The following is a 57,671-nucleotide window of genomic DNA, read 5'->3' on the forward strand; positions in this document are numbered from 1 at the left end:
TATGATTCCAATGAGAATACATAAAGCAATAGACGCCAGAAAACCTTCTACGGGAAACCTATACGATTCGCTATCTGGGAAACTTTCGCGCGTTGCTAAATGATTTAATACTAAAGAGAAAATTGTAAATACAATTGCTTTCTGAAACCAATGCCAAGCAGAATTACTTTTAACTATATGCCCTACTTTTTTTACTGTATTCCTGGTTGGTTGTGCAATACTCATGAATTAGAAGCTTATGTTTTGATCGAATCCAAAGTTATGAAATGCCTGATTGGGTAAAAAAATTGTTTCGAAGAACACCTCTCGGGTATTTTTTGGCAACGTTCCCGGTTAACAAAAGTGGCGTGTAGGGAAGCAATCACTTTCAGTTGAACCGGCTGTTTCTTATGAAAATAAATGTAGGAAAATAGTTCTCAAAAAACCATTTTTGGATAGCCATTGTTGCCCACAGTAAGTTATCCAGGTTTAGAAATAAATAGGGAAAAGTATAGAAACAAACCTATCATAATTAATGTATAAAAAATAACTACGAGTAAATTGGATTCTTCGACGTAGTAACTCTGTGCCATTTGAAGGAAATACGCAGTAATAATCATAATCACTATACCAACTCCTAAAATGGATACGAACTTTTGGTTACTTAATTTGTTGCCCACAAAAGCACCTAAAATCAGGAGATAAAAAAGCATTAATAATTGGAGAAAACGATAATACTTCTCCAACTCAAATTTTCTTTGATTCTTCTCAAAATATTTAATTTGCACTAACTGAGATTTTAATCTTTGAGTATTCTGTTCCAACCTGGAAAATTTAATACTGTCTTTTTTTTCACTCCTTAATTTGTATTTATTGATTTCCTTGGAGTCGAAATTCGACACTATGGAGCTATCAGGAATCTTCCCAGTCAATTGTTCCAAAGTTCGAATTTCACTACTGATTTTTGCGTCCATAGAATCTATTGAAACTTTCAATTCCTCAATGGACTGGTAATGCTCGTTTACTCCTAAAGCCTTCCTTTTGTTTTTCTTCTCTTCTTCATTATATTTTTCACCCACTATATTTTCCGTTCGAATTATTATGGAATCCATACCTAATTCTGTTTCAATGTTATTCGTATAAAAGAACAGAAGGGGACCTAAAATCAGAAATGTCAGGAAGGAGATAAATAAGGAATTTTTTAAAGAGCTTTTCTTGGCAACAAATAAAATACTTATGAAAGATGAAAATAATACTAGATTAGTCAGATGAGAGATTATAAGATACCAGGTATTCTGTATGCCCCCTATTAAGCCTGCTTCTTGTATAAACGATCCTCCTATTTCTAAAAAGACAAATAGAATATATACTCCAGTTGAAATTAGAAAGTACTTAGTAAAAAGGAATAGATTCTTCATTTCTTATTGTGGGCAGCGTCTCCGGTTAACAAAAGTGGCGAGCAGGGAAGATATCACTTTCCTTAGAAACGAATTTTCTTATGGAAATAAATGTAGAAAAATATCTCTCGAAAAAGCCGTTTTAGTTAGCGGATGTTACCTCACGTTTTTATTCCACTCAATATTAATCCGTAAATTAAAATTATTATTAATGAAATCAGAAAAGGTTTTGTGGATTTATAAATTCGAGAAATATAAGTCCAGCTGTATAAATAAATGAAAATGGGAACCATAAATATTAAATTTCCTACCTGTTCTTTAATTTCATAATCTATATAGTGAAACTCGATATAAAATTGCAGAAGTCGTGAAATGGATAAAAATATAAGTCCGAAAATAAAAAGAGAATTGATTTGCGCAATTCTGTTCATTCGGGTTTCCCTTCTATTCTTTAAAATGGGTTTACTTGTCCATAAGTAACTAGTAAAACTAAACCCAAGACTAATCGAAAATAAGCTCCAGAAAAAAGAATAGTAAAAGCTAGGTTTATCACTGAAAGGTGTTTGCCAAAATCCGGTGGTCATTGCAGATAAAACATCACTCATTTGAATAATGTTCAAGAAAAATTGGTTTAAAATAAATCCGAATATCAATCCAACAAAAATTCCGCTATAAAATCTGAAGCGTCCAATTTGTTTGATATTAAAGTTCGATTTGTATTTTTTCAATTCAGCGGAATGTTTTTTTAAATATGAGGTAACGTTCCCGGTTAACAAAAGTGGCGTGTAGGGAAGCAATCACTTTCCGGCGAAACGGGTTTTCTTATGGAAATAAAATTAGGAAATTAACTCTCAAAAAAGCCATTTTTGATAACCGTTGTTGTGGTTAGTATTTCGAACTATTCTATTGTTCGATGTAAAAATGAGATTCTACAAAAGAGTCGTCAAAATTCCAGATTCCTTGGGTAACGTAACCCTCCTCATCATAATTTAAAGTCATATTATGCGATTCACCATATGGCAACTCAATTGTAAGAGGGTTATCTTTTGATAGCTTAAGACCAAGAATTATATATAAAATACTTTCATTATTTGGAATTTCAATTACTGTATTCAAAGGTCCTGGATTTTTACCTGAATCGAAATTTGAATATGTGTATGCTGAATAATCATCGGGATAGGAATACCACCCATTAGAAACTAGTTGGTCATTTTCATTTCTATTAAAGAACTGATTATGTGCAATACTGTTTATATCAGATGGATTGATAGATTTAGTTGAATCTATGTATACACCTGAATGGTAAATTTCAAAAATCCAGTTAGGATCTTCTAATTTTATGTGACCAATAGATGAATTGACTATATAATTATAAGATATATTATTATTACTCGAAATTCCATAATCCAGGAAGTATTTAATTCTTGAAAGTTTATTACCTCTGTACTCTACTTTAAATGTTTCTATGGCATGTCCAACATTGTTGCGGATTACGGAATCTACGTTGTTATTCTTACCATAAAATACCTCTTGTATTATTTTTACATTTCCGTTTAAAACACCTTCACTTCTTTTATATAATTTACTTGATCTATCTGATTTTTGTCCCTTTAAATAAGCCACTTCTAAAATTTCATCTTGTGAACACGAAAGAAGGATTAGAGGAATAATTACTAAAACTAAGGCCTTGATTGATAATTTCATTTTAGTGGTTGGTTAGTTAGAACCAATCAATATATGTTTAATTTGCAATGGATTACGGTTTCGAGTAAGATATTAGATAAACGGCTATTATTTATCTATAAAGACTTTGTTTTTCAGAACCTTACTTTAAAAATGAATCTAATAAAATATTAACTACAAGGGTCAAGTATAGAGCAGAAGCGGATTGAAATGCGATTAGGTGTCCGCTATCACCAAAGTTTATTAAATGCACAGACCTTAATTTTAGCACTTCACCCCACTATTGCTCTTATACAATGTTATGTGGTATTTTTACTTGGTTTTTGAAGGACATGTAGACGCTTATTTGTGACAATCATAACAATGATGACCCATAAGATTAGCCCCAGCACTAAATTCCATACAAAGGCGATTTGCCCGGTCGCTGTCGGTTGGAATATTATAGTGCTGGCAGAAAGAAAAGCGTGCATAAGCATTACGACGGGGAGGCTCCTCGTTCGGTCATAAACTAATACCAGAAGTACCCTATATGCCGGTAGCGCTAACAGATAGAAAGCAATGAAACCCGCCACAAACATCGTCCATGAATCTGCACCGGCCAAATAATTGCTTGCCCAAAAAGCTATCATAAAATGCCATATACCCCAAAGCATACCAACGATGAGACCTGTTGATAAAATACTGTACCGCTTTCGCAGTTGAGGTACCGCAAAACCGGTCCAACCGGTTTCCTCCAAAAGCCCGCCACCGATTAAACCCCAGGAAACACCGAATATCATCAAATCAATTTTGTCTTTCGCTGTGATTATTCCTGGCAGGAATTCTTTATTGAAAACAGAAAGCCCGAAGAGTACTGTAGCAACGAGAATAGGACCTGTAAAAACCGCAATTGCATACCAGCGTCCATTAGTCTGCCAATGCAAAAACCTTGATAGTAGCATACGAAGACCTTTCTTGCCATCGATAAGAAAATTCAAAAGGATACCGGAAACGAAGGGCCCGGTAAACATTATTAAGAGTGCCGGCACAAATAACTTCTCAGCTTGTTCTTTGGTGCCCGGTATGTGGTCAGGACCGCCAATAAGCAGGAGTATGCCTCCCCATGAAATGGCAAATACTAAAAGGTAATAAGATGAAACTGGGTGTTGTTTGATAAAATTTTTCATAGAGTTATCCTTTAAGATTTAAAGAACATATATAACAACATTCAATGCCACATAACGGTCTCGGTTATCGCCAGTTGGCGGAGTAAGGGAAGCGGTCCCGACGGTTCGGGAATCGGCTAAGCGTATAGTTTCCTGGTTTCTAAAATTACACTTTTACGACAATACCTGTTATTTGCGATGAATCGTTTTTGTGTGCTGACTTTTTTAAGAGCCACTGTCATTTTTAAATATAGAGGCTAATTCAGTTTTCAAATACTCGTATTCTTTTGCTCTTTTAGTATTCAGGTAATCCCGTTGAAGCTTTTATAATTAGGAATCTAACTTCGATGTTACTAATTAATCATTTCCTACCGGTTTGAAAGTAAAAAGTTTAGAAGAAAGGTCACTTACGTATACGTTTCCGGAGTTCGTAAAAGGATAAACTCCGAATGCTCCGTTAAATCCGTCGTTTGTTTGTGCTGGAAGAAATCTGTCCGTATCATATTCATAAATTAGAACAGGGTTTTCAGGCGCAGAAATATCAAAAATTTTAAGGCCAGCACTGTAATAAGAAACATAGGCTAAATTATCTACGATATATAAATTATGAACACGCGAAGAATTGTCGTGTATTTCTCCGACCTGCCTGGGATTTGAAACATCTGAAATATCCCAGATAGCAATATCGGGACCACCCAAGATTGTAATATTTAATTGAGACCTGGCAAATTCATTAGTTATATAGAGGTAATTTCCATCGTTTGAAGTCCAGCCATTGTGATCATAACCTACACCGGCTTTTGCTGAACCAAGAAGGACAGGAGAAGATGGATTGGACACATCATAAATGAAAGTGCCCATTTCCCCGTGAAAATCAAACATCCTTTCTCCTATAACCGAAATGTCATGAGATTCAGATTCATCTGAACTCCAGATGAGTTCAGGATTAGTTGGATCGTTGTTCAAATCATATATGGTTATGCCAAATACTATTTCTACGTCATCCTCTTTTAGGTGCCTGCCGGTAAGGTATAAATAACCTCTGTCATCAATAAAAATGTTGTGAGAAGATGGAAATTCACCTACAGGCACAGGGTTTTCTGGATTTTGAATATCATAGATCATCCCGCTATTTTCAGAGGAGCCATCATGTGTGCCGTCAACTACATAAAGGTAATTTTGCCATAATTTTATATCAAAAGCAGCATACGGTGTTCTTGAAATAAGGTCTGGAGATCCGGAATCCGAAATTTCTATAATATAAAATTCTCTGTATTCAGAACTAATATTTCCAAACACTGCATACTCTTTTCCGTCCTGGCTAAAGCCCCAGACATCTGTGCCTTTATTTCCCGGGAATGTTGCAGAGGAAACAGCTTCAAATGGTTCTGCTTCTATCTCATTCTCATCTACTTCATTTTCATTTGTACCTACATCATCTTTAGAACAATTAAAAAAGAAAAGGGATATCAATAGAACTAACAATATGGAAACAGGCTTCTTCATAAAATTATATTTTTTAAAATAATGTCATCTCATATAGACTCTAAATTTTTTACTCCCATATTCTTCCTTAAGTATAATTTCTCCATCTTTTACTTATATGGGGACTAGGACCTGGATCTTAAAGTCTCCCATCTTCCAGTTGGCGGAGTAATGGACGTGGATTTGTCGGACCTGTCGCGCAATAGGTGTGGTTAGTGTTGGTTTGTTGGTCAAGTTAATTATTTTCTTTCCGCCGCTGCCGTCTATTGGCGATGAACCGTTGTTGTACACAGTATTTATTACATTAATTCTATTTGAAATTTTGTTGCATCAAATGCCATCTCCAATCCTTTCAGATTTGAATTAGATTTATTGGTTTTAAATAATTTATTCAAATATTTAGTCTGCTTATTTACATTTTCTGTATCACGTTGTAATATTTGATACTTTAAAAGAATTAGATTGGCCGTAATATTCTCTGATATCATTAAATCGCCGTCTTGTAGAACCTTTTCAATAGTGCTTTTTACTTTGGTATCATTCTCTGGTAATTCATCAAATAAATAGGCGTTTGCCAGGTCAGACTGAGACATTTTGGAATAATTATTTTGGTCAGACATATCTTTTCGATAAGTCATTTTTTCACCATTTAGGAAATACCATCTTGTGTAGGAGTCATTCTCTATTTTGATTTCTTTTTCGAATGTTCTTTTTTTAGAACTCCAGTTTGTGAATGCAATTAATAGTTCAGTTCCATCATCTTTCTTTAAAACTGACATTTTGATTAAGTAGTTTCTTTTCCCAGGTTTTTCAATTTCAATTTCTAACGGTTGATCAACCGAAACATATTTTTTTATAGCCTTAATTATTGCAGAAACTTCCTTTGGGTTAGCATCTGGAAACAGGTTTTCTCTCAAGAACAAATCGAGATATAAATAATGAGTTAAATAAAAATCATCCATTTTTAAATAATTCGATTCTTCCAGATTCTCTGACTTAATTTCAATTTTTTCTGATTGTGCAGTTGCAATACTTGTAAATAGCACTAAAAATGAAAGGATGGTAATTCTTTTAAGCATAATTTTCATATAAATATTGTGTATAACGTCTCCGGTTAACAAAAGAGGCGTGTAGGGAAGAGCTTACTTTTTGGCGTAACGGGTTTTTCTAATGGAAATAAATGTATAAAATTATGTTTCAAAAAGCCATTTTTAATAACCGTTATTGGCAAAAGTGATTTGGTATTTACCAATTCCGGCCCGGTTAACGCAAGTTGCGGACTTGGGAAACTCAAATTTGTCGGTTAAATAATATTTTTAGAGGCAGTCAAAAATGTTATTTTTCAATGGTTTGCCGCTATTTGCTCGTTAACCGATGTTGCCAACAGTTTTTTTATCTGTTTATTAAAGTCAGATAATGAATTGCAAGAAATAACCTATGATCCGGATCTTTTAAATCTAAAGTTTCTACATTTCTTGAAACACCTGCAATAACTGATGGTTGAATGTCATTGACAATCTCAAAATTTTCTTTGTACTTTTTAATTAATTCAGAGTATTCACCGATGCTCTCCAAATAGGAGAAATATTTGCCTTTTGCATTTAGGTTTATTGTTTCTTTTCTATCCTCTTGATTATTGTTCCTTGTGTTTATCCAAATCTCATTAAATACCGATAATGTGAATAAGTTTGTGCTTAAGTTTTGCAATCCTTGGAAATTAGGAACTCCTCCTTTTTTAAACACCAAGTCAGAGAAATCCGTGTAGGCTTGCTCTTTTGAGTTTGTGCCGAACTCTGTCATAAGAGTCTTATCAAATTCCGCTACTATCATATTCAAATCCGCTTCTTCATTAGAATTGAAAAGTCCGTTTGGATTGGAAATATCTCTTTGGTGCGCACAAGCACAAAAAGAGAACAGAATTAATATGGTGACAATTTTTTTCAAATTGTTGGCAACGTTTAAGCTATAAGTTCGTTGCGGAAAATATCTGAAGGACTTTTCCGCCAAGCCATAGCCACTGCTGAAAGATAAGAATTTTCGTAAGAAAATTCCGCCGCAATGACTTATAGGTGTTGTTGTAAAAAGTGTTTGTTTTGAGATTGTTTGCGTTTCTGATTGCGAATTGCCACCCCGGTAGGGGGAAGCCAGCGTACTACTTGCGAATCCCTCCGGACAGATTGGAAAGCCTTTTTGCGCAAAGAATTTCAGGTCCGATTACGTACAGATTTTAAAGTCATCCTAATCCGCTTATTTGACCTTGAAAAACAGGAAGAACATTTTTTACAACGTCCCGTATAAAAACAGTGCGAGCTGGCGAGCGTGATTGTCCGCAGGACAATCCGCTGAGCAAGTGAACACGATGTTTCGATTTGAGACTGAATTAAGCATTGTTTTTATATGTTGTTACCTACTTTAGCGACACATCCGAGTAAAAACGCAACTTACCGAAGTCCGTATATAAAGTTCTACTTGCGTCAAATAGGTTTTAAAGTCCGCTGATCATTTTTTCTTAAATTTTCTCTCAGAATATTGGCCCAACCAGTAGAAAGCTAATAAGGCAACCAGTCCGAATTTTGCGTATTCCTCCAAAAGTTCGAGTCGGTTTAAAGTCAGTAACAGTACCGCCATTAAAAGTATCATTAGAAGATCAAAATGTATTTTTTTCATCATATATTTTTTGGTCCGGAGCTATTGTAGGTAACGTCCCGTATAAAAACAGTGCGAGCGGGCGTGCGTGATTGTTCGCAGGACAATCCGCTGAGCAAGCGAGCACAAACTTTCGATTAGAGACTGATATAAGCATTGTTTTTATATATTGTTGTAAAACGTTTATATGTTATACTTAATAATTATTGTAGCAAGAACAAAAAATATTGCTGCTCCCAACAAAGCGTTTGCAGTACTATGATCCATTTTATCAGTCCGATTTTTAGATTTTTTAGGTCCGAACAGGTACTCTTTAAAGGTTTCATTGGGCTTATTTGTCAGAAGTCCCCAAAGTGATCCGAATAACCAACGGGCTGAGCCTCCCAAAAAATTGAAAAAGGTCACAACTATAGTTATTCCAATAATTTCATTCATAATTTAAACTTTGATTTATTTCTTCCGCTACGCCTGGTTAATGTTTTACAACGTCCCGTATAAAAACTGTGCGAGCTGGCGAGCGTGATTGTCCGCAGGACAATCAGGCGCAGCAAGCGAGCACAGGGTTCCGAATTGAGACAGGTTTTAGCATTGTTTTTATATAGTGTTGTAGCCAGTATTTTTTCCGTCCTTCATTATCCACCAATATTCAAATTCCACAAGATAAGAAGTCCGATAGCCACAAGGACAATTTCAATCAGAAAAGCTTTTTTATAAGTCAGGTTTTTCATTAGTAATCGGTCTGCGACAAAAAGAAACAATGAAATTATCAAAGCGCCTACGGCATAAAGTCCGACAAGACTACTTCCTCCATCCAATGTCCAAAAATTGAACAAATGCAGCTTAAAGATGCTTAATAGCACCAAAGCAAGAATAGTCAGATTAAAGGGTGTTACTATTAGTTTCATTTTCATATTGGCTACAACGTCTCATATAAAAACAGTGCGAGCTGGATAGCTTGATTGTCCGCAGGACAATCAGGCGTTGCAAGCGAGCACGGACTTTGATTAGAGACTGGTTTAAGCATTGTTTTTATATGTTGTTGTGAGACGTCTTTTCTTTTTTGTTCTTCTAATCAGAAAAATGCAAATCAGAGTCAGAAACCCGAAGAAAAGTATTTCCAGCAGGTGTCCGAAAAATGACATAAAAATCAGTTCTTCTTTAAGAAGTAAGCTCTTCACAAAGCTTATCAAAGAAACAACGGCAACAATAAAGAAGACTGACGCTATGGTGTATAAAAATTTAATCATTGCTGTTCAATGTGAATTTGATCAAAAGTCCAGTTATCCAAAGGTTTTTTACTCATCAAAAGAATAACTTTTGCCTTAGCCTTTGTACCTTCAACTGTCGTTTCTATTTGAGCGTACTCTGAACCATTTTCCGATCTGGTACCGCCAGAAGGAAATCTTCCAAACTCTTGGATTTCTCCTATTTCTGCGATGAGTTCGGGACTGTTTGTCAGATGTTTTTTTGCTAATTCATATTCTTCTGAATTGGAAATTTTAAGAGTATTTCCAATTGTCACTACTAAAATAAAAACTACTATACCTAAAACAACGTAAAGGATATACTTGAAAAATTTTGGTATTCTCACTATTGGTTTTGTTTAAAGAAATTCATTTGTAATCAGTTTTTTTAGATGTCTCACAACGTTCCCGGTTAACGAAAGTGGCGTGTAGGGAAGACTTCACTTTCAGACGTAATGGGTTTTTCTTATGGAAATAAATGTAGGAAAATATCTCTTCAAAAAGCCATTTTTGTTAACCGTTGTTGTGAATCAGTGGCGACACAGCTGAGTGAGCACCAAAGATTTGCCGTTATGTTTTCTCGTCAACCTGATTTTCCTTTTTTTATTTTCTCCAGACTGCTTTGTTACTTTTGAGATCCGCAAGAGTGAGAATAGTTAAAAACAGCAGAGTGGTGCGTATTATTTTTAATTTTTAATCCGGCTGAGTAAGTGTCCGTTTTTGTTTTCCAGGAAAAGAGTCGGAAAGTTTAATTTTTAACCGGTTTAGTGAGTCAGGAGCCATTGTTCACAACGTCACCGGTTAACGCAAGTAGCGGACTTTGGGAACGTGATTTATCGGTCAAGTTATCTTTTTAAAGGTAGTCAAAAATGTCATTTTAGATTGTCTGCAGCTATTTGCTCGTTAACCGATGTTATAGGCAGTTTTTATATTTTTCAAGTTCTTTAGTGGTACAAGCAAATATGAATTCCTCAGATCTGTTGAAAACAATGTGGTTTAAAGAGTTTACTTGATCTTCTGTTGCTTTAATATGATCGAATTTCAATCCCTCATCTTTGTAATGAATTTTTAGAGCAACTTTTGGACTTAAGGGATAATAAAACTCTAATGATTTAATATTTCCCAATTCATCTCTTTCATCCTCAAGCAAATTGGTGATCGGTTGGTCGGAAGTTATAAAGTCAATTTTGGAAATATTTTCAATAAAAATGAACTTTGTTTGTTTATAAAATCTCAGTCCGTTCGCCATTCCTGTGGCTAATACAAATGATATTACGTGAAAATATTTTGGAAGAATGGTTAAGTGATTCTCAAATTTCTGGCTAAAATTATTCTGCATTTTTTTAGTCCGGACATATTGAAAACATAGAAAAATTAAAGTTTTAATTAAAGACTCTTCATCTTCCAAAAACATCAAATCTTCAGGCTTTTCGACCAACATCAATTTATGTCCGAAATTTTCAAAATCCGAATGAAAATCTTCCATCAGATTAACCTTCATTAGATCCAATTTTTCTTCTATTTCGGATTTCTGTTTGGTTGGGAGGTCATTGGATTCTAATATTCTCTTGAATCTGGAATAAGTTGTAAAGAGATTGAAGTACTGTTGGTAAATTTCTTTTGTGTCATCATTACTTAGGTTAGAAATTAATTGTTTTAGAACAATCTCCTCCTCAACAGTAAATTCTACAAGTGAGTAATAGAATCTTTCTTGTGCAACACCCATTAAATTTGGTGTAGCGATTTTCTTTTCTTTTTTAATGAGAGCAGGGATTATATCCTTTGAATTAGACCAGGATCTAAGATAATTCCTCCAAACATAATGTTGTCTTTTCTTTTTAATGTTTCGCTCTATTTAAATTGCCTATAACGTCTCCGGTTAACGCAAGTAGCGGTTTGGGAAACATATTTTATCGGTTAAGTTATCTTTTTAAAGGTAGTCAAAAATGTCATTTTAGAGGGATCTGCCGCTATTTGCTCGTTAACCGATGTTGTGCCCAGTATTTTTTTCTTTTTCTTTTTCTTTTGTCAATATGGTCTTCAAATCATATCCATATTCACCATGTCGACCACCGGCCCAGCTTTCGTAAAGCAGTCGAATTGGAGTTTTACAAGTCGGGCAATAATAGTCAAGAAAAGAATTTGGTTTGTTAATCACCGATTCCGTTGTAAATCTTTCAAATTCAAGTTGATCTGCATGCGATAAATTTGAATAATCCGAAAGTTGATGTTTTTTCAAGTCATTAAAGCCAATCGAGATTTCATCATTGCAAGTCGGACATTTTATGTTTGAGGTCGGATAAGTTTCAAAGTCCTCATAGCTGTTGAAACTGGTCTTCTCTGTCAGGTTATGGATTTTGATTTGGTTCATTTCATATTGGGCACAACGTCTCCGGTTAACGCAAGTGGCGGACCTGGGAAACATATTTGTCGGTTAAGTTATCTTTTTAAAGGTAGTCAAAAATGTCATTTTTTGCAGGTTCGGCCGCTATTTGCTCGTTAACCGATGTTGGCGATAGTTATTTTTTTGTAACGCCTTCGTGTATATTTCCAACTACTTCAAATCTTTTTGGATCAGCTTGAAACACCGGAAACTCTTTCTTTTCTCCAATTACCCAAGGCCATAATGGATTAGTTGAAGATAATTTTTGGTTGTCATAAAAGAATTGAATTATCTTTTCTGCTGAAGATGCTACTTTGAATATGTCATCATTAAAATATCCTTTATAAAATTCAGTTCTGTCGATTGATTTTTGGTGAATAATTTCATGCCTATACTTTTCTAATTTTATAAAGTGACTCCAAAGTTTGGTTTCTTGTAGCTTTTTAGTTTGATAAATTTCTGGTAGAATTATATTTATTTTAGTTTTAAGGTCAATCCATTTCTCTATACATTCTTTATCAAATTTTTCAACGGTGCCTTTATTTTTAATTTTTTGCGAATATGTATAATTCGAAGGAATACTCAAGTTGCTAAAAGCTTCAAGACTGGTATAAGCGAAAACAATTGACGTTTGTATCAATTCGATATAATCGCAAAAAGTTGAAGATTTACGTTTTAGCTCCTTAATTTTATCCGTCTCGCTTTCAATATTGTTTATTATATTTTCATTGTAGAATTCTAAAGAGGCCTCTTTATTTTTCTTAGAAATTGATAATAAAATAGCAACATTATTGGGTATAAAAAATTCAAACTTTTCTTTTTTAATTTTGACACTATCACAAATCTGGCTCACCATTGAACCTTTAATTCCCCCTTCATCTTTAAATTCCATTTGATAAGTAAATGGCTTCATTATTCTCTTATCAAATATTTCATATTTATCAGGTTCTAAAGCTATAATCAGAGAATGTTTATTTGTCATAATGCTGAATAATAATTATCGCCAACGGTCTCGCATAACGACAAGTGGCGTGGAGTTATGGATGCGAATTTGTCGGCTTAACGTTTTTGGTTGTTATGGAAACTAATTTAGTTCTTTTCTATGAAACCCGCCATTTGCGGTATGCGTTGTTAGCAAACGTTTTATATGGAATTTAATTTTTCAAAGAGTTTTTCGAAAAACAGTTTGATGGTTTCTAAAAACCTTTCGATACAATCGTAAGGTTCAATTTCTATATTGTAAACCAACTCTTTATCGTGAAAAGCTTGAAATTCTTCTTTTGACATATACTCAATATTCTGTGAAAAACTTAATATGTCTTTGTTATTTGAGATAAATGAAAATATTGAATTCCAATTTCTATGCATTCCACTTATTTCGCCTTTATTATGAACTATGAGGTTTCTAATTTTTCTCAGTTTTTCTAAAAAATTCCATTCTGGATCTAGGTGCTTAAAGTCAATTTTACAAGCTTTTTTCAAATATAGCTTTGCTTTGTCTATATCACTATTACCCTTTAAATCTTTGATTGAAAAGTCTGTAGATTTTGATAGGTGATGGTATAAACAAATTTCTCCGAGTTTATGTTCTAAAAGGGAGAAAATCTGGACTAATAAGGAAGTTCTAAAGTTTTGAGGATAAAACATTAAATGGTCATTTACGACCATCGTTATATTTATTAATTCGGTAAAATCTTTCTCAGTTTTCTTGTAGAATTTATCAATTTCTAATTCTTCTTTTTGTCTTGAGAATTCATTTCTCAAAAAACCCTCCATCATTGAATTATACCTTTTGAACTTGTCCAGATTTGTGCTTAATTCAAATAAATAATTTTCGGAGAAATCTTTCATAAAATGTTTGCTAACGTTTACGGTTAACGCAAGTAGCGGACTTGGGAAACGTGATTTGTCGGTTAATTGTTGATTTTAAAGGTAGTCAAAAATGTCATTTTTTGATGGTCTGCTGCTATTTGCTCGTTAACCAATGTTGTGTGCTGCTTTTATCTATAGAAATTCATCAAATCATTTCCAGATTCTGTCTGATACTTTTCTCGGCTAATGAAAACAATATCAATACCATCTCTTTGGATATAGCCATAAATATCAAAATCCTTAAAAACTGTAATAAAATGGTCATTCCATTCTTCAGAAATCTTTATTTGTCTTTTTTCATCTTCGAGTTTTATATCCTCATATATTGCAAGCAAACCACATCCTCCAAGTAATGGTTGAATTTTAAAATCGGAATCTTTATTTATATCGGAAAAGAATTGACCCTTTAAATCATTCGGTATTTTCCAAAAAGTCTCTATCCGGGCTATGTGAGAAAATTCACCAAAACAAATAAATAGATTTTCTTTATTAAAATCTATTTCGTGTTTATCCGATTTTGATACAATCTCGTGAAATTTTTCTTTTATTAATTCTTGAAGTTCGGGTGCAAAATTAACTCCATTTGAATCTCTGTATTTTGATTCATCATCAGGATTGTCAGTAATAAGGTAAAGTCTTGGAGAATTGTCACCTATATTATTCTCATAAATTACATTGAAGAAACTAAATCCGTAATCTTCATTTACGCAATCTATTAGTTCAGAGAATAAAGGTATTAGGGCCTTTTCTCCTGTCTTAATTAATTTTGATTCAATATATTCTGAGTCTTTTCTCGTTATCATAGGAGGTCATTCAAAGTTGCACACAACGTCTCGTATAAAAACTGTGCGGCGATTGCCGGCGATGATTTTCCGCAGGAAAATCAGACGCAGCAAGTACGCACATACTTTCGAATCGACTCTAAGATAGCATTGTTTTTATACATTGTTGCCAAACGTTTTTATTCAATGTTTCCACTTTCTTTTCTCTTCCGTTTTTCTTGAAGAAACAAATAAGTCCCATAGAAAGCGATTAATAAACCAATTGAAGAAATAATTATCTCCCAATCCGAGTATTTCCCCACGAAAGGAAAAATTCTATTTAAACGCGCTATAATAATTCCAATTAGAATATAAATTTTTGGCGATAATTTTAACCATTCAAATTTGCCTGGGGATTTAGTCGGTTCAATCTTGTTGTCCGATTTCATCTGGAGAACTAATCCGTATCCCAGAGCCAAGCCACCAGAAATTAAAACAATTTCATTGGAAATCAGTCGACCATTATCATCTCCAAAACCAAGTAGAACTATAAAAAGTCCAGTGTATATAAAATTAGATGGTTTGTCCATTAAATGTTTGGCAACGTCTCCGGTTAACGCAAGTAGCGGACCTAGGAAACGTGATTTGTCCATTTAAGTTATCTTTTAAAGGTAGTCAAAAATGTCATTTTTTGAAGGATCTTCCGCTATTTGCTCGTTAACCGATGTTGCCAGCTGGTTTTTATATTCCGAAAAAGAACTCATAATAATTGTCTTTCGGTTTTTTCACATTTATAGTTGTCAAATAGCTAAATCCATTATTTTTATTTTTCTCAAACACGAAAAGGTCAGAGTTTTTTTTGCTTATTGAATCACCAACTTTTAATGATTTATTTTCCAATTGTTCCAAATAGAAAAAGTCAGATTCGTTTATATAAACTTTTGTTCCACGCCCTTCTTTAATTTGATTTATAATTCCGTTCAGATTTTTTTCATAAAAGTCGGTCTTGTTTTTATAGTAACTCCTTTTGGAATTATAAATCAAAAATCCTGCTAGTAAAAGAATCAGAATTGGGAAGATTTTTTTCATATAAGATTTAAAAATTCAGTCAAATTATTACTTGAAAGTTGAGTTTTTCAAACTTGCTGGCAACGTTCCCGGTTAACGAAAGTGGCGTGTAGGGAAGAAATCACTTTCCGGCGTAACGGGTTCGTCTTATGGAAATAAATGTAGGAAATTATCTCACAAAAAAGCCATTTTTGATAACCGTTGTTGTAAGCAGTCTTATTCCGTTCTGCTTAATATTCCCTCTTTGTTTACTTTGAAGGTGCTTTCTCTTTTCGGAATAACAACTCCTGTGCGATCAAAGCGTTTTGGAGGTTCGATAATTCGAACCGATTTCTTATTGTTTAGAAAAACCACCAGCGTATAATAATCAGAGTGGCTAATACCGTTACTCCTTATATTTCTTAGATCAAGGTGAAGAGAATCAGCAATTTTGTCAACCTGAGAATAAGGTCCGAGGGTGATCATTTGATCCCATTCAAAATCAGTAAGCTCCGCAAAATTAACCTTTGATCCGTTTCGTATTTCATTTTCCACCTTTTCTTGAAGAGCTTGATCAGCTTCTAATTGAGAATCCTGGCAGGAAATCAGTCCGAAAAGAAATAATATTAAGATTGGAGTTTTCATAGATTGCTTACAACGTCTCGTATAAAAACAGTGCGAGCTAGCAAGCGTGATTGTCCGCAGGACAATCCGCTAAGCAAGCGAGCACAAAGTTTCGAATTTAGACAGGTTTGAGCATTGTTTTTATATGTTGTTAGCCACAGTATTGTATTCTTTAAATAGTTGTTTTCCCTTCATAGTAGAGGTAATGAAGTGCTCGAATAGCATTTACACAATGGTTTCCCCAATGAGTGGTAAATCCGAATTTTAATTGCCAAAGTCCGTCTTCGACTGCCTCGTCCGTTGCTATTTCGTCGATTTTATGCAGTTCAATTTTTAAATCAGCATAGATATCCACCACATCATCTACTAACCAACCTTGGGTCGACTCCTTATCCTTTTCGTCAGTCGGGTCAAAAATTTCCCAATAGTAACTGTCTTCCCCGAATAACGAAATCAATTTTATATTTTGAGTTTTCAGTTCCGATTTGTCAATGCCATCAAAATATGTCTCGGCGTTTGAATAAAAAAGTTCTACAGGTTTTAAAGAAAGACCAGCATTATATAATTCAGTCAGCTTTTTGTGAATTTGAAGATGAAATTCTTGTTTTTTAATTTCTCCGTTCTCAATTAATAAAATATAACTCCGAGCTACATCTAAAAAATGTTGTGTATCGTTGGCTGTAAGCAATGATTTTATTTCTTCAGATAGATTTTCCATAGTTGGTTATTGTGGCTAACGTCTCGTATAAAAACTGTGCGAGCTGGCGCGCGTGATTGTCCGCAGGACAATCCGCTGAGCAAGCAAGCACGATGTTTCGAATTGAGATAGGTTTTAGCATTGTTTTTATACAGTGTTGGCAACTGGCTATTGGTTTTATTAAGATCAGTTCATTTCCGTCACAAAAGTCTTAATCAAATTAAATTAAAATCAATGGGATCAATAGAGTTATACCAATTATTACAATGTGTAAGATGGATTCCTTAGATATTGAAAGAGTCTGTTTATTTTTTAATTCTTTTAGAATGATCCAGATCAAAATTAATCCGCAAACCAATGCCGTCAAAACATAGGAAAAAGCCCACTGCAATGCTACTCCCATACCTCCTTGCGCTGAGTCGTAAGCAGGCGTGGTTGATTTATATATATTATTACCAGTCGCTATATAAATATTAGTCAGAGTCAATAAGACACAAATCCCAGGAATTAAAAACTTTGATTTAAACATATCCGAGATCCAATATATTGGTTAACTATTTACAAAATTTGACCCTGATTAGTTTCTAATTTTTTTATGCTTGGTGCCAACTCGTTATATCAAAACGAATATAGTTAATTATCCCTTAAAATTTCGGGATAACAACAGGTTTGCGTTGTTTTTATCAGTAGCAGAATTCAGCATTTCCTTCACCGTAACATCCAGTGGGCTTTCGATTTTCATGATGTCCTTTCTCGATACGTGCGTGTAGATCATCGTGGTCTCGGGCTTGGAATGGCCCAGCAACTCCTGGATGTACCGTATATCAATTCCGTTTTCCAACATGTGCGTGGCATAGGAATGTCTCAGGGTGTGCGGGGTGACCTTCTTTATGATCCCGGCACGGCGGCAGGATTCCTGTAAAAAAGTGCGTATGCTCTGCGCGGTGTAAGGTCCGCCGGCCTGGCCCTCGGCAAAATAGACCGCCGGGGTGTAGGTGGAGAGATAATTATTGAGCAGGGGTAACATACTTTCAGCCAAAACCACCACCCGGTCCTTGCGGCCCTTGGAGTTCTTGATGATGACCTGCCGGCGCAGAACATCAATATTGGCCAGCTTTAGTTCCAGGAGTTCGCCAATGCGCAGTCCGCTCGAATAGATCATTGCGATGATGGCGCGGTGCTTCAGGTTTCGGGTGACCCTCAACAGGTGAATGACCTCTTCCTTAGAAAGTACGGTGGGCAGGTACCTGCTCTTTTTGGGCCGCCTGATTTCTGAAACATCAATTTTTTCGCAATTGTAGAGTTGAAGAAAATGCTTAATGGCACTAATGCACTGCCGGTGGGTACTCAACGCATAATTTTCGGCCGCGATGCGTTGTTCAATGAACAGTTCAATATCCCGGGGCGTGAGCTCGGCAAATGGTTTCTCCCCTATAAAATCCACCAGCTTCAAAACAAAATTATAATAGGTCCTTACGCTGCTCTCACTAAGCCGCTGCCCCCGCAAATAGGCCACATACTCGTGCAGTACCTTCTTTTGGGCCCTGCTGAAAAGGACCTTTTTCGGTACCTTTTTCTCTTCCTCTTTTTCTTCTTTTAGCCCCTGCAATGCCGAATAATCTACATACCAGTTGCGGGATGAAAGGTGCCGGTAGAGCAGCTGCCTGTTCTTCAAACTAAATGGCAGGTAGAACGTCCTGTGCGTACGGCTCCACTCGATCCCCTGCAGCTCCCTCAGGTGCTTCCTTACCTCCTCATTGTATTTAAAACCTATCGCGATCTGCAGCTTCCCCCGGTGGTGTAGCGGACTTAATTTTATGTTTGCCATTGTGTTGATTATTAGGCTAATATAAAATAAAATCGTTTTGGTAAACAGGGAAAATGAGCCGCAGTAAAAAAAATTTTTGGGTTAGATCTTTCGTCCTATTAAATTCGTACAAAGGGTGGTAAAGGCAATAATGCTAATTGAACTCAGAGGCATAAGAATAGCCGCAATGATAGGCGACAGCTGTCCCGTTACCGCAAAATACAGCCCCACGATATTGTAAAGAAAAGAGAGCAGCATACTTATTTTGATCACCTTCATTCCCGCCTTCGAAGCCTTGATGAAATCAAGCAGTTTGCCAAGTATTGAAGCATCCATGATAGCATCACAGGCCGGGGAAAATACGTTCACGTTCTCAGAAAGGGCAATTCCCACCTCGCTCTGGGCCAGCGCCCCTGCATCGTTGAGTCCGTCGCCCACCATGACCGTCTTTCTTCCCTGCTGCTGAAGGCTTTTGATATACTCCAGCTTGTCTTCGGGTTTTTGGTTGAACAACATCCTTGTTTTCTTCGGAAGGATCTCCTCCAGCCTTGCTTTTTCGCCTTCGTTGTCGCCCGAAAGTATAGCGAGATCATAGGCCGGGGCAAGGTCTTCAAAAAGGGAATTTACCCCCTCCCGGTATTCGTTGTAGAAGATATACCGGCCCTTGTATTCATTGTTCGAACTTATATGCACGCTGGTGTTAAGGGTGGTCGCTTCGGAAGCATTCCCCACAAATTCGGCAGATCCTACCTTTATGGCCCTCTCCTGGTGCACGGCCTCAATTCCTTTTCCGGTTACTTCAGAAAATTCTTCGGGCGGGGAGATATCATATTCCGCCAAAAGATCGTACAATGCCCTGCTTAACGGATGGTTCGATGCCCTAAGGGTATTCTTCAGCAGCGATTCCTCTTCCGCAGAAAGTTGGACCCCCTCATAACTTATACTGTTTTTTTTGTTCGAAGTGATCGTACCTGTTTTGTCAAAGACTAGTGCATCTGCCTTTGCCAGCTGTTCGATCACCCCCGCATTCTTAAGGTAGAACTTCTTGTTGCCAAAGATGCGCAGTAAATTTCCCAGCGTGAAAGGCGTAGACATGGCCAGGGCACATGGGCAGGCAATAATGAGCACCGCCGTGAACACGTTAATGGCAATGGCCACGTCAATAAAAGCCCAGTAGGCGGTCGCGCTAAAAGCGATCAACAGCAGCACGATGGTGAAATATTTACTTATCTGGTTGATGAAAGAAGTGAAAGATTCCTCTTTCCTGGTTTGAAAAACATCGTTGCTCCACAGTTTGGTGAGGTAACTTTGCGAGACAGATTTTAAAGCTTCCATCTCTATCATGCCCGAAACCTGTTTGCCCCCGGCGAATAATTTGTCGCCAGATTCCTTTTGCACCGCCTCGGCTTCCCCCGTCACAAAACTATAATCTATTCGGGCATTTCCGTTGATCAAAATGCCGTCAACGGGGATAAGTTCTTCATTTCTTATAAGGATCCTGTCTCCTTTTTCAATATCATGCACATGCACGCTCTCTTCCTTTCCTTCGGAAGTGATCCTGGTGATGCCAATGGGGAAATACGATTTGTAATCCCTTTCAAAAGAGAGGAAATTATAGGTCTTTTGCTGAAAGAATTTTCCCAGGGTAAGAAAGAACACCAGCCCCGTAAGGCTGTCAAAGAACCCGGTGCCCCAGTCAAACATGATCTCCAGGGTGCTCCTTACGAACAGTACCACCACCCCCAGCGCCAGCGGTACATCAATGTTCAGGATCCTGGCCCGTAATCCCTTGTAAGCAGAAATAAAATAATCCTGCGCCACATAGAACACTACCGGCAGGGAGAAAGCGAACATGAGCCACCTGAAGAGGCCTTTGTACTGCTCCAGCCAAAACTCGTTCACTTCAAAATATTCGGGAAACGACAGGAACATCACGTTCCCAAAAGCAAAGCCCGAAACTCCCAGTTTGTAGATAATGCTGCGGTCGATCTTCTTTTTAGCCGTCTCGGTATCATCCAGGCTAATGTAGGGTTCATACCCAATGCTGCTTAGAAAGAGCACCAGCTCCTTTAAACTTAAGTTTTCATGGTTCCAGGTGATGCGTATGGTTTTCTTCGGAAAGTCTACCTGCGACGAACTTATCTCGGGTCTTAATTTGTTGAGGTTCTCCAGGATCCAGATGCAGGAGCTGCAGTGTATATGCGGAATGTACAGCGAAATCACCTGTGTCTTCCCATCGCTGAATTCCAGGAGTTTGGCGGCAATGCTCTCATTGCCCAAAAAGTCATATTTGCCCTCAAATTTCGCAGGTGCCGCGCCCGGTGCCGCATCCAGGTCATAATAGGAAGCAAGCCCGTTCTCAGAAAATATTTCATACACGGTTTTGCACCCGTTACAACAAAAAGACTTTTCATCAAAAGTGACGCATGTCTTTATCGTATCACCGCAGTGATAACAGGAAAGATCCTCCATAAATTTAATTGCTCGTTTCGTACCGGCTGCAAAGATTGAAAATGAGTCGGTTATAAAATATGATCAGGATCAGGAAATTTTAAAGGGAAGAATGTTAACAAAATTCCCCCGTCACGTTGAACCTGCCTACCGGCAGGCAGGCTTGTTTCAGCATCTTCGAGTAACGAACCCACAAGACCCTGAAATGAATTCAGGGTAACGTTTTTCTTCCGTCCTACTGAATTCGTTTCCGTCATGCTAAGACCTTAAATAAATATAATAACTTAGAAAGATATCGATTGCACATAAGTTCATTAATTAGCTTCTTTTTTGTAAGTGTAGGGCTCCCGAGGCGTTAAAAATTTTTGAAGCCTTGGAGAAAATTTAGCCGCGGGAGCACGGTTCTAATTTTGCGGGAGCAAAATTGGAAACACCTATCAAAAAAGTGTCCTTTTTTTGGTTCGTTTTTTTGGACAAGCAAAAAAATGAACAATCATGAAAAAACTGGAATATCTAACGACCGAAGGGAGAGGAATGCACAACAAAAAACTGAACAATCATGAAACAATTGGAATTTCAAATGACCGAAGGGAGAAAATTAATATTGAAGAACAGTAATGAAACCTTGTTTCAACATCACTACTAAAACACCCTGAAACGAGTTCAGGTGACAGACCGAAACTCACTCCCGGCCAACAGGATTATCCTCATACCAGTCGTCAAAATCCTTTTCTGTAGTATAATTATCGGTTAGGACTTTATAGACCGTAAACAGCCACCAGGCCTGGCCCGCGAGCACCGTGCCCAGCACAAGCCGAAAAGGTGCCCCAAAGAAGACCATGACCGCGACCGCCACCAGTAACACGGTGGATACCACTACACAGAATATCGCTGAAAGTCTCATATCCAAAAGATACAGAATACCGGAACTTTTCAGCGTTAACAGTATTATAATTCCTCCTTAAGAAACGGAGTCCCGGCTTTTTTAAAAATGTTCCGAAGGAGCATGAGCCCTACAGAGAGCGGCAACAGACTGCTCACCGCAACCAGGATCACAAAATAATTTTCCCATAACGGCAGTCCCAGCCATATTCCCGTGCCTTTGTAGAAGATCAACCCTTCAGAAACAAGGAACCCGACAAAATAGATCCAGAAAACGGGTTTTGAGAGCTTCAGCAAGCCTGCCATCTGTAAAAAGGCGAATAGGGTAATACTTATAAGTCCCAGGAAGGTCCCGTGGAGGTAACCTATGACAAAATCGGTATAATTATAAGCCAGCTGAGCAAAATAGGGGTGTGCACTAAAAAGTTGCATCACGACCTTGATAATGAGCAAAGTCGCGGCGACCTTAAGCAGCAGTTGTTCTAGCGGCAAGATTTGGGACCGCAAAGACCTCCATGCCGGTTGTATAACTGAAAAGAATTCATAGAAGGCCATTAACTGCAGGATCGCACCCAGTGCAGCAAGGGCATAAAAGATCCAGTGGGGTTCCACCCAAAGTACCGAGAGAAAGAAGCTGAGAATGATCCCGCTGTTTAGAAGGAACCAAAAGCTTTTCAGCTGCCTACTTTGAGGCATTAGATCCCTCTTTTCCAGGAAATAAAAGAAGATCCCGAGGAGTGCCAGGATGAACCAGGCGTTGTATTGAAAATGCAGGTAAAAATAAATGGAGATCTTATACCAGATGGAGGTATTGCCAAGTGTGGCCATCACCCCGCCAATTGCCCAGGGCCCTAAACTGGAGAGCACCAGGTACCACAGGGAAGCCTTGATGCATTTAAAAGAATAAGTTTCCTTAAACTTCTGAGGGACCTTTTTAATGACAAACCAGGCCATGAAATAGGAGGCGATCAAAAACAACGTTGAAAAGATGATCGAGAATAGCGCATATCCCGTAAAAGGGAAGGTGAACAGCATCCCCAGCAACGTGACCTGGGTGAACCAAAAGATCTTCAGGTAGGTCTTTCTATGAGCTTCGTCTGAAAAATACAGCTTATATATGAGCGTGGTCAAACCTATATACACCCAACCCAGCAAAGCGATGTGGGAATGGGCATGCACCACATACCTGAAATTCGCGGGGATGGAGGTTACAAAAAAGAACCTCAGGAAAACTCCCAGCAGGGCTGCCAGGAAAAAATAACCAAGGGCAATGTTCGTGTGCTTTTTCAGGTTGATCATGGGCTAAAAATATAAAAATTTGAAGGAGCTATCATCTCTATTCTTTCCAATAGCTTTTGAGTCAAAAATAAACTGCCCAAACAGGAGCGGGATTTCGCCACCATTTGGACAGTTTTTTGTTTTTGGCATTACCTGGTTATTCTACCTCTTCCACAACCGGTTCGTGTTTTTCAACCCGTTGGGTTTGTACCTGTTTCTTTTTGCTGTTCAGTGAAAATACGAACCACACAAAAGAAACCAGTCCTATTGCGAAGATGGTGTCACCAATGGCCCGCATCCAGCGTAGGGTATCCATTCCCGGCTGCTGCATGAATTCCGCCGACCTGGCGTACCACATGCCTTCGTTCACACTGGCAACCGTCTGTAGTAAACCAATTGGCAGAACGCTCAACAGTACCATAAGGATCAATCCTATGTTAATAGACCAGAAGGAGAATTTCAGCAATTTCTCATTCCATACCTGTTGCCTGTACATGCTTCGCAGTACAAACATCATCAGGCCAATTCCAAGCATTCCGTAGACCCCAAAAAGGGCAGTGTGCGCGTGTACGGCTGTGGTGTTAAGCCCCTGCATGTAATAAAGTGCGATTGGAGGGTTAATGATGAATCCAAAGATCCCCGCGCCCAAAAAGTTCCAGAACGCCACCGCCACCAGGCAGTAAATAGGCCACTTATAGTCCTTGATCCATTTCGTAGCCTTACTCAATCTGTAATTCCCGTAGGCTTCAAACCCAATAAGCACCAAAGGCACTACCTCCAGCGCGCTGAAAGTAGCGCCAAGGGCCATGACCGCTGTTGGTGTTCCGCTGAAATACAGGTGGTGAAAAGTCCCGAGGATCCCTCCCGAAAGGAAGATCACCGTAGCCAGCAATACACCCAAAGTGGCTGTTTTTGTGCGTAGCAACCCAAGTCTTACAAAGAGGAAAGCGCCCACTACGGTAGCGAAAACCTCAAAGAAGCCTTCAACCCACAGGTGAACCACCCACCAGCGCCAGTATTCTGCGATCGCAAGGTTGGTCTGTCTTCCCCACATAAGACCCGCCGCGTAGAAAAGCGCGATGGCTGCCGAGGAGACCAGGAACATGAGTAACAGGTTCCTTTCTGATGTTTTGCTGCGTATAACCGGCAATAATGGGCGTACCATAAGAGCCAGCCAAAGGAAAAGGCCTATCAAAAGGAAGATCTGCCAGAACCTTCCCAGGTCTACATATTCATAACCCTGATGCCCAAACCAGAAGTTCTCTGCCAGCCCAAGTTTTTGCATCACTCCCATCCATTGTCCTACCATAGAACCGGCAACGATGATCAACAAACAAATGAACAGGAAGTTGACCCCCAGTTTCTGGAATTTAGGATCTTTCCCCGAAACGGCGGGTGCAATATATAGCCCGGTTGCGAGCCATGCTGTGGCTATCCATAGTATTCCCAGCTGTACGTGCCAGGTCCTGGAGATGGAGTAGGGCAGGATCTCGGCCAGGTTCAGTCCGTAAAATCCGTCACCCTCTACCCCGTAATGGGCAGTAATCACCCCGAAGGTTACCTGTATCAAAATTAGCAGGCTCACTACCCACAGGTATTTTTTCACAGCCTGCATTGAAGGGGTGATGGTTTGCCGCATTAACGGATCTTCAACCGGCATGTCCACACTTTCCTCTTCCTTCATTTTGGCATGATAGAACACCATGACCCCTATCCCGAACAGTAGCAATATAATACTGAACCCGGTCCAGATCAAAAGGTCCCCTGTGGGTTTGTTCCCTACAAGATCCTCAGGTGGCCAGTTGTGGGTATAGGTAACATCACTTCCGGGCCTTTCTGTAACCGTGGCCCAGGTGGCCCAGAAGAAGAATCCGGCCATTTGACGCATTCTGCCTTCATCCTTAATAGCGTTCTTCGGGATGGCGTAATGATTCCTCAACTCATCCAGTTCAGGGTTCTCCATGAAGAGGCCTTTGTAATATTGATGCAGGAATTCAACCGCCTGCGCCCTTACCGGTGAAATGGTAATGACGCCAGTGGCCTCATCATAGGTGTTCTTACGCATTTCCTGCTGCAGCCTTCTTTCAAGTGCTGCCTGTTTTTCGCTGCTCACACTTTCATAGGTCTGCCCGTGTTCTTCTTCAGACCACTGGTTCAAAATGAACAATGATTCCCTGTGCAGCCAGTCTGCAGTCCAGTCAGGGGCGGTATAGGCGCCGTGCCCCCAAATAGATCCTACTTCCTGTCCTCCCATGCTCTGCCATACGTTTTGGCCGTCCAGGATGTCCTGTCCTTCAAAAACTACCTGCCCGTCTGTCGAGACTACTTTTGCAGGTTGCGGGGGTGCTTTTTGATAGATCTCAAATCCATAATACCCCAATATTCCAAATGAAATGGAGGTCACCACAAAAAAGGCGATCCATAATTTTCTTTCCTTAGTCATATGTGTACATTTAAAGAGAAGCAAAAAACGCCGTTTTTGCTTCTCTAATAAATTATTGATAGAATGTTGTTTGGCTTACTTGTTTCTTAGTTCCTTCTCCAGTTGCAGTGATTTTGGGAAAAGAATATTATTTTCCAAATGTATGTGCTGGTGCAGGTCCTGCTCAAATTCATCCAGTTTGGCGTAAAAAGCCCGGTAAGTATTGCAGGCACCCTGTGGAGGATTGTAGTTGCTGCTCAAACCGGCGATCTTGCGAAACGCTTCCCCGGCCTCCTCGTGCTCTACTTCCATCATTTTGATTGGGTTGTCAACGGTTCCAAAATGAGCATCAGGAAGTCCTGAACCTTCTTTTTTGGCTTTTACCATCTTCTTGATGAAAGGGAAGAGGATCAACTCTTCTTTTTTCATGTGCGCGCTTAATTCACCGGCAACTTCCTTAACCAGTTCCTTGATTTCGAGAAGTTCTGTATAGTGGTGTCCGTGAACCTCGGCTACCCTGTCTGCATACTGCAGCAATAAAGGGATGTTCTCTTCTACATAAGAGTGGTGTACATTGATGACATGATCTGTAAGAAAATCAAGCTCCCAGCTGTTATAATTGGTGGCGCGGGAGTCGGTTTTATCGACCTCTTCAAGATCGGTTACCAGTTGATCGAAATTTGCATTGTACTTATCACAGGCCTTTTGAAGGCTGATCCCTCCGCCGCAGCAAAAATCGATTCCGTGTTTTTTAAAGATGTGGGCAGTCTTGATATTCTCGGTTACCATTTCTGCTACTGTTTTTGTCTCTAGTTCCTTCATGACTTTATTTTTAATGATTCTTAATAGACTGAATTTATAATACAAAAGTCTGAACCTTAATCCTTCTGAATTATGAGGGAAGTCATAAAGGACAAGATTGTCCGATATATTTTCCGAAACAAAAAAAGCACCTGTAGGGCAGGTGCTTTTCAAGATCAAATAAGTAACAACTTAAATTAAAAAAAACTCTATCCGTGCAATACCAGTAATGGCAATTGGTTGATGAACGGGATATTATCGTCCTGGTCGTTCTGCAAAAATTTGTTGCAAAGGTTCAGGTTCTTGGCCGCCAGTACGATCATGTCAACATTCCTGTTGGCCATGAAAACTTTTCTGGGGCCTTGTTCTTTAGAAGCATAGAAAGTTTGCAGCACAGGAACCTTGGGGGAGAAGGAATCCTGTAAAAAATTCCTGTTCTCGGCCTGTTCGGGTGAGGGTTCTTTCTCAGAATTGAAGATCTCAAGGATCTTCACATTGGCGTTTGAAAGTGAAGCAAGGTTCAACAGGGTGCGCAACATCCTGCTGCCATAGTGTATCTTATAATCTGTAGGGAACAGGATCTCTTTGTGTTCCTTAAATACCGCATTTTCTGAAATGGCCAAAACAGGACATTTCACTTTTCTCATGACATCTGAGGTGTGCTTGCCAATTACCACGCCCTGTTTATTGGTCGCACCCTTGGTGCCCATCAGGATGAGGTCAATATTCTTCTCCAAAACCTGCGAGCGTACCGCTTCTATAAGATAATTGACCTTAAAAGAGATATGAAAGTGGTGATTGGGATTGGTGCGTGTCTGGTTCAGCCAGGCCAGAAGCTCGTTGAACTTCTGCTGTACATCTCCCGGCATGGTCATGAAACCTGTCACCATTTTTTCTGCAGGCGCATCAAGGACGTGCAGCAGGTGAAAATTACAGGAGGTGTCCTTAAAGAACTGCATGGCGTAAGCCGCAGCATTCCTGGAATTTTCAGAAAAATCGGTGGGCAATAAGATATTCATCATCAGTCACATCTATTTTACCTTGCAAAAATATGCAGCAAGTGATGTGGAAAAAATGATGATAATCAGTTATTGATTCATTCTAAATTAAGGAATAGATCAACTTATCCTTTTCAAGGCCTCAACATCAAGGATCTTGATATTCCTGCCTTCGATCTCAAGCAATCCTTCCTTCTTAAAGTCAGAGAGTGTCCTTATCAGGGTTTCAGATGCCATCCCCGCCACACTGGCAAGATCGCTTCTCGAAATTCTTATACTCTGGGTAGGATGTCTGCGTATCTTTTGAGAGAATAACAGGATGGTTCTTGCCGCTTTTTTACGCACAGAGCCATAGGCCATTTCCAGCAACTGCTCCTTGATGCCCGCAATGTTGTCTCCCATCACGTCAATGAGTTCAAGCGTAATATTACTGTTGTTCATAAGGATGTTCTTCAGCTCATCTTTGGTGATGGCGAAAAGACGGGTGTCTTCCATAGCTGTGGCATACTCATTATAGGGAGTGCTTTTATGAAAGGAAGTATTCCCAAAAAAGTCGCCTTCCTTGTAGATGGAGGTAATCAGCTCCTTCCCGTACTGGTCCATCCGGTGGCTTTTCACTACCCCTTTGTCTACAAAAAAGAAATGATTGCTCATCTTACCTTCTTCATATATGGTCTCGCCCGACTTATAATTCTGCTGGTCATATTCTTTCACCATCTCCCTGAGGTCATTTAGGGTGGCAAGTTTTTCCTGCGGGGTTTCAGGTTGCCGGTCTCCGGTCTCCTGGATCTTTTTAAGAATGGAAACTTTTGCCAGGCGGCTTTCAATGGCACTTATCAATTCTTCCTCTTCAAAAGGCTTGGTGAGGTAATCATCTGCCCCAAGGTCCATCCCTTTTCGAATGTCCTTATGCTCGGTCTTGGCCGAAAGAAAAATAAAGGGTATTTGCCGGGTTGAAGGGTCCTGGGACAACGCCTGTAAAACTCCGTACCCGTCCATCTCGGGCATCATGATATCACAAATAATGATATCGGGCTTTTCCTGTTTGGCAATAGCCACCCCAGATTTGCCGTTGGCTGCCGTGATCACGTTGTAGTCTGCCAGTTCCAGTAACTCGGCCGTATTCTCCCTTACAACGGTATCATCTTCTATAAAAAGTACTTTTTTCATTCTTTGTCTATAGGTAGTTCCACAATAAATTCTGTTCCCGCGTTCTCCTGACTTTTAAATCTTATGGAGCCGCCCAGGTTCTCCAGGTGTACCTTCGCGATATTGAGTCCAATACCAGTACCCTGATTCAAAAGGGCATTTTCTGCCCTGAAATATCGTTCAAATATATGCTTTTGATCTTTTTCGGGAATCCCCATCCCCTGGTCTGTTACCTTGAAGGTGATCTTGTTTCCGTCGGTTTTTGCCTCAAACTTTATAAGTGTATTTTCAGGCGAGTATTTTATGGCATTGCTCAAAAGGTTCGAGAGTACCAATTCGAGAATCTTCTCATCCTGCTGAAGGGTGATGTTCTCTATGTTGCGCGGGTATAAGATCTCCTGGCCACTCTTAAGCGTTACATTCGCATTGTACACCACCTCGTTGATGAGCTTACTTAGACTGAAGGTTGAGAATTTATAATTGACCCTTCCACTCTCAAGACGTTCAATAGACAGGAAATCATTAAGGATGTTATCAAGGTAATGAACCTTGTTCTTGATGGTACTTAGATGTTTTTCCCTTTTTTCCTGTTGATCCTCCAGCTTGTATTTTCCTGCCAATACCACAGAAGTGAGAATTCCGCTTAACGGGGTCTTGAATTCATGGGAGACCAGCGAAAGGAATTTGGTCTTTAGCTCGTTTAGTTCCTTTTCTTTTTGAAGCGCGTTCTTAATGCGGTTTTCAGCCTCTTTACGGCGTTTAATTTCCAGCTCAAGAGTTTTGTTGGCTTTCTGCAGCTTCTGGACGCTCTCCTCCAGCTCCTTAGTGCGTACCTTGATCTTGCCTTCAAGCTCAAAGTTGAGTTCCTTGATTTGGCGTTGGGCTTCTTTCCTTACAGAAATGTCGATGATAAGGGACATTACATAATTTTCCCCTCCAATACTAAAAGGATTTAACCCTGCTTCAACGGGAAATTCCTCCCCGTTCTTTTTCACTCCAAAAAGATCCCTGCCATGGCCCATTTGGCGTTTCTCGCTGTGTGCCATAAAATCCTTAAAATGCTTGGGATGGCCTGCGTGATATTTTCTTGGAATTAGTGTATTAAGGGGTTTGCCTCTCAGCTCCCCTTTGTCGTACCCAAACATGGTATCTGCCGCCAGGTTGCTGCTCACTATAATCTGCGCCTCATCTACAACGATGATCCCTTCAGAAGCAGCGTCAAATAGGACATTAAATACATTCTCGTTCTTTTCAAACATACAAATCTCTTATCGTCCGGGTGGTTTCTGCGGAAGGTTACCTCCGGAATTTCAATTGGACCCAAATTTACATAAATTCGTCAAACTAGGGCTGTCGCCAAAAAAGTATGTGCCCGAAGCTTTTTCCGACGCTATAAAACAAAAGGATCCGGTGAAATTTTCCACCGGATCCCTGATTACAGTCTTACCATTAATTCAACTATCCATCTAACATCTACTCACGGGTGTAAGAGCTGTAATTTTTTTATGCCTCTCCTTCTTCCGTAGAGACATAATCCTTGTCTGCCGGTAAGAGGTTACTTGCCAATTTCGTTACGCCCATGGCGATAAGCACAGCCGTGATGACAAACAAAAGGAATTTGGCCATTAGACTATTTTCCAGTACATCACTGTAGAAGGTCAAAATGATCTCTATTGCCAAAAAGGCCAACTGGAAACTTGCTTTTAAAACCATGGGTGTTTAATTGTCTGTAAATATACTTAGTAGTATAGACAATTGTCATACCCTATTTCACCTTTGACTAAAATTTAACTAGACAAAAAATAAAGGTTAAATAATTTAGGTTAAAGAAATACTAGGGAAATTGTTTCCGAACCTCGGGCTTTTCAAGCTTAAAGGTTATCACGGGGCTGTTAGCGTGGTTCACCAGGTCCTCACTTATACTGCCGTTGAAAAAATGGGTAAGCCCTTTTCTGCCATGAGTAGCTACCCCCACCAGGTCTGCATTGATCTTCTTGGCAAAGTTGAGGATCCCGTGTTCCACAGAGTCATCGTTGTACACATGAAATTCATAATTGGTGAAGGAGAGGCCTTCAAGATATTTTTCAAGGTAAGAATCTGTTTCCTTTGAAGTGATGAATTCATTGGCGGTATTGATATAAAGCAAATGCAGTTTTGCATCCATTAAAGTGGCAAATTCAACTACTTTTTCCAATGTTCTCCTGTTATTGTTGTCAAGATTGGTGGCAAAGACAAAATTGCGTACTTCGAATTCAGGATGCTCGTTCTTGATCACTAAAACAGGGATCTCTGAGGTGCGTACCACCTTTTCTGTATTGGAGCCTACAAACATTTCCTTGAATCCGCTTACGCCTCTTGAACCCATTACAATGAAGTCACATCCATGTTCCCGGCTGGTTTCCATGATGCCGTCAAAGGCACGGTGGAACTCCACGATCTGGTAAATTTTCACACCTTTAAGATAAGGCCTGGAAATGATCTCTGTGAACCTCTTTTTTGCCAGTTTCATAAACCCGAGAGCTTCGGGCAGGTCGCTGGTGCGCGTTCCTCCCACGGGATTTACCATGTCTGCGGGAAGTTCGATCATATGTAATAAATAGATGTCTGCCTGGAACTTATGGGCCAATTGTGCAGCTACCTGCAGGGCGTTTTCGGCGTGTTCGGAAAAGTCGGTCGGGACAAGGATTTTTTTCATGTAGCTTCCGTAATTATATAAGGTTGATTTAGTTATAAAGCTACAAATATTTTTTCATTCAAAATCTTGTTTTCTTTCTACGAAAATATTACTATATTTGCACCGTTGAAGCGAAAAAAAGAACAACGAGGGGACAGAAAGTCCCCTCTTTTTATAGCCGCAATCGGGGATGATTAAAGAAAAAGTAGAAAATTTATTGCAGGAGGCTTTTGAAGAGAATAAATCATTATTTTTAATTGAGCTTAGTATTACCGAGGCCAATCACATCTCTGTAGTGATTGATGGGGATGAAGGTGTGTCTGTAAATGATTGTATTGCCGTTAGCCGCAAAATTGAGCACAATCTTGACCGCGAGGAAGAAGACTTTTCTTTAGATGTAGCCTCAGCGGGTGTTTCAACACCATTGACGTTACCGCGGCAGTACCGTAAAAATATTGGAAGAACATTGGCCGTTACCACTTCTGAAGGTAAAATAGAAGGTGAATTGGTGAAATTTGAAGATGACAGGATCACCCTTCAATGGAAGGCCAGGGAACCAAAACCTGTAGGTAAGGGAAAGGTGACCGTAAATAAGGAAGCTGTGTTGCCTTTAGAGGAAATTAAAGAGGCAAAAGTGATAATAACTTTTTAACAGACAATTGATATGGAAAATATCGCGTTGATAGAATCGTTTTCAGAATTTAAGGATGACAAGCTCATAGACCGTGTCACCCTGATGGCGATTTTGGAAGATGTATTTAGAAATGCTTTGAAAAAGAAGTATGGGGAAGACGATAACTTTGATATTATTGTGAACCCGGACAAAGGGGATCTTGAGATCTGGAGAAACCGCGTTGTAGTGGCCGATGGTGAAGTGGAAGATCCAAACCAGGAGATATCCCTTACTGAAGCAAGAAAGATCGAACCCGATTTCGAGGTGGGGGAAGATGTTTCTGAAGAGGTGAAATTGATTGACCTTGGGCGTCGCTCTATTTTGGCGCTGCGTCAAAACCTTATCTCCAAGATCCACGAACACGATAATACCAATATCTATAAGCAGTTCAAAGAACTGGAAGGAGAGATCTACACCGCAGAGGTACACCACATTCGCCACAGGGCGATCATTCTTCTCGATGATGATGGGAATGAGATCATTTTGCCAAAAGACAGACAGATCCCTTCAGATTTCTTCCGTAAAGGGGAGAACGTGCGCGGAATCATTGAAAGTGTAGAATTAAAAGGAAATAAACCGGCTATTATCATGTCAAGGACTTCTCCTGTATTTTTGGAGAAATTATTTGAACAGGAAATACCTGAGGTTTTCGACGGACTCATTACTGTTAAGAAGGTAGTTAGGATACCGGGAGAAAAAGCAAAGGTAGCCGTAGATTCTTATGATGACCGTATAGACCCTGTTGGGGCCTGTGTGGGAATGAAAGGTTCCAGGATCCACAGTATTGTGAGAGAACTGGGGAATGAGAACATAGATGTTATCAATTATACCAGTAATAACCAGTTATTGATCACCCGTGCCCTTAGTCCGGCCAGGATCACCTCTCTTAAAATAGACGAGGAGAACAAGCGTGCTGAGGTGATGCTGAAACCCGAAGAGGTTTCAAAAGCGATAGGAAGGGGAGGCCATAATATAAGATTGGCAGGACAATTGACAGGTTATGAAATAGATGTCTTTAGAGAAGGCGTTGAAGAAGATGTTGAATTAAGGGAATTTGCAGATGAGATCGAAGATTGGGTTATCGAAGAATTCGCAAAAATAGGGCTTGATACGGCCAAAAGTATCCTTGAACAAGATGTAGATGATCTTGTGAAGCGAACAGATCTTGAGGAAGAAACCATCCGTGATGTGATGAGAGTCCTTAGAGAAGAGTTCGAAGAAGAGAATAATTAGAAATAAAAGAGGATAATTTAGAGGGCAATTTATGGCTGAAGCAAAAACAATGCGATTAAATAAGGTACTACGCGAATTCAATATCTCGCTGGATCGTGCTGTGGAATATTTGAATTCCAAGGGCCACGAGATAGAAGCGCGTCCTACCACTAAAATTTCCGGAGAGATCTATCAGGTGCTTGCTGATGAATTTCAAACTGACAAGAGTAAGAAAGTAGCCTCCAAAGAAGTGGGTGAAGAGAAAAGGAAAGAGAAGGAGGAGATACGACTTGCCAGGGAACGTGAGCTTGAAGAAAAGCGCAAACAGGAAGAACGGCAGGAAGTGATAAGAGGTAAGTCTAACCTGGAAGGCCCAAAACAGGTTGGAAAGATAGATCTTGATAAACCAAAAGCCGAAAAAGAAGAGCCTAAGGAAGCTCCGCAACCCGAAGAGAAGAAAGAGCCTGAACAGCCACAGGCCGAAGCTCCAAAGCCTGCAGAAGCTCCGGAAGTTCCAAAAGCTCCGAAAGCTGAGGAAAAAGAGGAAAAACCCGTTGCAAAAGAAGAGGAGGCTCCGGCCGAAAAACCTGCTGCAAGTGAGGAAAAACCTCAGGAAGTTAAAAAAGAAGAAGAAGAAGAAAAACCCGAAACTCCTCAGGAAGAGGAGTCTTCTACGGTTACCACACAATACAAGAAACTTAGCGGACCCAATTTTACCGGAGAAAAGATCGATCTTTCCCAGTTCAAAAAACCCGTTAAGAAGAAGGACGACAAAAAAGCTGAAGCTGAAAAGGCAAAAAGCAAAAAACGTCGTAAGCGAATAAGTAAAGATGTCAAAGGAGCTCCCGGTTCAACTTCCGGTGGAGCTGCCAAGGCAAGAGGAAAACGTACCCGTCCTGTGACCAAGGAAGAACCAAGCGAAGAAGAAGTTCAGAAGCAGGTTCGCGAAACCCTTGAAAAACTTCAGGGTAAATCGAGTAAAGGTCGTGGGGCCAAATACCGTAAGAGTAAAAGGGATACCCACCGTCAAAGAACCGAAGATGCCCAGCTTGAAGACAGCCACAAGGTATTGAAGGTAACAGAGTTCGTTACGGTGAGTGAAGTTGCCACCATGATGGATGTTCCGGTGACCAAGATCATCTCTGCGTGTATGTCACTTGGTATGATGGTGACCATGAACCAGCGTCTTGATGCTGAAACACTTTCTATCGTTGCAGAGGAATTTGACTATGAAGTTGAATTTGTGACTGCAGATCTAGATGAGCCTAAAGAAGTTGAACCGGAGAACCCGGAAGATCTTGTGCCACGTGCGCCTATCGTGACCGTAATGGGTCACGTTGACCACGGTAAAACATCCTTACTGGATTATGTGCGTAAAGAGAACGTGATCGCAGGTGAAAGTGGGGGGATAACCCAACACATTGGCGCTTATGGTGTGGAACTTGAAGGCGGACAAAAAATAACATTCCTGGATACTCCGGGTCACGAAGCCTTTACGGCGATGCGTGCCAGAGGTGCACAGGTAACTGACCTTGCGATCATTGTGATCGCGGCAGATGATGATGTGATGCCTCAAACCAAAGAGGCGATCTCTCACGCCCAGGCGGCGGGAGTGCCCATTATCTTCGCCATTAACAAATCTGACCTTCCAACCGCGAATCCCGAAAAGATCAAGGAGAAACTTGCCGGTATGAACCTGCTTGTGGAAGACTGGGGAGGTAAGATCCAATCTCAGGATATTTCTGCGAAAACAGGATTAGGAGTGAAGGAACTGCTTGAAAAAGTATTGCTGGAAGCCGAGATTCTTGAACTGAAAGCCAATCCAGATAAACTGGCTACAGGTACAGTGGTAGAAGCTTATCTTGATAAAGGTAGGGGTTATGTCTCTACTATTCTGGTACAGTCGGGGACCCTGAAAGTAGGGGACTATGTATTGGCTGGAAGAAATAGCGGTAAGGTGAAAGCCATGCACGATGAGCGTGGAAAAGAGGTGAAAGAGGCAGGGCCTTCAACACCGGTTTCCATATTAGGACTTGACGGTGCCCCGCAGGCAGGTGATAAGTTCAAGGTGATGCTTGATGAAAGGGAAGCCAAGGACATCGCTGCCAAACGTACGCAGCTGCAAAGAGAGCAGTCGGTACGAACCCAGCGCCACATTACCCTTGACGAGATTGGACGTCGTATCGCCCTTGGAGACTTTAAGGAACTTAACATTATCCTTAAAGGTGATGTGGATGGTTCTGTGGAAGCACTTACAGACAGTTTCCAGAAATTGTCTACAGAAGAGATACAGGTAAATATTATTCATAAAGGCGTAGGTGCGATAACAGAAAGTGATGTGTTGCTGGCTTCAGCTTCAGATGCGATCATTATTGGATTTAACGTAAGACCACAGGGTAACGCCAGGCAGGTTGCTGAAAAAGAAGAGATCGATATCAGAACTTATTCGATCATCTACGATGCGATCAATGATCTTAAAGATGCGATGGAGGGAATGCTTTCTCCTGAAATGAAAGAAGAGATCACCGGTAACGCAGAGATAAGAGAGATCTTTAAAGTTTCTAAGATTGGTACTATTGCCGGTTGTATGGTTACAGACGGTAAGATCTACAGGAACTCACAGATAAGGCTTATTCGTGACGGAGTGGTGGTTTACACAGGTTTACTTGCTTCCCTTAAACGATTCAAGGATGACGTGAAGGAAGTATCCAAAGGATATGACTGTGGATTACAGATCAAGAACTACAATGATATTAAAGAAGGTGACGTAGTAGAAGCCTTCCAGGAAGTAGCCGTGAAGAAAAAGCTGAAATAGGTTATCTTAATTATAACAACCAAAAAAGGGATGCATTTGCATCCCTTTTTTTATTCCTTTTTTCCTGTGACAACGCCACATTGATCGGCAAGGCTCGTTGTTATTTCTTCTCTGGCCTGAACCTGAAAGCTGCCGGGAATGTTTTTTTGATCTCCAGTAAAGCCCTGTCTGCTTCAAGGCTGTTCCTGAAATTACCTACCCACACCTTATAATTGGGGGTTTCATACACGATGGTTGAGGACCATTGTGGATATAATGCACGGTATTCTTTTATGACCGTGCTGGCCTTGTTGTTGTCTCCAGAGAATAACTGTATGCGATACCGGTCTGCAATGCGGCTTTCGTTCACCATTTCAGTTTTTAAGGCCAGTAATTTGGGTATCATTTCGTCCTGTTTGATGGTAACCCTTCCTTCCTGAGCATTGCTGAATAAACTGAATCCAAATAGACAGGCTGCTGTGAATATAAAACTTCTTTTTTTCAACGGTTTACTTTTTAATTTTCTGAAGAACAAATGTATAACTTAATCAGTTAAATTGGGCAGAAGAACTTATTTAGAACAGTTATAAATTATTCTCCCGCCTTCTATAATCGAGTTTAAGTATTACTTTTGTCGGTAAATTTTCCGGTACCTAAAACTGATAAAAATCACATATTTTGTCAATAAAAAACCGTACCAAACAAGACGTTAATTCAACTTATAATATGAAAAAGGTGAAATACCGCCCTTCAGTCGCTCGAATGCTATTTCTTAGTGTATCCTTCTTTTTGTCCTTTAATGCACTTGTTCTGGCTCAGGATAACCCCGAAGATCAGGCCGTTGTACAGGAAACTGTGCAGGGGGCTCAGGAATCAAATGTGGAGGCCGAGCCTTCTGGAGGTGATGCCGCAGCCGGTAAAGAGCTCTTCAATACTTTATGTGCTGCCTGTCATAAGCTTGACGGTAATTCAATTGGTCCCCCGTTACGTGGTGTCAATGAAAGAAGGGATGTTGACTGGTTGCACAGTTGGATAAGGAACAGTTCAGAATTGATCGCCGCAGGTGATGAAGAGGCTGTGGCCATCTACAATGAATACAACCAGGTGGCTATGCCTCCTTTCCCGCAATTAAGCGATGCAGATATAGATAACATTCTTGCCTACACCGGGCAGCCAAAAGCTGTGCCGCAGGAAAAGCAACCGGGTGACGCCGCTGCAGGTACACAAGGAGGTGGCCAGGGAGGAATTTCCACAGATATCCTGCTGGGGATCCTTGCCTTCGTTTTATTGATGTTATTGGTGATCCTGTTCCTTGTGAACAGAACCCTTAGAAGATTTGCAACTGCCAGTGGAGTTGAACTGCCGGTAAGGGAAAAAAGGAAACCAATCTGGAAATCATTTGTGGAGAACCAGTTCCTGGTGATCACCACGGCTATTGTCCTGATGCTGGTGGGTGCCTATTTCGTTTACGGCTATTTTATGCAGGTAGGTGTTGATCAGGGGTACCAGCCTATTCAGCCAATACATTTCTCTCATAAGATACATGCGGGAGACAACCAGATCGATTGTAAATTCTGTCACTCTTCTGCCAGGGTTTCCAAGACTTCAGGTATCCCTTCGCTTAATGTTTGTATGAATTGTCATAAATCTATCGGTGAAGTTGCTGAAGGTACTGCTACAGATGAATATTCTAAAGAATTCTATGATGGGGAGATCGCAAAACTATATAACGCTGTGGGTTGGGACCCGGAAACCCAATCTTACACGGGTGAGACCGAGCCTGTGAAGTGGGTGAGGATACACAACCTTCCTGATTTCGCATATTTCAACCACTCCCAACACGTGGAAGTGGGCGGTATTGCCTGTCAAACCTGTCACGGTCCTGTAGAAGAGATGGAGATCATGTACCAAAATGCTCCTCTTACCATGGGATGGTGTATTACCTGTCACCGCGAGACCAATGTGAGAACAGCGGGGAACGAATACTATGAAAAAGTTCATGAGGAACTTTCCAAGAAATACGGGGTTGAAGAATTAACAGTAGCCCAGATGGGCGGATTAGAGTGTGCTAAATGCCACTATTAATAAATTAGAAGAAATATTTTATATATGTCATCAAACAAAAAATACTGGCAAAATGCTGAAGATCTCAAAGCATCCAGCTCTATTGTTGAGGCGCACCGTCAGAATGAGTTTGTAGAGGAAATACCTACAGATGAGTTCCTAGGTGATAAAGAATCTCTTGAGAATTCGACTACCTCTCGCCGGGATTTCCTGAAATATGTTGGATTCAGTACCGCAGCTGCATCTCTGGCAGCCTGTGAAGGTCCTGTGATCAAATCAATACCCTATGTAGTGCAGCCGGAAAGGATCGTTCCCGGGGTAGCAAATTACTACGCTACTACCATGGCAGATGGGTTCGATTTCGCGGGGGTGCTGGTGAAGACCCGGGAGGGTAGACCAATTAAGATCGAGTATAATACCATGGCCGGTACAGGAGCGAACGCACGTGTTCATGCTTCTGTTTTGTCATTATATGATAATAAAAGATTGCAACGTCCGGTTGCTAACGGGGAAGTGGTTTCCTGGGAGCAGTTTGACAAAGAGGTGAAAGAGAAGCTTAATAATGTGTCCGGGGAGATCGTTTTACTGACCCAGACTTTTGCAAGCCCTTCGACTTCCAGATTGATCAATGAATTTTCCCAGAAGTACGGTAACGTAAGACATGTAGTCTATGATGCCGTTTCAGAAGATGCTGCTCTTGATGCTTTTCAGGCAAGATATGGAACCCGTGCATTGCCAAATTATGATTTTTCAAAAGCAGAGACCATAGTCTCAATTGGAGCAGATTTCCTTGGTGACTGGGCCGGTGGTGGTTATGATGCCGCTTATGCTAAAGGTCGTGTCCCGCAGGATGGAAAAATGTCCAGACATATACAGTTTGAATCAAACCTTTCTCTTTCCGGAGCAAATGCAGATAAAAGAGTTCCTGTAACGCCTTCACAGCAAAGAATGGTCCTTGCGGCCTTGCATGGAGCTATTACCGGAGGTTCTTCTTCGGGTAACCTGCCGGAACATGTTAATGAAGCTGTGGTAAGTGCAGCAAGACAACTGAGAAAATCGGGAGGAAGAGCGGTTGTTATAACCGGAATTCCAGATACAGATGCTCAGTCTCTGGTTCTCTCTATCAACGAGACCCTTGGAAGCCAGGTAATGAATACCTCAAATCCAAGAATGCTAAGGCAGGGAAATGTTGCTGAAGTCAAAAAACTGGTTGCAGATATGAACGCCGGAAGCGTAGGCGCTCTTATTATGGCCGGTGTGAACCCTGCGTATAGTCTTCCTTTTGCTGAAGAATTCGTTGAGGGGATCAAAAAAGTTGACCTTTCGGTAACCTTTTCCATGAAGAAAGATGAAACCGCTTTACTGTCTAACTACATAGCAGCCGCTCCTCATTACCTTGAGAGCTGGGGCGATATACAATTTACAAAACAAACCTACGGACTGATGCAGCCTACTATCAAAGCTTTGTTTGATACAAGCCAGTTCCAGGATGCATTATTAAGATGGTCAGATAACTCTACCTCTTATTATGAATATTTAAAAGAAACGTGGGCCGGTTCCCTTGGGAACTCTTCCTGGAATGATGCTTTGCACGACGGATACTTTGAAGGTTCTGAACCTGCAGGTGCTGCTTCAATAGCCGGTACGGGCGCTGCTGCCGTTTCTGTGAACAATGATGCAACTGCCGCAAGGAGCCTTGCCGGTGGGGCAGGTGAAGGTCTTGAGCTGGAACTCTATACGTCAACTGCGATGGGTAGCGGTAACCAGGCTAACAACCCCTGGCTACAGGAGATGCCAGACCCTATCACTCGCGCATCATGGGATAACTATCTCAAGATCTCGAAAGCAGATGCAGAGGCTCTTGGCCTTGTTAATGAACATGTGTCTAACGGGGCGCTCAACGGGAGTTATGTGAACCTTAAAGTGGGGGATACCGTTCTTGAAAAAGTGCCGGTATTCATTCAGCCGGGACAGGCCAAAGGTGCTGTTGCGCTTGCCCTGGGATATGGTAAGAAAGAAGGTGTTCAGCGTGAGATGCAGGTTGGGGTTAACGCCTTCCCGCTCTACAAGGATTTCAAAACCTTCCAGAATGTAACTATTGAGAAAGCTGGTGGGATCCATGAATTTGCCTGTTTGCAGTTACATACTACCCTTATGGGGAGAAATGATATTATAAAAGAAACTACTCTTGAGATCTTTAATACAAAAGATGTTCATGTGTGGAATGAAATGCCTCAGGTTTCCCTTAATCACGTGGAAACTCCGGTAACTTCACCAGATGTTGACCTTTGGGATGGATTTGACCGTTCAACTGGTCATCATTTCAATATGTCTATTGATCTTAATGCCTGTACAGGATGTGGTGCCTGTGTGATCGCGTGTCATGCAGAGAATAACGTTCCTGTTGTAGGTAAGGAAGAAGTGCGAAAGTACAGGGATATGCACTGGTTGCGTATTGACCGTTACTATTCTTCTGAAGATACTTTCCAGGCTGATGTGGAGAAGAAGGAAAACATGTCTGGCCTTGGGGATTCACTCTCCCAGTTCGGGGAAATGGAAGTTGCGGCAGATAACCCGCAGGTTGTATTCCAGCTTGTAATGTGCCAGCACTGTAATCACGCTCCCTGTGAAACGGTTTGTCCTGTTGCGGCAACCATGCACGGGCGCCAGGGTCAAAACCAGATGGTGTACAACCGCTGCGTAGGTACTCGTTACTGCGCGAACAACTGCCCATATAAGGTTAGAAGGTTCAACTGGTTCCTGTACAACAAGAATGACGAGTTTGATTACCACATGAACAATGATCTTGGGCGTATGGTATTGAACCCCGATGTTACTGTAAGGTCCCGTGGGGTTATGGAGAAATGTTCTATGTGTATCCAGAAAACCCAAAAGACCATTCTTGATGCCAAGAGAGAAGGAAGGGCTATTGAAGATGGGGAATTCCAGACCGCATGTTCTTTGGCATGTGATAAAGGCGCTATTGTTTTTGGAGATGTGAATGATGAAGAAAGCGTTATCTATCAGAAGAAAGAGGATGACAGGATGTATCACCTGCTTGAGTACCTGGGGACAAAACCAAACGTGATGTACCAGACCAAGGTGAGAAATACATCTGAAGCTTAATAAACTATTAAAGAATCAATTATAAAAAGCATATGTCTCATTACGAAGCACCTATACGAAAGCCTTTAGTAACCGGCGATAAGACCTATCACGATGTGACTGTTGATGTGGCTGCCCCGGTTGAAGGAAGGGCCAATAAATCATGGTGGATTGTTTTTTCCATTGCGCTTGTAGCTTTTCTTTGGGGGTTAGGTTGTATTATTTATACGGTTTCCGTAGGTATTGGTACCTGGGGATTGAACAGGACCGTAGGATGGGCCTGGGATATTACCAACTTTGTTTGGTGGGTAGGTATTGGTCACGCTGGAACCCTGATCTCGGCTGTATTACTTCTGTTCCGTCAAAAATGGAGAATGGCGATCAACAGGTCTGCAGAGGCCATGACGATCTTCTCGGTAGTACAGGCAGGATTGTTCCCAATTATTCACATGGGGCGTCCCTGGTTGGCTTACTGGGTTCTTCCAATCCCTAACCAGTTCGGCTCCCTTTGGGTGAACTTCAACTCCCCGCTTCTTTGGGATGTATTCGCGATCTCCACTTATCTTTCTGTTTCCCTGGTTTTCTGGTGGACAGGTCTTTTGCCTGACTTCGCGATGATTCGTGACAGGGCTGTTAAACCTTTTCAGAAACATATTTACGGGATCCTTAGTTTTGGATGGAGTGGCCGTGCCAAAGACTGGCAACGTTTTGAGGAAGTTTCTCTTGTGCTTGCAGGATTGGCGACACCGCTTGTACTTTCTGTACACACCATTGTATCCTTTGACTTTGCTACCTCGGTTATTCCGGGATGGCACACTACCATCTTCCCTCCATATTTTGTGGCCGGGGCGATCTTCTCAGGATTTGCGATGGTGAACACCCTTCTTATTATTATGAGAAAGGTTTCCAATCTTGAAGATTATATTACTATACAACACATCGAATTGATGAACATCGTGATCATGATTACGGGGTCTATCGTGGGTGTGGCATATATTACTGAATTGTTCATGGCATGGTACTCCGGTGTAGAATATGAGCAGTACGCATTCCTTAACAGGGCTACAGGACCTTACTGGTGGGCCTACTGGTCAATGATGACCTTTAACGTATTCTCCCCACAGTTCATGTGGTTCAAGAAATTGCGTACCAGTATCATGTTCTCTTTCTTTATCTCGATCGTCGTGAACATAGGAATGTGGTTTGAGCGTTTCGTGATCATTGTAACCTCACTCCACCGTGATTACCTTCCGTCTTCATGGACCATGTTCTCACCAACCTTTGTAGATATAGGGATCTTTATTGGAACTATAGGATTCTTCTTTGTACTCTTCCTTCTTTATGCACGTACCTTCCCGGTAATTGCGCAGGCAGAGGTGAAGACCATCCTGAAATCTTCGGGAGAGAGATACAAGATTTTACGTGAAGAACACGGGGACCATGTAGACCATACCAATACCATTGTGAGAGAGCCCGTGGCAAATGTAGAAGGAGGCTGGATCAAAGCCCATGAACATGAAGCCAGAAAGGAACATGAGCCAACCACGCATACAGAAAGTCTTACAGATTCTGAGATCGATAAAGACAGGATTGATGAAATGTTGCACAGGATAGGGATCTTTGATCCTGCAACACAATCGGCAGATGACCTTCAGAAACTTAACGGGGTTGGACCGGTAATGGAACAGAAGCTACACCAGGTTGGTATCTATACCTTTGACCAGGTAGGCAGGCTGGCAGAAGAAGATTATGTATTGCTTGACAGGGTGATCGATAATTTCCCTATCGAAGAGAATCGCGGAGATTGGAACCTGCAGGCAAATGAACTTAAAAACAAACGATAATGGCATCTAAAGTTATACACGCACTTTATACCGATGATGACTTGCTTTTACAGGCTGTAAGGCAAGTTAGGGACGCCCGTTACAGTATCAGGGAAATCTATACACCTTTTCCCGTACACGGACTTGATAAGGCAATGGGTCTTGCACCAACAAGGCTGGCCGTAACCTCCTTCATCTATGGGATCATTGGTCTCCTGGTATCTATAGCCATGATGAACTTTATCATGATAGAAGACTGGCCAATGGATATTGGTGGGAAACCAAGTTTCAGTTTCCTTCAGAATATGCCCGCCTTTGTGCCAATTATGTTTGAATTAACAGTATTCTTTGCGGCTCACCTGATGGTTTTCACCTTCTTCATGAGGAGTAAGTTGTGGCCTTTCAAAAAAGCAGAGAACCCTGATATAAGGACCACAGATGACCATTTTCTTATGGAAGTGATGGTAGCCAACCATAATACAGAAGACCTTACAGATTTCTTGTTCAAAACGGGTGCTTCTGAAATTAAATTAATTGATAACAAATAAACCACATGAAAAGTTTATTTAGAAACTCCATATTTTTCATTCTGGCACTAAGCGCTGTTTCATGTTTTGACAGCTCCAGGCCAAACTACCAGTACATGCCTAATATGCAGGAACCGGTATCTTATGAACCTTATGGGGCATACGATGTCTTTGTGAACCAGCAGGAAGCCAAATTACCTGTGGAAGGAACCATTCCACGCGGGTGGGAACCTTATGACTATGAGAATAACCCCGATGGTTTTTCAACAGCAAAAACCGAACTTCAAAACCCCCTTCCTTATACTGAAGAGAATTTAAATAAAGGAAAAGCATTATATACTATCTACTGTGCAGTTTGCCATGGAGATCAGGGAGACGGAAAAGGGATCCTGGTACAGAATGAAAAGATCCTGGGTATCCCGCGTTATGACGATGCGGGAAGAGCGATCACAGAAGGTGGTGTTTATCACGTACAGTACTACGGTCTCAATGCTATGGGATCATATGCTTCCCAGACCTCTATTGAAGAAAGATGGTTGATCACCCACTACGTGATGAAACTTAAGAATGATCTGGAAGGTGGAGCTGAAAGGGAATTTGAGACTGAAGAAGATCTTATTCCTGCTGTGAACGCAGATAAACAGATGGAGTCTAAAGAAACTTCAACTACCGGAGAAGAGGAAAATCAAATCGAAGAATAACAGCATTTAGATATATTTAATATGTACACGCTATCCAGTAAATTAAAATTGTTTTCTATCATTCTTATGGTAGTAGGTCTGTTAGGCTTGGTCTACGGATTTATTGCCGCACCTTCCACTATTGAAGATGTAAGGGAAATAGTCGCTTCTCACGATGACCATAGTAGTGCCGTTGAGATGCCTCTTCCCGGCCAAACCGAGGATGAATTGGAAGATGATGCACAAGGATTTGATCTGGTTCTTTCAGAGCACGAGGTTGAAACTCAAAGGATGGATGAAGAATCCCATACCTTGGCTGAGGAGGAAGAATTGGTTCACCTGGAGCATATTTTACACCAGTTACAAAACAAACCATGGGCAGCTGTATTTGTTGCAGCCTTCTTTTTCTTTATGATCGCGCTGGGGACACTGGCCTTTTATGCGGTGCAGTATGCCGCCCAGGCAGGATGGTCACCTGTTTTGTTCAGGGTGATGGAAGGGATAACAGGCTACCTGCTGCCGGGAAGTATCATTATGTTCCTTCTGTTGGTACTTTCAGGTTTACACTTAAACCATATGTTCGTATGGATGGATGCCGAAGTAGTTGCCGATGATGAAATTATCCAGAACAAATCAGGATACCTTAACGTTACCTTTTTCCTTATAAGGGCTGCGATATATATCGCCGGCTGGAATCTTTTCAGGTACCTTATGAGAAGGAATTCACACAGACAGGATGAGGCTACAGATAATGTTTGGTACAAAAAGAACTTTAAACTTGCTGCAGGATTCCTGGTGTTCTTTATGGTAACAGAATCCATGATGTCATGGGACTGGATCATGAGTCTTGATCCACACTGGTTCAGTACTCTCTTTGGATGGTATGTGTTCTCCAGTATGTTCGTTTCTGCCATTACGGTGATCGCACTGGTTACGATTTATCTTAAATCCCGCGGTTTCCTTCCTTTCGTGAACAACAGCCATATTCATGATCTTGCAAAGTTCATGTTTGGACTTAGTATCTTCTGGACCTACCTTTGGTTCTCCCAGTTCATGTTGATCTGGTACTCCAATATTCCCGAAGAGGTTACTTATTTCGTTTCAAGAATTGAAGATTATGGTCTTGTTTTCTTCGGAATGGCAGCCCTAAACTTTATATTTCCGCTCCTGTTATTAATGAACAGTGACTTTAAACGTGTGAACTGGTTTGTGGTAATGACCGGAATCATTATATTGATTGGCCACTACCTGGATGTGTATGTGATGGTAATGCCTGCAACGGTAGGGGAGTCCTGGTTTATTGGAATTCCTGAACTAAGTGCTTTAGCATTCTTTGGCGGATTGTTTATTTTTGTGGTGTTCAATTCATTGACAAAAGCTCCGTTATTGGTTAAGAGGAATCCGTTTAGAAAAGAAAGTGAGCATTATCACTATTAATTAAAGATTGTTTAAAGAAGAAATTAGAAAATGACTGTATTTTTAATAATCATAGTAGTAGCGCTTTTTGCGATCACCATTTGGCAGCTAACAAGGATATTCCAGTTGTCAAGGACCGGCGTTGATGTGGACTCTTCACAGATCGCAAGTGACAAGGATAACAGGACTCAGGGTAACCTGATGCTTGCCTTTGGTATTGCTTTCTACCTCTTCATGCTTTACAATTTCTGGTTTTTTGGGGACAGGGCATTACCTGCCGCCGCCTCAGAACATGGTGCAGATTATGACAACCTGTTATTGATCACCATGGCCGTGATCATGTTCGTACAGGTGATCACCCAGGGGCTTCTGCATTGGTTCGCCTTTAAATACAAAGGAAAGAAAGGAACAAAAGCCCTTTTCTTTGCCGATAATGATAAACTGGAATTTGTATGGACCATCATCCCGGTGATCGTACTTGCAGGTTTGATCATCTATGGGCTGTTTACCTGGAGCGATATTATGGATGTCGATGAGGAAGATGACCCTATCGTGATCGAACTTTATGCAAAACAGTTTAGCTGGCAGGCAAGATATGCTGGAAAGGATAATGTACTTGGAAAAGCCAATATTAGATTTATAGAAGGAGCAAATACTATGGGTGTTGATGGTAGTGATGCCTATGCCCATGATGATGTGATTACCACAGAGCTTCACCTTCCGGTAGATCGCCCTGTTTTATTCAAAATGAGATCTCAGGATGTATTGCATTCTGCCTACTTCCCGCACTTCAGGGCCCAGATGAACGTGGTTCCCGGTATGATCACCCAATTCTCTTTCACTCCTACGGTTACTTCCGCAGAGATACGTGAAACAGAATACATGAGAGACAAAGTGGCCAGGATCAACGAGATAAGAAAAGAGAACAGCAAAGTGCTTGTGGCGGCCGGCGAAGAAGGTCTGGATGAGTATAAGCAGTTTGAATATTACCTGTTATGCAACAAGATATGTGGAGTTGCACATTATAATATGCAAATGAAGATCGTGGTTGAAACCCAGGAAGAGTTTGATGCCTGGATGGCAGAACAACAGGAATTCATAGATACATATGAACCGGTTGATGGACAGACTGCATCTTTAAAGGACGATGCTGCAGATTTAGCGCAGGTAGAAAATTAATTAAAGTAAAGATTAAGAAAATATGTCAGCAGTAGGACACGCACAGGTTAATGATCACGCTCATGATGACCATCACCATGAGGGTAATTTCTTTACGAAGTATATATTCAGCATGGACCATAAGGTAATTGCCAAGCAATACCTTTTTACCGCTCTGTTTATGGGAATCATTGGGATAGCAATGTCTGTCTTCTTCCGTATGCAGATCGCATGGCCTGCCGAATCATTTAAGATATTTGAGATGTTTCTTGGGAAATGGGCTCCCGGTGGAGTAATGAGCCCCGAGATCTACCTTGCATTGGTGACCATTCACGGTACCATTATGGTATTCTTTGTTCTTACCCAGGGATTGAGTGGTACTTTTAGTAACCTTCTTATTCCGCTTCAAATTGGGGCCAGGGATATGGCATCAGGATTCATGAACATGCTTTCTTACTGGCTGTTCTTCCTTTCCTGTATCATTATGCTGGGATCCCTGTTCGTAGAAGCAGGACCTGCATCTGCAGGATGGACAATTTATCCTCCATTGAGTGCTTTGCCACAAGCTATTGGAGGTTCAGGAATGGGGATGACGCTTTGGCTGGTTTCTATGGCGATCTTTATCGCTTCCTCACTTTTGGGATCGTTAAACTATATCGTAACGGTGATCAACCTTAGAACAAAGGGGATGTCTATGACACGTTTACCGCTAACTATCTGGGCCCTTTTTGTAACTGCTATTATCGGGGTGGTTTCTTTCCCGGTTCTTCTTTCTGCAGCTTTGATGTTGATCATGGACAGAAGTTTTGGTACTTCTTTCTTCCTGAGTGATATTTACCTTAAAGGAGAAGTATTGCATTATCAGGGAGGATCACCTGTATTATTTGAACACCTTTTCTGGTTCCTTGGTCACCCTGAAGTATATATCGTGATCCTTCCGGCGATGGGAATCGCGTCTGAGATCCTGGCAACCAACTCCAGAAAACCTATTTTTGGATACCGTGCGATGATCGCTTCCATTCTGGGGATAGCATTCTTATCTACCATTGTTTGGGGTCACCACATGTTCGTATCTGGTATGAACCCGTTCCTGGGATCAGTATTTACCTTTACCACCTTATTGATCGCCATCCCTTCCGCAGTAAAAGCGTTTAACTGGATCACCACTATCTGGAAAGGTAACCTGCAAATGAACCCTGCCATGCTGTTCTCGATTGGTTTCGTTTCCACTTTCATTACAGGAGGTTTGACGGGGCTTGTACTGGGAGACAGTACCCTGGATATAAATGTGCATGACACTTATTTCGTGGTAGCTCACTTCCACCTGGTAATGGGTATCTCAGCTCTGTACGGTATGTTCGCCGGTATTTATCACTGGTTCCCAAAAATGTTCGGAAGAATGATGAACAAGAACCTGGGATATGTGCATTTCTGGATCACTATTATTGGAGCTTATGGGGTTTTCTTCCCTATGCACTTTGTGGGAATGGCCGGTCTGCCAAGACGATATTATGACAACACCGCCTTCCCGTACTTTGATGACCTGTTGGAGATCAACGTTTTGATCACTGTTTTTGCCATCATAACAGCACTTGTACAGCTTGTATTCCTTTGCAACTTCATCTATTCGATCGTTGCAGGGAAAAAAGCGACAGCAAACCCATGGAAATCCAACTCCCTGGAGTGGACTACCCCGGTAGAGCCAATTCACGGGAACTGGCCGGGAGAACTTCCAACTGTTTATCGTTGGCCTTATGACTACAGTAAAACAAATGAGAATGGGGAATATGTGATCCCGGGACAGGACTTTGCGCCGCAAACGGTACCCCTTCAAAAAGATGAAGAGGAATTGAACCACTAAGATCTCATTCCTGAATTTATATAATCAAAGCCTTTTCTTCGGAAAGGGCTTTTTCTTTTATCTTTGTAGTACTTAAAAAACTGACTATGAATGAGCACCTTGATCCAAGCGGGGAAAGTTTTACTCCCGAAGAAATGGATATCGAGAGAGCTTTAAGGCCCCTCGAATTTGATGATTTTGCAGGACAGGATCAGGTACTCGACAATTTAAAGGTCTTTGTTGAGGCAGCCAACCGTAGGGGAGAAGCCCTTGACCACACACTTTTTCACGGACCTCCGGGACTTGGTAAGACCACCCTTGCGCATATCCTGGCCAATGAGCTGGGGGTGGGGATAAAGGTCACCTCGGGCCCTGTATTGGATAAACCCGGAGATCTAGCCGGACTGCTCACCAACCTGGAAGAAAGGGATGTATTGTTCATTGATGAGATCCACCGCTTAAGCGCGGTAGTCGAGGAATACCTTTACTCGGCCATGGAGGACTATAAGATCGATATCATGATCGAAACCGGGCCCAACGCCCGTTCTGTACAGATCAATCTTAATCCTTTTACCCTTATAGGGGCTACCACCCGCAGCGGATTATTGACTGCGCCTATGAGAGCGAGATTCGGGATCTCCAGCCGACTTGAATATTATTCTACCGAACTTCTTTCAGATATCGTACAGCGAAGTGCAGATATCCTTAAAGTTCCTATTTCCCTTGATGCTGCCATAGAGATCGCAGGACGCAGCCGTGGAACCCCGCGTATCGCAAATGCCCTTTTGAGGAGGGTACGCGATTTCGCACAGATCAAAGGCAACGGGAAGATCGACATAGAGATCGCCCAATACAGTCTTAGAGCCCTCAATGTAGACGCTCATGGGCTGGATGAAATGGATAATAAGATCCTTACCACCATTATTGATAAATTCAAAGGTGGCCCGGTGGGCATTACTACCCTGGCTACGGCCGTAAGTGAAAGTGCAGAGACCATTGAAGAAGTCTATGAACCTTTTTTGATACAGCAGGGCTTCATCCAGAGAACTCCCCGCGGCAGGGAAGTTACCGAAGCGGCCTATAAACACCTGGGTCGCGAGCGCGGAGGTGTCCAAGGTGGGCTTTTTTGAGCAGAAAAAATCAAACCTGCCAGGTCTCCAGGACCTGTTAGATTTTGAACTAAAGCTATGAAGCAGGATGTTTTAGAACCGGGAGCAACCTACCATATTTTCAATAGAGGAAATAATGGAGAGAATATCTTTAAAGATGAAGGTAATTACTTTTACTTTCTTAGGTTAGTCGAAACTCACTTACTACCAGTTTGCGATATCTATGCTTATTGTTTGTTGCAAAACCATTTTCATCTACTCCTAAAGATCAAAGACAAAGAAGAGCTTTCATTAATTCATCAACAAAAAATTCATCTTCCTTTTTCAAATTTATTCAATGCCTACAACAAGGCTATAAATAAAAAATACAATAGAACCGGAAGTCTTTTTCAGGAACATTTAAAGAGAAAAAGGGTAAGTGATGGGAAGTATCTTATTCAATTAATTGCCTATATTCATTTAAATCCGGTGAAACATAATTTTGTTGAAGATCACAGAATTTATAGATTTTCATCCTACAAGGCCTATACCAGTAATAAAACAAGTAGAATAGATACAGATTATATATTTTCCCTACTCGATAAAGAGGTTTTTCAGCAATGGCATAATGAAAGAAGTTTGAATAGTGAATATTTAAATAATTTCCTGCGGGACCAGACCTAACAGGTCTCTAAGACCTGTTAGGTCTAAAAAGGATAAAGAAAACGTGAGGTAACCATGAAGGATGACAATTATATGACGGTAAAAAAGGTTCCCACAGTTCCGGCCTGGGAATTTTACAAAAATTCCCTGCGCATCTTGGAAAATCCGCTGATCTTTCACCGGAAGAAATTCGATAAGCTTGGTGATACATTTCGGTTAAAAATTGGCCCGGGTAGCTCTGTGATCTTTTCCCGAAACCCCGCTTTTGCCCAATATGCCCTTCAGAAAAACCATAAAAATTTCTCCAAGACCACCATCCAAACCAGGGATATGGCGAAATATCTTGGACAGGGGCTGTTAACATCTGAAGGGGAACACTGGAAAAAACAGCGTAAACTCATACAACCTGCCTTTCACAAAAAGCAACTGGTACTCTTATTAGATAGCATCAAAGCTGCTATATCAACAGAACTTGATAAAATTGAAACCGGTAAGCCTGTGGATATTTTTCCTGTTTTTAATGACCTCGCATTCCAGACGGTGGTAAAATCCCTGTTTAGCAGTGCCGTGGGTCAAAAGGAGATCAATCGGCTGCAGTATATTACAGAAGCTGCTCAGAAAATGCTGGTTCGGGAATTAAGACAACCATATCTGGTTTGGTGGTTCAATTTATCAGGTAAGATTAAAAAGCATACAGATCTTACAGACGAGGCCAGGGATATTCTAAGAGAGTTGATAGATGCAAGACGAACTTCCGGTGAAAGACAAAACGATCTTCTTGATATGCTCCTTGAGGCAAGATATGATGACGGCAGTAGCATGGAGAATGAACAACTAATAGATGAGATCCTCATCCTGTTCACTGCCGGCCACGAAACTACCTCAAATGCACTTACTTTCACTGCTCAGTTACTGGCAAAATATCCTGAAGCCCAGGAGAAGATCCTGGAGGAGGTGAAAAAGGCAAGGGCTGAAACCGGATCCCTTGCTGAATTTATCCAGGCTTGCAGTTATACCAAAATGGTAATAGAGGAGGCGATGCGTTTATACCCTCCGGCTTATTTTATCGATCGCGTGAATAAGGAAAGGGACGTTTTTGCCGACCTTGAAATCCCCGGAGGTTCCAGCCTGCTGTTTTCCATGTATGAGATCCACCGGCATAAGGATTTTTGGGAAGATCCCGAAACCTTCAAACCGGAAAGGTTCACAGATCCAAAGAAATATTCTTCCTGTTATTATCCATTTGGGGCCGGTCCAAGGATGTGTATTGGAAATAACTTTGCAATGTACGAGATGATCCTGGCTATCGCTGAACTGGTTTACAAATACCGTATTTCGGGTGCTGAAGGAGAGATACAGATACAGCCGCTCATTACCCTGAAGCCTAAAAATGCCGTTCTGAAATTTAATTTCAGATAATTAAGGATCATCGGTATATTTTCATTACTTTTATTGAGCTGTGGTTCAAATGTTTACAGTAATTATGTGATCCCCCTCTTATTTTTTCAACCCCCAACAGGGTTTTTGAAATCATACCCCGTAAGTTTAAATTTCATTCCTCCTCTAAGATTCCGATTTCTCTAAATTAACCTGAAAGACCGGGATTTACCACTTTTTGGTTTTGCTCTAAACCTGCCACTTCGTATTTCTTCGTTCTTTGATCAGGAAGAACTTCTACTGCTTATTTGGCTATTGCTGTGGTCCATAGTGCATCGCAGTATAATTAATCATAAAACATTTTATTATGGAGGCGAAAATTGAAGAGCTGAAAAGTCACGTTAAAGGCAGGATCATTACACCATCAGATACTGAATATGATGAAACCAGGAAGATATACAACGGGATGATCGATAAACATCCCGGTATAATCTTAAAGTGTAAGGATAAAGAGGATGTTATCCAGGCAGTGAACTTTGGCAGGAAAAATAACCTGGAGGTTTCCATTCGAAGCGGAGGGCATAGCGGAGCCGGCCTGGCGCTTTGTGAGGACGGGTTGGTGATCGACCTTTCAGAAATGAAGGAAATTCATGTAGATCCCGAAAATCGTACAGCCGTCATTGCCCCCGGCAATATGCTTAAGGAAATAGATGCGGCCACTCACAAGTATGGACTGGCTCTGCCCAGTGGGATAATTGGGACCACAGGTATTGGCGGAATCACCCTTGGTGGAGGGATAGGTTATTTGAGTCGCAAAGGGGGCTTAACTATTGATAACCTGCTTGAGGCCGAAGTTGTTCTGGCTACCGGTGAATTGGTAACAGCAAATAAGGATGAAAATCCTGACCTTTTCTGGGCGCTGCGTGGGGGCGGTGGAAATTTCGGGGTTGTAGTCTCTTTTACTTTCAATCTCCTTCCGGTGAAAAATGTATATGCCGGGCCCATGTTCTGGCCTCTTGAAAAGGCAGAAGAGGCCATGAAGTTTTACGACAAAACCCTTAGGGAAGCTTCAAATGATCTTTATGGTTTCTTTGCTTTTCTCATTGTACCTCCCGGGGATCCGTTTCCCAAAGAGCTCCACATGAAAAACGTCTGCGGGGTGGTGTGGAACTATACCGGTCCAATTGACAAAGCAGAAGAAGTTTTTAGACCCATCAGGGAATTTGGTCCGCCCATTCTGGACTTCGTCAGTGAGATTCCCATGCCGGCACTTAATACTATGTTTGATGATCTTTATCCCAGCGGACTGCAATGGTATTGGAAAGCCCACTTTATTAATGAGTTGAGTGAGGAAAGCATAAGGGTGAATATTGAATACGGTTCCAAAATACCCACTTTTCATTCTACTACACATCTATATCCCATTGATGGTGCCGTTCATGAGGTAGCTCCCGGGGAAACGGCATGGGCAAACCGGGGAGCGAGATGGTCTCAGGTTATTGTAGGGGTTTCTCCCGAAGCCGATGATGCTGAAGAAATTACTACCTGGGCCAAAGACTATTACAAGGCTTTAAACCCATATTCAGCCGGTGGAGCTTACGTGAACTTCATGATGGAGGAGGCAGAAGGTAGAGTGAAGGCTTCATATGGCACTAATTTCGAACGTCTGGGAAAGATCAAGAAGAAGTATGATCCCCAAAATTTTTTCCATATCAACCAAAACATAGAACCCTGTGATTGAAATAGAATTTCCTGTTCTGGAATAACATTTGTACAAGAAATGCAATAGTTTTGCAGGTACAGTGAATTTAAGATCTAAATATTCAGATGTGATCAAAACCGAAGCTAAACGCCTCGGTTTTTTGTCATGTGGAATCTCCAAAGCCGGATTCCTGGAGGAAGAGGCACCGCGCCTTGAAGAATACCTTCAAAAAGAAAGGCACGGAAAAATGTCATTTCTGGAGAATCATTTTGACAAGCGCCTGGATCCCACCAAACTTGTAGAAGGCTCCAAAAGTGTGATTTCCCTGCTCCTCAATTATTATCCTGAAGAGAAACAGCGGGAGGACTCTTACAAGATCAGTAAATACGCTTACGGGACAGATTATCACTTTGTGATCAAGGATAAACTTAAGGAACTTCTGAAGTTCATTCAGCAGGAGATTGGTGAGGTGGAAGGCAGGGCTTTTGTAGATTCTGCGCCGGTGATGGACAAAGCCTGGGCAGCAAAGTCCGGTCTAGGCTGGGTGGGGAAACACACCCTGTTGCTGTCAAAGCAGAAAGGTTCCTTCTTTTTTGTTGCCGAGCTCATTCTTGACCTGGAACTGGAATACGACACTCCTGTGACCGACCATTGCGGAAGCTGCACCGCCTGCATCGATGCCTGCCCTACCGGTGCCATAGTGGAACCTTACAAGGTAGACGGCAGCAAGTGCATTTCCTATTTCACGATCGAACTCAAAGACCAGTTGCCCGAAGATATGAAGGGAAAGTTCGACGACTGGATGTTCGGTTGCGATACCTGCCAGGATGTATGCCCGTGGAACCGCTTTTCCAGCCCTCATAATGAACCGCTGTTTAACTCTCACCCCGGGTTGCTCAGCATGAGCAAAAAGGATTGGGAAGAGATCACTGAAGATACTTTCCGGAAGGTTTTTAAGAAGTCGGCCGTTAAAAGAACCAAATACAGCGGACTCACCCGAAATATTAAGTTTCTAAAGGACTAATTTTCCGTAGAAAAAACTTTTAACCGCCTTCTTTTGTTCATTCCTGGCGGGAGCTTCAAGACTTAACGTTTCTAAAAATGCTTTTGCCTGTTTGCTTGCATTGTTGTCGTTGTGGCTCAGTACCAGTACATTTTCAGCTTCAGCATTTTTATTGATCTCCAGATAGTAATTCAACACCGTTCCCGATTTAGCTTTTACAGACTTCGCGATCAATTTTTCAAGAGTCTCCTGGAAACAGGAGCTTTTATCAGGTTTGGGTATACAAGCTTCAAATAAGGGTGAAAAGGCAGTTTTGGTAGCATTGGGGAGATTTTTTGCCCTGGTGTCAAAAAAGGCGCCGTAACTGTCATACATTGTTTGTTTAAAGATCACCGGAAGGGCATGAGTAACGGCTACTGCTTTTCCGTCAAGTTTTGCAGGAGATGCAATCTTTAATGAGGACAACACCCGAATCACCTCCTCTTCCTGATCTTTATCTGTAGCTTTCACCTTTACATCGCTAATGGCGCCGGTTTCCGAAATATGAAAAGTAGCATAGGCTTTTCCTTCTCCTTTTACCGTTTTTGGCGTGACCAGGTTACTTTGCAAAAAGTCACTTAAGTTTTGATTAAAACATTCTTTACTATCTTTATTAGGGTCATAGCACTCTTTGATAAATGGAGCTTCATCTACCGCAACCAGTGTGTAAGTTTCCTGTTGGGCAAAGGTGTTATAGCTGAATAAAAAGAAGCAGAGGAATACAAAAAGAGTTTTCATGAAGAAGATTTGCATAAAAATAGGAAAAAACATAAAAATTTTAATTTTTACGGCTATTTTTTCTCTTTTCGGGAACGTATTTGCTCAAAATCCGGAATTCATACTGCAGGTCGATCCAACTTTTGAAAAACTCGTAGCCGTAGCCGATACAGACGGCGATAAAAAGATCACTATTGAAGATGACTTAAAAAGCCCTTTTTGGATGGTGAGCAGCGAAGGGGATTCTGTAAAGATCTCTGAAACCTATTACCTCTCCAACCTGCTTCAGGAATTGGCCATAGCAAGAGCCGGGGAAAAGGAGATCCTTCGAATTTCTATTAATGAAGTTAAAGAACCGCCTACTGCACGTATCTCCCGAAGGATCAAAGAAGAATTCTGGGATGATCTTACCCGAACCATTGACCGTAAGGGTTTGAAAAAGATCCTGAAGGATACTAAAGCTTCAGATGGGGTGCAACGACTTTATGTGCCGGCAACAGATTCTGTGGGGATTTCCTATTTTCAAAACCTGCAGCAGGAACTGGAAGGTTTTGAGGTGGTTATTCTTCCGCATAAAATAACTCCGGAATATGTGAGATCCCTCAACAAAAAACCGGGTTTGCTGGCCTTGAAAATTGAGAATGACCGCGGAGTTCCTTTTGTGGTGCCCGGCGGCAGGTTCAATGAAATGTACGGTTGGGACAGCTACTTTGAAGGTATTGGCCTTATCATCGATGGGCGGGTTGACCTTGCCAAAGCCATGGTCGATAATTTCGTTTACCAGATCAACCACTACGGAAAGATCCTGAATGCGAACCGCTCCTATTACCTCACCCGCACCCAACCTCCCTTTCTGTCTTCTTTTGTGCGGGAAGTAAATAAGGCTATGGAAGAAAAGGATACAATATGGCTCCGGAATTCGCTGGAAGCTGCGATCACCGAATATGAACAGGTGTGGATGGCAGAGGGAGAGCGGCTCACCTCCAATGGTTTGAACCGTTACCTGGGGCAGGGGATCGGGATTCCACCTGAGACCGAAAAAGGGCATTTTGAAGAGGTGTTGAAAAAATATGCCGCTAAACACAACCTGCCCGTTGCAAAATTTGAAAAAAAATATAAGTCGGGCCAATTAAAGGACAGGGAACTGAATGAATATTTCGTGCACGATCGCAGTGTTCGGGAAAGTGGTCATGACACCTCCTGGCGGCTGGAAGATCGCGCAGCCCACCTCAATACCGTTGATCTGAATTCGCTGCTTTATAAATATGAAAAGGATTTTGAGCACCTTATCAAAAAATACTTCGACGGGATTTTTAAACAGTCTTCAGGCTCAACCTATTCTGATGTTTTTTGGGCTAAAAAAGCTGAAAAACGAAAGGAATTGATGAACCGTTACCTCTGGAATGAGGAGGAAGGCAGTTTTTTCGATTATGACTTTAAAAAAGGAGAACAGACGGGATATATTTCGGCTACCAATTTCTACCCCTTATGGAGTAAAATGGCTTCTGAAGAGCAGGCTCAAAAAATGCTTATCAATCTTCTGAAAGATCTTAAGGCAAAGGGGGGAATTCTTTCCACCGCAAAAACTTCCGTAGAAAAAACCGCGACCAACGAGGTGCAACGCCAGTGGGATTATCCCAACGGCTGGGCGCCGCATCAAATGCTACTGTGGCAGGGATTGCTTAATTACGGGTATGAGGCTGAGGCGCATGAACTCATCTACCGCTGGCTCTACATGATCACCAGAAATGCTGTGGACTACAACGGTACCATACCAGAAAAATACGATGTGGTAAATACCACTCATAAGGTCTATGCTGAGTATGGCAATGTTGGGACAGAGTTTGATTATATCACCACCTCTGGCTTTGGCTGGATGAACGCATCTTACCAGCTGGGCCTTGAGTTGTTACCCCGGGAATATCATCGGGAACTTGATAAACTTACCCCTCCCGGGAAGCTGACTTTCCGGTAAGGACTTCCGGTTTGGAGCTTGCTTTCCCTGCTCCAAAAAATGAGGGAAATCAGTTAGCCATAAAACCTAAACTCTTACCTTTGTTTGTCCTGAAAAAATACGGGAACTATGAGTAACGAACGCAAACGACGTGAAGCTTTAGTCTATCACGCCAAACCCTACCCCGGAAAGATCCAGGTGGTGCCCACAAAAAAATATTCCACACAAAGAGACCTGTCATTAGCATACTCCCCCGGGGTGGCAGAGCCGTGTCTTGAAATATTCAAAGACAAGGATAATGTCTATAAATACACTACTAAGGGAAACCTGGTGGCAGTAATTTCAAACGGGACCGCCGTCCTTGGATTGGGTGATATTGGCCCTGAAGCCTCTAAACCGGTTATGGAAGGA

General features: G+C 41.2%; 52 protein-coding genes (2 of these 52 running past the window's edge). 19 read left to right on the top strand and 33 right to left on the bottom strand.

Annotated elements, in window-relative coordinates; translation table 11 throughout:
- The 22 genes from ACFSTG_RS07395 to ACFSTG_RS07500 form a co-directional block, all read right to left on the bottom strand.
- A protein-coding gene (locus ACFSTG_RS07395) for a LytR/AlgR family response regulator transcription factor (protein ID WP_380750394.1) crosses the window boundary here: on the bottom strand, positions 1-225 show its start. Its footprint begins 612 nt before the window's first position; only the first 225 of its 837 coding nucleotides appear in the window; its start codon is at positions 223-225; the stop codon falls past the left edge of the window.
- A 233-nt stretch (positions 226-458) separates the two neighbouring features.
- Positions 459-1,397 (bottom strand): hypothetical protein, encoded by a 939-nt coding sequence (locus ACFSTG_RS07400; protein ID WP_380750397.1) that lies wholly within the window; start codon positions 1,395-1,397, stop codon positions 459-461.
- Between the two features lie 882 nt (positions 1,398-2,279).
- Complete coding sequence (locus tag ACFSTG_RS07405; protein ID WP_380750400.1) at positions 2,280-3,080, bottom strand: hypothetical protein; 801 nt, start codon at positions 3,078-3,080, stop codon at positions 2,280-2,282.
- Positions 3,081-3,358: 278 nt separating this feature from the next.
- Positions 3,359-4,225, bottom strand: a complete 867-nt coding sequence (locus ACFSTG_RS07410) for a CPBP family intramembrane glutamic endopeptidase (RefSeq protein ID WP_380750403.1) — start codon at positions 4,223-4,225, stop codon at positions 3,359-3,361.
- A 336-nt stretch (positions 4,226-4,561) separates the two neighbouring features.
- Positions 4,562-5,710, bottom strand: a complete 1,149-nt coding sequence (locus ACFSTG_RS07415; protein WP_380750406.1) for an LVIVD repeat-containing protein — start codon at positions 5,708-5,710, stop codon at positions 4,562-4,564.
- A 278-nt stretch (positions 5,711-5,988) separates the two neighbouring features.
- On the bottom strand, positions 5,989-6,768 hold the full coding sequence (locus tag ACFSTG_RS07420) for a hypothetical protein (protein WP_380750409.1): 780 nt from the start codon (positions 6,766-6,768) through the stop codon (positions 5,989-5,991).
- A 313-nt stretch (positions 6,769-7,081) separates the two neighbouring features.
- Positions 7,082-7,633 carry a hypothetical protein gene (locus ACFSTG_RS07425; RefSeq protein ID WP_380750412.1) on the bottom strand — a complete coding sequence of 184 codons (552 nt, stop codon included), beginning with the start codon at positions 7,631-7,633 and terminating at the stop codon, positions 7,082-7,084.
- Positions 7,634-8,188: 555 nt separating this feature from the next.
- On the bottom strand, positions 8,189-8,359 hold the full coding sequence (locus ACFSTG_RS07430; RefSeq protein ID WP_380750415.1) for a hypothetical protein: 171 nt from the start codon (positions 8,357-8,359) through the stop codon (positions 8,189-8,191).
- A gap of 159 nt (positions 8,360-8,518) precedes the next feature.
- Entirely contained in the window at positions 8,519-8,770 is a 252-nt protein-coding gene (locus ACFSTG_RS07435; protein ID WP_380750417.1) for a hypothetical protein, read from the bottom strand.
- Positions 8,771-8,967: 197 nt separating this feature from the next.
- Entirely contained in the window at positions 8,968-9,240 is a 273-nt protein-coding gene (locus ACFSTG_RS07440) for a hypothetical protein (protein WP_380750419.1), read from the bottom strand.
- Positions 9,241-9,578: 338 nt separating this feature from the next.
- Complete coding sequence (locus tag ACFSTG_RS07445; RefSeq protein ID WP_380750422.1) at positions 9,579-9,926, bottom strand: cytochrome c oxidase assembly factor Coa1 family protein; 348 nt, start codon at positions 9,924-9,926, stop codon at positions 9,579-9,581.
- Positions 9,927-10,492: 566 nt separating this feature from the next.
- Positions 10,493-11,434: a DUF4238 domain-containing protein gene (locus ACFSTG_RS07450; RefSeq protein WP_380750819.1), complete on the bottom strand. Its 942-nt coding sequence runs from the start codon at positions 11,432-11,434 to the stop codon at positions 10,493-10,495.
- Between the two features lie 126 nt (positions 11,435-11,560).
- Positions 11,561-11,950, bottom strand: coding sequence for a hypothetical protein (locus tag ACFSTG_RS07455; RefSeq protein WP_380750425.1), 390 nt, complete (start codon positions 11,948-11,950; stop codon positions 11,561-11,563).
- Between the two features lie 148 nt (positions 11,951-12,098).
- Complete coding sequence (locus ACFSTG_RS07460; protein WP_380750428.1) at positions 12,099-12,944, bottom strand: hypothetical protein; 846 nt, start codon at positions 12,942-12,944, stop codon at positions 12,099-12,101.
- A 161-nt stretch (positions 12,945-13,105) separates the two neighbouring features.
- Complete coding sequence (locus tag ACFSTG_RS07465) at positions 13,106-13,813, bottom strand: hypothetical protein (RefSeq protein ID WP_380750431.1); 708 nt, start codon at positions 13,811-13,813, stop codon at positions 13,106-13,108.
- A 149-nt stretch (positions 13,814-13,962) separates the two neighbouring features.
- Complete coding sequence (locus tag ACFSTG_RS07470; protein ID WP_380750434.1) at positions 13,963-14,637, bottom strand: hypothetical protein; 675 nt, start codon at positions 14,635-14,637, stop codon at positions 13,963-13,965.
- Positions 14,638-14,795: 158 nt separating this feature from the next.
- Positions 14,796-15,248 (bottom strand): hypothetical protein, encoded by a 453-nt coding sequence (locus ACFSTG_RS07475; RefSeq protein ID WP_380750437.1) that lies wholly within the window; start codon positions 15,246-15,248, stop codon positions 14,796-14,798.
- Positions 15,249-15,336: 88 nt separating this feature from the next.
- The gene (locus tag ACFSTG_RS07480; RefSeq protein ID WP_380750440.1) at positions 15,337-15,684 is read right to left on the bottom strand and encodes a hypothetical protein; all 348 of its coding nucleotides are present in this window, start codon (positions 15,682-15,684) and stop codon (positions 15,337-15,339) included.
- Between the two features lie 195 nt (positions 15,685-15,879).
- Positions 15,880-16,287 carry a hypothetical protein gene (locus ACFSTG_RS07485; RefSeq protein WP_380750443.1) on the bottom strand — a complete coding sequence of 136 codons (408 nt, stop codon included), beginning with the start codon at positions 16,285-16,287 and terminating at the stop codon, positions 15,880-15,882.
- A gap of 151 nt (positions 16,288-16,438) precedes the next feature.
- Entirely contained in the window at positions 16,439-16,984 is a 546-nt protein-coding gene (locus ACFSTG_RS07490) for a DUF5063 domain-containing protein (protein WP_380750446.1), read from the bottom strand.
- A gap of 616 nt (positions 16,985-17,600) precedes the next feature.
- Entirely contained in the window at positions 17,601-18,791 is a 1,191-nt protein-coding gene (locus tag ACFSTG_RS07495; protein ID WP_380750449.1) for a tyrosine-type recombinase/integrase, read from the bottom strand.
- A gap of 81 nt (positions 18,792-18,872) precedes the next feature.
- Positions 18,873-21,242, bottom strand: a complete 2,370-nt coding sequence (locus ACFSTG_RS07500) for a heavy metal translocating P-type ATPase (protein WP_380750452.1) — start codon at positions 21,240-21,242, stop codon at positions 18,873-18,875.
- Positions 21,243-21,716: 474 nt separating this feature from the next.
- Here ACFSTG_RS07500 and ACFSTG_RS07505 point away from each other — a divergent pair, with 474 nt between their 5' ends.
- Positions 21,717-21,839 (top strand): hypothetical protein, encoded by a 123-nt coding sequence (locus tag ACFSTG_RS07505; RefSeq protein ID WP_380750455.1) that lies wholly within the window; start codon positions 21,717-21,719, stop codon positions 21,837-21,839.
- A 64-nt stretch (positions 21,840-21,903) separates the two neighbouring features.
- On the opposite strand, the gene ACFSTG_RS07510 is transcribed toward ACFSTG_RS07505, so the two are convergent.
- From ACFSTG_RS07510 to ACFSTG_RS07550, 9 genes are all read right to left on the bottom strand, one after another.
- The gene (locus ACFSTG_RS07510; protein WP_380750458.1) at positions 21,904-22,125 is read right to left on the bottom strand and encodes a hypothetical protein; all 222 of its coding nucleotides are present in this window, start codon (positions 22,123-22,125) and stop codon (positions 21,904-21,906) included.
- A gap of 44 nt (positions 22,126-22,169) precedes the next feature.
- On the bottom strand, positions 22,170-23,402 hold the full coding sequence (locus ACFSTG_RS07515; protein WP_380750461.1) for a hypothetical protein: 1,233 nt from the start codon (positions 23,400-23,402) through the stop codon (positions 22,170-22,172).
- Positions 23,403-23,538: 136 nt separating this feature from the next.
- Positions 23,539-25,824 carry a nitric-oxide reductase large subunit gene (locus ACFSTG_RS07520; RefSeq protein WP_380750464.1) on the bottom strand — a complete coding sequence of 762 codons (2,286 nt, stop codon included), beginning with the start codon at positions 25,822-25,824 and terminating at the stop codon, positions 23,539-23,541.
- Between the two features lie 75 nt (positions 25,825-25,899).
- Positions 25,900-26,625, bottom strand: coding sequence for an iron-sulfur cluster repair di-iron protein (gene ric / locus ACFSTG_RS07525; protein WP_380750466.1), 726 nt, complete (start codon positions 26,623-26,625; stop codon positions 25,900-25,902).
- Between the two features lie 188 nt (positions 26,626-26,813).
- Complete coding sequence (locus tag ACFSTG_RS07530) at positions 26,814-27,626, bottom strand: universal stress protein (protein WP_380750469.1); 813 nt, start codon at positions 27,624-27,626, stop codon at positions 26,814-26,816.
- 96 nt (positions 27,627-27,722) lie between these two features.
- Positions 27,723-28,772 carry a response regulator gene (locus ACFSTG_RS07535; protein WP_380750472.1) on the bottom strand — a complete coding sequence of 350 codons (1,050 nt, stop codon included), beginning with the start codon at positions 28,770-28,772 and terminating at the stop codon, positions 27,723-27,725.
- Positions 28,769-30,010, bottom strand: coding sequence for a PAS domain-containing sensor histidine kinase (locus ACFSTG_RS07540; RefSeq protein WP_380750475.1), 1,242 nt, complete (start codon positions 30,008-30,010; stop codon positions 28,769-28,771). Before ACFSTG_RS07540 ends, ACFSTG_RS07535 begins: the two co-directional genes overlap by 4 nt.
- Positions 30,011-30,254: 244 nt before the next feature.
- On the bottom strand, positions 30,255-30,464 hold the full coding sequence (locus ACFSTG_RS07545) for a hypothetical protein (protein WP_380750478.1): 210 nt from the start codon (positions 30,462-30,464) through the stop codon (positions 30,255-30,257).
- A 121-nt stretch (positions 30,465-30,585) separates the two neighbouring features.
- Positions 30,586-31,446, bottom strand: a complete 861-nt coding sequence (locus ACFSTG_RS07550) for a universal stress protein (RefSeq protein WP_380750481.1) — start codon at positions 31,444-31,446, stop codon at positions 30,586-30,588.
- 169 nt (positions 31,447-31,615) lie between these two features.
- Here ACFSTG_RS07550 and rimP point away from each other — a divergent pair, with 169 nt between their 5' ends.
- From rimP to infB, 3 genes are read left to right on the top strand one after another with little or no spacing between them, the layout of a single operon-like run.
- The gene (rimP, locus tag ACFSTG_RS07555; RefSeq protein WP_380750483.1) at positions 31,616-32,077 is read left to right on the top strand and encodes a ribosome assembly cofactor RimP; all 462 of its coding nucleotides are present in this window, start codon (positions 31,616-31,618) and stop codon (positions 32,075-32,077) included.
- A 12-nt stretch (positions 32,078-32,089) separates the two neighbouring features.
- Positions 32,090-33,331, top strand: coding sequence for a transcription termination factor NusA (nusA, locus tag ACFSTG_RS07560; RefSeq protein WP_380750486.1), 1,242 nt, complete (start codon positions 32,090-32,092; stop codon positions 33,329-33,331).
- A 31-nt stretch (positions 33,332-33,362) separates the two neighbouring features.
- Entirely contained in the window at positions 33,363-36,125 is a 2,763-nt protein-coding gene (gene infB, locus ACFSTG_RS07565; RefSeq protein ID WP_380750489.1) for a translation initiation factor IF-2, read from the top strand.
- Between the two features lie 100 nt (positions 36,126-36,225).
- Here the strand turns inward: infB and ACFSTG_RS07570 are convergent, their stop codons facing one another.
- The gene (locus ACFSTG_RS07570; protein ID WP_380750492.1) at positions 36,226-36,609 is read right to left on the bottom strand and encodes an SPOR domain-containing protein; all 384 of its coding nucleotides are present in this window, start codon (positions 36,607-36,609) and stop codon (positions 36,226-36,228) included.
- A 221-nt stretch (positions 36,610-36,830) separates the two neighbouring features.
- On the opposite strand from ACFSTG_RS07570, the gene ACFSTG_RS07575 reads away from it, so the two are divergent.
- From ACFSTG_RS07575 to queG, 13 genes are all read left to right on the top strand, one after another.
- Positions 36,831-38,189, top strand: a complete 1,359-nt coding sequence (locus tag ACFSTG_RS07575) for a c-type cytochrome (protein WP_380750822.1) — start codon at positions 36,831-36,833, stop codon at positions 38,187-38,189.
- Between the two features lie 24 nt (positions 38,190-38,213).
- The gene (locus ACFSTG_RS07580) at positions 38,214-41,294 is read left to right on the top strand and encodes a TAT-variant-translocated molybdopterin oxidoreductase (RefSeq protein ID WP_380750495.1); all 3,081 of its coding nucleotides are present in this window, start codon (positions 38,214-38,216) and stop codon (positions 41,292-41,294) included.
- Positions 41,295-41,326: 32 nt separating this feature from the next.
- Positions 41,327-43,117: an NrfD/PsrC family molybdoenzyme membrane anchor subunit gene (gene nrfD, locus ACFSTG_RS07585; protein ID WP_380750498.1), complete on the top strand. Its 1,791-nt coding sequence runs from the start codon at positions 41,327-41,329 to the stop codon at positions 43,115-43,117.
- Positions 43,117-43,644 carry a DUF3341 domain-containing protein gene (locus ACFSTG_RS07590; RefSeq protein ID WP_380750501.1) on the top strand — a complete coding sequence of 176 codons (528 nt, stop codon included), beginning with the start codon at positions 43,117-43,119 and terminating at the stop codon, positions 43,642-43,644. The genes nrfD and ACFSTG_RS07590 overlap by 1 nt, the downstream gene beginning before the upstream one ends.
- 5 nt (positions 43,645-43,649) lie before the next feature.
- Complete coding sequence (locus ACFSTG_RS07595; protein WP_380750503.1) at positions 43,650-44,324, top strand: c-type cytochrome; 675 nt, start codon at positions 43,650-43,652, stop codon at positions 44,322-44,324.
- 21 nt (positions 44,325-44,345) lie between these two features.
- Positions 44,346-45,740 (top strand): quinol:cytochrome C oxidoreductase, encoded by a 1,395-nt coding sequence (locus ACFSTG_RS07600; RefSeq protein WP_380750505.1) that lies wholly within the window; start codon positions 44,346-44,348, stop codon positions 45,738-45,740.
- A gap of 30 nt (positions 45,741-45,770) precedes the next feature.
- The gene (locus tag ACFSTG_RS07605; protein WP_380750508.1) at positions 45,771-46,898 is read left to right on the top strand and encodes a cytochrome c oxidase subunit II; all 1,128 of its coding nucleotides are present in this window, start codon (positions 45,771-45,773) and stop codon (positions 46,896-46,898) included.
- A gap of 22 nt (positions 46,899-46,920) precedes the next feature.
- On the top strand, positions 46,921-48,738 hold the full coding sequence (locus ACFSTG_RS07610; RefSeq protein ID WP_380750511.1) for a cytochrome c oxidase subunit I: 1,818 nt from the start codon (positions 46,921-46,923) through the stop codon (positions 48,736-48,738).
- A gap of 86 nt (positions 48,739-48,824) precedes the next feature.
- A complete protein-coding gene (gene ruvB / locus ACFSTG_RS07615) occupies positions 48,825-49,847 on the top strand; it encodes a Holliday junction branch migration DNA helicase RuvB (RefSeq protein ID WP_380750515.1) in 1,023 nt (340 codons plus the stop codon).
- A 57-nt stretch (positions 49,848-49,904) separates the two neighbouring features.
- Positions 49,905-50,489 (top strand): transposase, encoded by a 585-nt coding sequence (locus ACFSTG_RS07620; RefSeq protein ID WP_380750518.1) that lies wholly within the window; start codon positions 49,905-49,907, stop codon positions 50,487-50,489.
- A 54-nt stretch (positions 50,490-50,543) separates the two neighbouring features.
- A complete protein-coding gene (locus tag ACFSTG_RS07625; RefSeq protein WP_380750521.1) occupies positions 50,544-51,887 on the top strand; it encodes a cytochrome P450 in 1,344 nt (447 codons plus the stop codon).
- Positions 51,888-52,212: 325 nt separating this feature from the next.
- Positions 52,213-53,586: an FAD-binding oxidoreductase gene (locus ACFSTG_RS07630; protein ID WP_380750523.1), complete on the top strand. Its 1,374-nt coding sequence runs from the start codon at positions 52,213-52,215 to the stop codon at positions 53,584-53,586.
- 88 nt (positions 53,587-53,674) lie between these two features.
- Complete coding sequence (gene queG / locus ACFSTG_RS07635) at positions 53,675-54,571, top strand: tRNA epoxyqueuosine(34) reductase QueG (protein ID WP_380750526.1); 897 nt, start codon at positions 53,675-53,677, stop codon at positions 54,569-54,571.
- On the opposite strand, the gene ACFSTG_RS07640 is transcribed toward queG, so the two are convergent.
- Complete coding sequence (locus tag ACFSTG_RS07640) at positions 54,560-55,327, bottom strand: energy transducer TonB (protein ID WP_380750528.1); 768 nt, start codon at positions 55,325-55,327, stop codon at positions 54,560-54,562. The two genes, queG and ACFSTG_RS07640, sit on opposite strands and share 12 nt — an antisense overlap.
- On the opposite strand from ACFSTG_RS07640, the gene ACFSTG_RS07645 reads away from it, so the two are divergent.
- Both ACFSTG_RS07645 and ACFSTG_RS07650 read left to right on the top strand, forming a co-directional pair.
- Positions 55,326-57,281 (top strand): trehalase family glycosidase, encoded by a 1,956-nt coding sequence (locus tag ACFSTG_RS07645; protein ID WP_380750530.1) that lies wholly within the window; start codon positions 55,326-55,328, stop codon positions 57,279-57,281. The genes ACFSTG_RS07640 and ACFSTG_RS07645 overlap by 2 nt on opposite strands.
- Before the next feature lie 108 nt (positions 57,282-57,389).
- Positions 57,390-57,671: the start of an NADP-dependent malic enzyme gene (locus ACFSTG_RS07650; RefSeq protein ID WP_380750533.1), read on the top strand. The gene runs 2,013 nt beyond the window's last position; the window shows 282 of its 2,295 coding nt (coding positions 1-282); the start codon lies at positions 57,390-57,392; its stop codon lies off the right edge, out of view.

It is taken from the genome of Salinimicrobium flavum (assembly GCF_042684505.1).
In the GTDB taxonomy this organism is placed as follows: Bacteria; Bacteroidota; Bacteroidia; order Flavobacteriales; family Flavobacteriaceae; genus Salinimicrobium; species Salinimicrobium flavum.

Bases quoted from the DNA above. Each gene is read 5' to 3' on its own strand.
- ACFSTG_RS07400 (WP_380750397.1), bottom strand. From the start codon at position 1,397: ATGAAGAATCTATTCCTTTTTACTAAGTACTTTCTAATTTCAACTGGA.
- ACFSTG_RS07405 (WP_380750400.1), bottom strand. From the start codon at position 3,080: ATGAAATTATCAATCAAGGCCTTAGTTTTAGTAATTATTCCTCTAATC.
- ACFSTG_RS07410 (WP_380750403.1), bottom strand. From the start codon at position 4,225: ATGAAAAATTTTATCAAACAACACCCAGTTTCATCTTATTACCTTTTA.
- ACFSTG_RS07415 (WP_380750406.1), bottom strand. From the start codon at position 5,710: ATGAAGAAGCCTGTTTCCATATTGTTAGTTCTATTGATATCCCTTTTC.
- ACFSTG_RS07420 (WP_380750409.1), bottom strand. From the start codon at position 6,768: ATGCTTAAAAGAATTACCATCCTTTCATTTTTAGTGCTATTTACAAGT.
- ACFSTG_RS07430 (WP_380750415.1), bottom strand. From the start codon at position 8,359: ATGATGAAAAAAATACATTTTGATCTTCTAATGATACTTTTAATGGCG.
- ACFSTG_RS07435 (WP_380750417.1), bottom strand. From the start codon at position 8,770: ATGAATGAAATTATTGGAATAACTATAGTTGTGACCTTTTTCAATTTT.
- ACFSTG_RS07440 (WP_380750419.1), bottom strand. From the start codon at position 9,240: ATGAAACTAATAGTAACACCCTTTAATCTGACTATTCTTGCTTTGGTG.
- ACFSTG_RS07455 (WP_380750425.1), bottom strand. From the start codon at position 11,950: ATGAACCAAATCAAAATCCATAACCTGACAGAGAAGACCAGTTTCAAC.
- ACFSTG_RS07460 (WP_380750428.1), bottom strand. From the start codon at position 12,944: ATGACAAATAAACATTCTCTGATTATAGCTTTAGAACCTGATAAATAT.
- ACFSTG_RS07465 (WP_380750431.1), bottom strand. From the start codon at position 13,813: ATGAAAGATTTCTCCGAAAATTATTTATTTGAATTAAGCACAAATCTG.
- ACFSTG_RS07470 (WP_380750434.1), bottom strand. From the start codon at position 14,637: ATGATAACGAGAAAAGACTCAGAATATATTGAATCAAAATTAATTAAG.
- ACFSTG_RS07475 (WP_380750437.1), bottom strand. From the start codon at position 15,248: ATGGACAAATCACGTTTCCTAGGTCCGCTACTTGCGTTAACCGGAGAC.
- ACFSTG_RS07480 (WP_380750440.1), bottom strand. From the start codon at position 15,684: ATGAAAAAAATCTTCCCAATTCTGATTCTTTTACTAGCAGGATTTTTG.
- ACFSTG_RS07485 (WP_380750443.1), bottom strand. From the start codon at position 16,287: ATGAAAACTCCAATCTTAATATTATTTCTTTTCGGACTGATTTCCTGC.
- ACFSTG_RS07490 (WP_380750446.1), bottom strand. From the start codon at position 16,984: ATGGAAAATCTATCTGAAGAAATAAAATCATTGCTTACAGCCAACGAT.
- ACFSTG_RS07495 (WP_380750449.1), bottom strand. From the start codon at position 18,791: ATGGCAAACATAAAATTAAGTCCGCTACACCACCGGGGGAAGCTGCAG.
- ACFSTG_RS07500 (WP_380750452.1), bottom strand. From the start codon at position 21,242: ATGGAGGATCTTTCCTGTTATCACTGCGGTGATACGATAAAGACATGC.
- ACFSTG_RS07505 (WP_380750455.1), top strand. From the start codon at position 21,717: ATGAAAAAACTGGAATATCTAACGACCGAAGGGAGAGGAATGCACAAC.
- ACFSTG_RS07510 (WP_380750458.1), bottom strand. From the start codon at position 22,125: ATGAGACTTTCAGCGATATTCTGTGTAGTGGTATCCACCGTGTTACTG.
- ACFSTG_RS07515 (WP_380750461.1), bottom strand. From the start codon at position 23,402: ATGATCAACCTGAAAAAGCACACGAACATTGCCCTTGGTTATTTTTTC.
- ACFSTG_RS07520 (WP_380750464.1), bottom strand. From the start codon at position 25,824: ATGACTAAGGAAAGAAAATTATGGATCGCCTTTTTTGTGGTGACCTCC.
- ric (WP_380750466.1), bottom strand. From the start codon at position 26,625: ATGAAGGAACTAGAGACAAAAACAGTAGCAGAAATGGTAACCGAGAAT.
- ACFSTG_RS07530 (WP_380750469.1), bottom strand. From the start codon at position 27,626: ATGATGAATATCTTATTGCCCACCGATTTTTCTGAAAATTCCAGGAAT.
- ACFSTG_RS07535 (WP_380750472.1), bottom strand. From the start codon at position 28,772: ATGAAAAAAGTACTTTTTATAGAAGATGATACCGTTGTAAGGGAGAAT.
- ACFSTG_RS07540 (WP_380750475.1), bottom strand. From the start codon at position 30,010: ATGTTTGAAAAGAACGAGAATGTATTTAATGTCCTATTTGACGCTGCT.
- ACFSTG_RS07545 (WP_380750478.1), bottom strand. From the start codon at position 30,464: ATGGTTTTAAAAGCAAGTTTCCAGTTGGCCTTTTTGGCAATAGAGATC.
- ACFSTG_RS07550 (WP_380750481.1), bottom strand. From the start codon at position 31,446: ATGAAAAAAATCCTTGTCCCGACCGACTTTTCCGAACACGCCGAAAAC.
- rimP (WP_380750483.1), top strand. From the start codon at position 31,616: ATGATTAAAGAAAAAGTAGAAAATTTATTGCAGGAGGCTTTTGAAGAG.
- nusA (WP_380750486.1), top strand. From the start codon at position 32,090: ATGGAAAATATCGCGTTGATAGAATCGTTTTCAGAATTTAAGGATGAC.
- infB (WP_380750489.1), top strand. From the start codon at position 33,363: ATGGCTGAAGCAAAAACAATGCGATTAAATAAGGTACTACGCGAATTC.
- ACFSTG_RS07575 (WP_380750822.1), top strand. From the start codon at position 36,831: ATGAAAAAGGTGAAATACCGCCCTTCAGTCGCTCGAATGCTATTTCTT.
- ACFSTG_RS07580 (WP_380750495.1), top strand. From the start codon at position 38,214: ATGTCATCAAACAAAAAATACTGGCAAAATGCTGAAGATCTCAAAGCA.
- nrfD (WP_380750498.1), top strand. From the start codon at position 41,327: ATGTCTCATTACGAAGCACCTATACGAAAGCCTTTAGTAACCGGCGAT.
- ACFSTG_RS07590 (WP_380750501.1), top strand. From the start codon at position 43,117: ATGGCATCTAAAGTTATACACGCACTTTATACCGATGATGACTTGCTT.
- ACFSTG_RS07595 (WP_380750503.1), top strand. From the start codon at position 43,650: ATGAAAAGTTTATTTAGAAACTCCATATTTTTCATTCTGGCACTAAGC.
- ACFSTG_RS07600 (WP_380750505.1), top strand. From the start codon at position 44,346: ATGTACACGCTATCCAGTAAATTAAAATTGTTTTCTATCATTCTTATG.
- ACFSTG_RS07605 (WP_380750508.1), top strand. From the start codon at position 45,771: ATGACTGTATTTTTAATAATCATAGTAGTAGCGCTTTTTGCGATCACC.
- ACFSTG_RS07610 (WP_380750511.1), top strand. From the start codon at position 46,921: ATGTCAGCAGTAGGACACGCACAGGTTAATGATCACGCTCATGATGAC.
- ruvB (WP_380750515.1), top strand. From the start codon at position 48,825: ATGAATGAGCACCTTGATCCAAGCGGGGAAAGTTTTACTCCCGAAGAA.
- ACFSTG_RS07620 (WP_380750518.1), top strand. From the start codon at position 49,905: ATGAAGCAGGATGTTTTAGAACCGGGAGCAACCTACCATATTTTCAAT.
- ACFSTG_RS07625 (WP_380750521.1), top strand. From the start codon at position 50,544: ATGAAGGATGACAATTATATGACGGTAAAAAAGGTTCCCACAGTTCCG.
- ACFSTG_RS07630 (WP_380750523.1), top strand. From the start codon at position 52,213: ATGGAGGCGAAAATTGAAGAGCTGAAAAGTCACGTTAAAGGCAGGATC.
- ACFSTG_RS07645 (WP_380750530.1), top strand. From the start codon at position 55,326: ATGAAGAAGATTTGCATAAAAATAGGAAAAAACATAAAAATTTTAATT.
- ACFSTG_RS07640 (WP_380750528.1), bottom strand. From the start codon at position 55,327: ATGAAAACTCTTTTTGTATTCCTCTGCTTCTTTTTATTCAGCTATAAC.